General features: G+C 38.9%; 50 protein-coding genes, 1 tRNA gene and 3 pseudogenes (2 of these 54 only partly in view). 24 read left to right on the forward strand and 30 right to left on the reverse strand.

From position 1 onward, the window contains the following. On the forward strand, nucleotides 1-361 hold the 3' portion of the coding sequence (locus tag AC2117_RS12465; protein ID WP_002119885.1) for an XRE family transcriptional regulator. 311 nt of this gene lie to the left of the window's left edge; the window shows 361 of its 672 coding nt (coding positions 312-672); its start codon lies off the left edge, out of view; the stop codon is at nucleotides 359-361. Between the two features lie 150 nt (nucleotides 362-511). Here the strand turns inward: AC2117_RS12465 and AC2117_RS12470 are convergent, their stop codons facing one another. Further along, nucleotides 512-745, reverse strand: coding sequence for a transposase (locus tag AC2117_RS12470; RefSeq protein WP_133974479.1), 234 nt, complete (start codon nucleotides 743-745; stop codon nucleotides 512-514). 173 nt (nucleotides 746-918) lie between these two features. Next, nucleotides 919-995, reverse strand: a tRNA-Met gene (locus AC2117_RS12475). A 255-nt stretch (nucleotides 996-1,250) separates the two neighbouring features. Between AC2117_RS12475 and xseA the strand changes: the two genes are divergently transcribed. Further along, nucleotides 1,251-2,516, forward strand: coding sequence for an exodeoxyribonuclease VII large subunit (gene xseA, locus AC2117_RS12480; protein WP_133974481.1), 1,266 nt, complete (start codon nucleotides 1,251-1,253; stop codon nucleotides 2,514-2,516). Then, complete coding sequence (xseB, locus tag AC2117_RS12485; RefSeq protein ID WP_042897961.1) at nucleotides 2,506-2,700, forward strand: exodeoxyribonuclease VII small subunit; 195 nt, start codon at nucleotides 2,506-2,508, stop codon at nucleotides 2,698-2,700. The genes xseA and xseB overlap by 11 nt, the downstream gene beginning before the upstream one ends. A 266-nt stretch (nucleotides 2,701-2,966) precedes the next feature. Here the strand turns inward: xseB and AC2117_RS12490 are convergent, their stop codons facing one another. Together AC2117_RS12490 and AC2117_RS18940 are read right to left on the reverse strand one after the other, a co-directional pair. Then, nucleotides 2,967-3,185 (reverse strand): hypothetical protein, encoded by a 219-nt coding sequence (locus AC2117_RS12490; RefSeq protein ID WP_133974483.1) that lies wholly within the window; start codon nucleotides 3,183-3,185, stop codon nucleotides 2,967-2,969. A 48-nt stretch (nucleotides 3,186-3,233) separates the two neighbouring features. Continuing rightward, nucleotides 3,234-3,366: pseudogene (locus AC2117_RS18940) on the reverse strand (LysE family translocator); the annotation flags it as partial. A gap of 428 nt (nucleotides 3,367-3,794) precedes the next feature. Between AC2117_RS18940 and AC2117_RS12495 the strand changes: the two are divergent. Both AC2117_RS12495 and AC2117_RS12500 read left to right on the forward strand, forming a co-directional pair. Beyond that, on the forward strand, nucleotides 3,795-4,115 hold the full coding sequence (locus AC2117_RS12495) for a hypothetical protein (protein ID WP_133974485.1): 321 nt from the start codon (nucleotides 3,795-3,797) through the stop codon (nucleotides 4,113-4,115). Nucleotides 4,116-4,597: 482 nt separating this feature from the next. Continuing rightward, nucleotides 4,598-4,954: a four-helix bundle copper-binding protein gene (locus AC2117_RS12500; RefSeq protein ID WP_042897957.1), complete on the forward strand. Its 357-nt coding sequence runs from the start codon at nucleotides 4,598-4,600 to the stop codon at nucleotides 4,952-4,954. A gap of 631 nt (nucleotides 4,955-5,585) precedes the next feature. Here AC2117_RS12500 and AC2117_RS12505 read toward each other — a convergent pair. The 3 genes from AC2117_RS12505 to AC2117_RS12515 form a co-directional block, all read right to left on the reverse strand. After that, on the reverse strand, nucleotides 5,586-5,993 hold the full coding sequence (locus AC2117_RS12505) for a GFA family protein (protein WP_133974487.1): 408 nt from the start codon (nucleotides 5,991-5,993) through the stop codon (nucleotides 5,586-5,588). A 28-nt stretch (nucleotides 5,994-6,021) separates the two neighbouring features. Next, entirely contained in the window at nucleotides 6,022-6,423 is a 402-nt protein-coding gene (gene cueR / locus AC2117_RS12510) for a Cu(I)-responsive transcriptional regulator (protein ID WP_042897953.1), read from the reverse strand. A gap of 75 nt (nucleotides 6,424-6,498) precedes the next feature. Continuing rightward, nucleotides 6,499-8,970, reverse strand: a complete 2,472-nt coding sequence (locus AC2117_RS12515) for a heavy metal translocating P-type ATPase (RefSeq protein WP_133974489.1) — start codon at nucleotides 8,968-8,970, stop codon at nucleotides 6,499-6,501. A gap of 166 nt (nucleotides 8,971-9,136) precedes the next feature. Here AC2117_RS12515 and AC2117_RS12520 point away from each other — a divergent pair, with 166 nt between their 5' ends. After that, the gene (locus tag AC2117_RS12520) at nucleotides 9,137-9,337 is read left to right on the forward strand and encodes a heavy-metal-associated domain-containing protein (protein WP_080026604.1); all 201 of its coding nucleotides are present in this window, start codon (nucleotides 9,137-9,139) and stop codon (nucleotides 9,335-9,337) included. Between the two features lie 51 nt (nucleotides 9,338-9,388). Here AC2117_RS12520 and AC2117_RS12525 read toward each other — a convergent pair whose 3' ends face one another. Next, nucleotides 9,389-10,348, reverse strand: a complete 960-nt coding sequence (locus AC2117_RS12525) for a LysR family transcriptional regulator (RefSeq protein ID WP_004702719.1) — start codon at nucleotides 10,346-10,348, stop codon at nucleotides 9,389-9,391. A 44-nt stretch (nucleotides 10,349-10,392) separates the two neighbouring features. Beyond that, a complete protein-coding gene (locus AC2117_RS12530; protein WP_133976355.1) occupies nucleotides 10,393-10,503 on the reverse strand; it encodes a hypothetical protein in 111 nt (36 codons plus the stop codon). Nucleotides 10,504-10,626: 123 nt separating this feature from the next. Between AC2117_RS12530 and benA the strand changes: the two genes are divergently transcribed. The 7 genes and pseudogenes from benA to AC2117_RS12565 all read left to right on the forward strand — a co-directional run bounded on the left by benA (nucleotide 10,627) and on the right by AC2117_RS12565 (nucleotide 18,790). Beyond that, on the forward strand, nucleotides 10,627-12,009 hold the full coding sequence (gene benA, locus AC2117_RS12535) for a benzoate 1,2-dioxygenase large subunit (RefSeq protein ID WP_133974491.1): 1,383 nt from the start codon (nucleotides 10,627-10,629) through the stop codon (nucleotides 12,007-12,009). Continuing rightward, nucleotides 12,006-12,525 (forward strand): annotated as a pseudogene (gene benB, locus AC2117_RS12540) (benzoate 1,2-dioxygenase small subunit). Before benA ends, benB begins: the two are co-directional and overlap by 4 nt. 52 nt (nucleotides 12,526-12,577) lie before the next feature. Further along, nucleotides 12,578-13,594 (forward strand): benzoate 1,2-dioxygenase electron transfer component BenC, encoded by a 1,017-nt coding sequence (benC, locus tag AC2117_RS12545; protein ID WP_133974495.1) that lies wholly within the window; start codon nucleotides 12,578-12,580, stop codon nucleotides 13,592-13,594. A gap of 21 nt (nucleotides 13,595-13,615) precedes the next feature. Further along, on the forward strand, nucleotides 13,616-14,401 hold the full coding sequence (locus tag AC2117_RS12550) for a 1,6-dihydroxycyclohexa-2,4-diene-1-carboxylate dehydrogenase (RefSeq protein WP_133974497.1): 786 nt from the start codon (nucleotides 13,616-13,618) through the stop codon (nucleotides 14,399-14,401). A 58-nt stretch (nucleotides 14,402-14,459) separates the two neighbouring features. Then, nucleotides 14,460-15,653 (forward strand): benzoate/H(+) symporter BenE, encoded by a 1,194-nt coding sequence (gene benE / locus AC2117_RS12555; RefSeq protein WP_133974499.1) that lies wholly within the window; start codon nucleotides 14,460-14,462, stop codon nucleotides 15,651-15,653. 476 nt (nucleotides 15,654-16,129) lie between these two features. Then, nucleotides 16,130-17,488 carry an aromatic acid/H+ symport family MFS transporter gene (locus AC2117_RS12560; protein ID WP_133974501.1) on the forward strand — a complete coding sequence of 453 codons (1,359 nt, stop codon included), beginning with the start codon at nucleotides 16,130-16,132 and terminating at the stop codon, nucleotides 17,486-17,488. 45 nt (nucleotides 17,489-17,533) lie between these two features. Further along, on the forward strand, nucleotides 17,534-18,790 hold the full coding sequence (locus AC2117_RS12565; RefSeq protein WP_133974503.1) for an OprD family outer membrane porin: 1,257 nt from the start codon (nucleotides 17,534-17,536) through the stop codon (nucleotides 18,788-18,790). Between the two features lie 104 nt (nucleotides 18,791-18,894). Here the strand turns inward: AC2117_RS12565 and AC2117_RS12570 are convergent, their stop codons facing one another. Together AC2117_RS12570 and hrpA are read right to left on the reverse strand one after the other, a co-directional pair. After that, nucleotides 18,895-20,001: a beta-ketoacyl-ACP synthase III gene (locus tag AC2117_RS12570; protein ID WP_004642034.1), complete on the reverse strand. Its 1,107-nt coding sequence runs from the start codon at nucleotides 19,999-20,001 to the stop codon at nucleotides 18,895-18,897. Nucleotides 20,002-20,095: 94 nt separating this feature from the next. Further along, nucleotides 20,096-23,953 (reverse strand): ATP-dependent RNA helicase HrpA, encoded by a 3,858-nt coding sequence (hrpA, locus tag AC2117_RS12575; RefSeq protein WP_133974505.1) that lies wholly within the window; start codon nucleotides 23,951-23,953, stop codon nucleotides 20,096-20,098. A 351-nt stretch (nucleotides 23,954-24,304) separates the two neighbouring features. Between hrpA and ahpC the strand changes: the two genes are divergently transcribed. Next, nucleotides 24,305-24,868 (forward strand): alkyl hydroperoxide reductase subunit C, encoded by a 564-nt coding sequence (gene ahpC / locus AC2117_RS12580; protein WP_016138759.1) that lies wholly within the window; start codon nucleotides 24,305-24,307, stop codon nucleotides 24,866-24,868. 195 nt (nucleotides 24,869-25,063) lie between these two features. After that, the gene (locus tag AC2117_RS12585; RefSeq protein WP_133974507.1) at nucleotides 25,064-25,279 is read left to right on the forward strand and encodes a KTSC domain-containing protein; all 216 of its coding nucleotides are present in this window, start codon (nucleotides 25,064-25,066) and stop codon (nucleotides 25,277-25,279) included. 67 nt (nucleotides 25,280-25,346) lie between these two features. On the opposite strand, the gene AC2117_RS12590 is transcribed toward AC2117_RS12585, so the two are convergent. Further along, nucleotides 25,347-25,934 (reverse strand): O-methyltransferase, encoded by a 588-nt coding sequence (locus tag AC2117_RS12590; protein WP_133974510.1) that lies wholly within the window; start codon nucleotides 25,932-25,934, stop codon nucleotides 25,347-25,349. A gap of 44 nt (nucleotides 25,935-25,978) precedes the next feature. Further along, nucleotides 25,979-26,197, reverse strand: coding sequence for a DUF1653 domain-containing protein (locus AC2117_RS12595; RefSeq protein ID WP_133974512.1), 219 nt, complete (start codon nucleotides 26,195-26,197; stop codon nucleotides 25,979-25,981). Nucleotides 26,198-26,498: 301 nt separating this feature from the next. Between AC2117_RS12595 and ahpF the strand changes: the two genes are divergently transcribed. Next, complete coding sequence (gene ahpF / locus AC2117_RS12600) at nucleotides 26,499-28,064, forward strand: alkyl hydroperoxide reductase subunit F (RefSeq protein WP_133974514.1); 1,566 nt, start codon at nucleotides 26,499-26,501, stop codon at nucleotides 28,062-28,064. Nucleotides 28,065-28,237: 173 nt separating this feature from the next. Then, nucleotides 28,238-28,582 carry a hypothetical protein gene (locus AC2117_RS12605; RefSeq protein WP_042897933.1) on the forward strand — a complete coding sequence of 115 codons (345 nt, stop codon included), beginning with the start codon at nucleotides 28,238-28,240 and terminating at the stop codon, nucleotides 28,580-28,582. Nucleotides 28,583-28,641: 59 nt separating this feature from the next. Here the strand turns inward: AC2117_RS12605 and AC2117_RS12610 are convergent, their stop codons facing one another. Together AC2117_RS12610 and AC2117_RS12615 are read right to left on the reverse strand one after the other, a co-directional pair. Further along, a complete protein-coding gene (locus AC2117_RS12610; RefSeq protein WP_133974516.1) occupies nucleotides 28,642-29,253 on the reverse strand; it encodes a glutathione binding-like protein in 612 nt (203 codons plus the stop codon). Between the two features lie 207 nt (nucleotides 29,254-29,460). Then, nucleotides 29,461-31,899: an ExeM/NucH family extracellular endonuclease gene (locus tag AC2117_RS12615; RefSeq protein ID WP_133974518.1), complete on the reverse strand. Its 2,439-nt coding sequence runs from the start codon at nucleotides 31,897-31,899 to the stop codon at nucleotides 29,461-29,463. A 145-nt stretch (nucleotides 31,900-32,044) separates the two neighbouring features. Between AC2117_RS12615 and trmB the strand changes: the two genes are divergently transcribed. Both trmB and AC2117_RS12625 read left to right on the forward strand, forming a co-directional pair. Next, entirely contained in the window at nucleotides 32,045-32,761 is a 717-nt protein-coding gene (trmB, locus tag AC2117_RS12620) for a tRNA (guanosine(46)-N7)-methyltransferase TrmB (RefSeq protein WP_133976356.1), read from the forward strand. A 194-nt stretch (nucleotides 32,762-32,955) separates the two neighbouring features. Beyond that, nucleotides 32,956-33,582, forward strand: coding sequence for a glutathione S-transferase family protein (locus AC2117_RS12625; RefSeq protein ID WP_133974520.1), 627 nt, complete (start codon nucleotides 32,956-32,958; stop codon nucleotides 33,580-33,582). Nucleotides 33,583-33,596: 14 nt separating this feature from the next. On the opposite strand, the gene AC2117_RS12630 is transcribed toward AC2117_RS12625, so the two are convergent. From AC2117_RS12630 to AC2117_RS12650, 5 genes are all read right to left on the reverse strand, one after another. Beyond that, nucleotides 33,597-34,376 carry a Rossmann-like and DUF2520 domain-containing protein gene (locus AC2117_RS12630; RefSeq protein WP_133974522.1) on the reverse strand — a complete coding sequence of 260 codons (780 nt, stop codon included), beginning with the start codon at nucleotides 34,374-34,376 and terminating at the stop codon, nucleotides 33,597-33,599. Nucleotides 34,377-34,470: 94 nt separating this feature from the next. Continuing rightward, a complete protein-coding gene (locus tag AC2117_RS12635) occupies nucleotides 34,471-35,892 on the reverse strand; it encodes an OmpA family protein (protein ID WP_133974524.1) in 1,422 nt (473 codons plus the stop codon). A 213-nt stretch (nucleotides 35,893-36,105) separates the two neighbouring features. After that, nucleotides 36,106-37,341 (reverse strand): dihydroorotase, encoded by a 1,236-nt coding sequence (locus AC2117_RS12640; protein WP_197730916.1) that lies wholly within the window; start codon nucleotides 37,339-37,341, stop codon nucleotides 36,106-36,108. 12 nt (nucleotides 37,342-37,353) lie between these two features. After that, nucleotides 37,354-38,370 carry an aspartate carbamoyltransferase catalytic subunit gene (locus tag AC2117_RS12645; protein ID WP_133974528.1) on the reverse strand — a complete coding sequence of 339 codons (1,017 nt, stop codon included), beginning with the start codon at nucleotides 38,368-38,370 and terminating at the stop codon, nucleotides 37,354-37,356. Between the two features lie 124 nt (nucleotides 38,371-38,494). After that, nucleotides 38,495-38,839 (reverse strand): hypothetical protein, encoded by a 345-nt coding sequence (locus AC2117_RS12650; protein ID WP_133974530.1) that lies wholly within the window; start codon nucleotides 38,837-38,839, stop codon nucleotides 38,495-38,497. A gap of 239 nt (nucleotides 38,840-39,078) precedes the next feature. Here AC2117_RS12650 and rlmKL point away from each other — a divergent pair, with 239 nt between their 5' ends. Beyond that, nucleotides 39,079-41,289: a bifunctional 23S rRNA (guanine(2069)-N(7))-methyltransferase RlmK/23S rRNA (guanine(2445)-N(2))-methyltransferase RlmL gene (gene rlmKL / locus AC2117_RS12655; protein ID WP_042897915.1), complete on the forward strand. Its 2,211-nt coding sequence runs from the start codon at nucleotides 39,079-39,081 to the stop codon at nucleotides 41,287-41,289. Between the two features lie 18 nt (nucleotides 41,290-41,307). On the opposite strand, the gene AC2117_RS12660 is transcribed toward rlmKL, so the two are convergent. Then, nucleotides 41,308-41,724 carry a hypothetical protein gene (locus AC2117_RS12660; RefSeq protein ID WP_042897912.1) on the reverse strand — a complete coding sequence of 139 codons (417 nt, stop codon included), beginning with the start codon at nucleotides 41,722-41,724 and terminating at the stop codon, nucleotides 41,308-41,310. Nucleotides 41,725-41,991: 267 nt separating this feature from the next. Here AC2117_RS12660 and AC2117_RS12665 point away from each other — a divergent pair, with 267 nt between their 5' ends. Continuing rightward, the gene (locus tag AC2117_RS12665) at nucleotides 41,992-42,486 is read left to right on the forward strand and encodes a CinA family protein (RefSeq protein WP_133974532.1); all 495 of its coding nucleotides are present in this window, start codon (nucleotides 41,992-41,994) and stop codon (nucleotides 42,484-42,486) included. Between the two features lie 50 nt (nucleotides 42,487-42,536). Here AC2117_RS12665 and clpB read toward each other — a convergent pair whose 3' ends face one another. Together clpB and AC2117_RS12675 are read right to left on the reverse strand one after the other, a co-directional pair. Further along, nucleotides 42,537-45,116, reverse strand: coding sequence for an ATP-dependent chaperone ClpB (gene clpB, locus AC2117_RS12670; protein ID WP_133974534.1), 2,580 nt, complete (start codon nucleotides 45,114-45,116; stop codon nucleotides 42,537-42,539). 334 nt (nucleotides 45,117-45,450) lie between these two features. Further along, nucleotides 45,451-49,401: a Dyp-type peroxidase gene (locus AC2117_RS12675; RefSeq protein WP_133974536.1), complete on the reverse strand. Its 3,951-nt coding sequence runs from the start codon at nucleotides 49,399-49,401 to the stop codon at nucleotides 45,451-45,453. Nucleotides 49,402-49,736: 335 nt separating this feature from the next. On the opposite strand from AC2117_RS12675, the gene AC2117_RS12680 reads away from it, so the two are divergent. Beyond that, nucleotides 49,737-50,546: a M23 family metallopeptidase gene (locus AC2117_RS12680; protein ID WP_133974538.1), complete on the forward strand. Its 810-nt coding sequence runs from the start codon at nucleotides 49,737-49,739 to the stop codon at nucleotides 50,544-50,546. Here the strand turns inward: AC2117_RS12680 and AC2117_RS12685 are convergent. From AC2117_RS12685 to AC2117_RS19095, 3 genes and pseudogenes are all read right to left on the reverse strand, one after another. Then, nucleotides 50,543-50,968, reverse strand: a complete 426-nt coding sequence (locus AC2117_RS12685; protein ID WP_133974540.1) for a GNAT family N-acetyltransferase — start codon at nucleotides 50,966-50,968, stop codon at nucleotides 50,543-50,545. The genes AC2117_RS12680 and AC2117_RS12685 overlap by 4 nt on opposite strands. A 90-nt stretch (nucleotides 50,969-51,058) precedes the next feature. After that, nucleotides 51,059-51,481 carry an OsmC family protein gene (locus tag AC2117_RS12690; protein ID WP_004793672.1) on the reverse strand — a complete coding sequence of 141 codons (423 nt, stop codon included), beginning with the start codon at nucleotides 51,479-51,481 and terminating at the stop codon, nucleotides 51,059-51,061. Between the two features lie 135 nt (nucleotides 51,482-51,616). After that, nucleotides 51,617-51,679 (reverse strand): annotated as a pseudogene (locus AC2117_RS19095) (hypothetical protein); the annotation flags it as partial. A gap of 241 nt (nucleotides 51,680-51,920) precedes the next feature. Between AC2117_RS19095 and crp the strand changes: the two are divergent. After that, nucleotides 51,921-52,628, forward strand: a complete 708-nt coding sequence (crp, locus tag AC2117_RS12695) for a cAMP-activated global transcriptional regulator CRP (RefSeq protein ID WP_042897906.1) — start codon at nucleotides 51,921-51,923, stop codon at nucleotides 52,626-52,628. A 159-nt stretch (nucleotides 52,629-52,787) separates the two neighbouring features. Next, nucleotides 52,788-53,837, forward strand: a complete 1,050-nt coding sequence (locus AC2117_RS12700) for an NADP(H)-dependent aldo-keto reductase (RefSeq protein WP_133974542.1) — start codon at nucleotides 52,788-52,790, stop codon at nucleotides 53,835-53,837. Between the two features lie 54 nt (nucleotides 53,838-53,891). On the opposite strand, the gene AC2117_RS12705 is transcribed toward AC2117_RS12700, so the two are convergent. The 4 genes from AC2117_RS12705 to AC2117_RS12720 all read right to left on the reverse strand — a co-directional run. After that, nucleotides 53,892-54,671 (reverse strand): M48 family metallopeptidase, encoded by a 780-nt coding sequence (locus tag AC2117_RS12705; RefSeq protein ID WP_133974544.1) that lies wholly within the window; start codon nucleotides 54,669-54,671, stop codon nucleotides 53,892-53,894. Between the two features lie 116 nt (nucleotides 54,672-54,787). Next, entirely contained in the window at nucleotides 54,788-55,105 is a 318-nt protein-coding gene (locus AC2117_RS12710; RefSeq protein WP_133974546.1) for a hypothetical protein, read from the reverse strand. Between the two features lie 122 nt (nucleotides 55,106-55,227). Then, nucleotides 55,228-56,547 (reverse strand): adenylosuccinate synthase, encoded by a 1,320-nt coding sequence (locus tag AC2117_RS12715; RefSeq protein WP_133974548.1) that lies wholly within the window; start codon nucleotides 56,545-56,547, stop codon nucleotides 55,228-55,230. A 62-nt stretch (nucleotides 56,548-56,609) separates the two neighbouring features. After that, a protein-coding gene (locus AC2117_RS12720; RefSeq protein ID WP_133974550.1) for an ATP phosphoribosyltransferase regulatory subunit crosses the window boundary here: on the reverse strand, nucleotides 56,610-57,671 show its 3' portion. The gene runs 105 nt beyond the window's last position; only the last 1,062 of its 1,167 coding nucleotides appear in the window; its start codon lies off the right edge, out of view — the gene reads right to left on this strand; it ends in the stop codon at nucleotides 56,610-56,612.

The raw sequence follows: 57,671 nt of genomic DNA on the forward strand, positions 1-57,671 counted from the left end.
GTCCATCGAGTTTCACTTCGATGCAATTAATGGAAAAATTCCTTTTCCGGCCTCATTTTTTAAAGAAAAACGGGTTGCTCAAGAATGCATGCGTATTATTAAAGCTAAAGGCGATAGCATGACAGACTACATTAAAGATGGAGATTTAGTCGGCATTGATATCTCTCAGACTGAAGTGATTGATGGCGAGATTTATGCGGTTTACTTTGCAGGCGAAGGAATGATTAAGCAAATTTTCAAAGAAGCAGATGGCTCTTTAATTTTGCATAGTTTAAATGAGAAATTTAGAGACCGACGTGTAACCGAAGAAAATGGAAAGAATTTTAAGGTTATGGGCCGTCAATTCTGGCGAGCAGGTTAGTTTAGCTATAAATATAATTAAAATAATAATTCTATCGATTTTATATATTTCTCTTTTTTATAATTTTAATTATTTATAACCCATATAGATAAAAAAAACCTATCTCCTTTAAAAGAGATAGGTTTTTAGCTTTAGAACTAAACATTTTTATCAACAATACGTAGCTAAACGATAAAGCTGATTAAATCCAGCATAAAAGCTTTTACCATCTTGGTTTAACTCGATTTCTTCACCTGTTTGAAGTTGAATTTTCTTACCAACTTCGACCCAACGATATCCATCGAGAGAGTTTTGCTTACGCACATGAGGAACAATCCTCACATTAATCTCATTGCCATTTACGGCTGTGGCAATTAGCCACTCATTTACTATATTCACAATCATTCACTCATCACTGAGCTCATGTGATTTGACGGTATTTAATTAGAACGCTAGATTTAAGGTATGGACAGTCAGTCTAGAATTTAATATTTAGCTTGATATAGGGTTATTTATAAGCTAATGCTTTTCATAATTTTCGCATTATGAAAAGTGGTACATCACAGAGCATAATATTTTGGTTGCGGGGGTCGGATTTGAACCAACGACCTTCGGGTTATGAGCCCGACGAGCTACCAGACTGCTCCACCCCGCAATTGGAAGTAAGCTTTATACGCCCATATATTTTATAAAGCAAACCCTTTTTTTTAATCTGTTGTAATTCATCAGTTTTATCTTTTTTAATTAATTTTATCTTTTGAATTAACGAGTGATAAACAAGCTAAATTTAAAATTAAACTTTTGAATTGTTGTATTTATTTTAAACAGAACCCTAAATTCACAGACAACAATTGCCTTGGGTGGGTTGCTTTTTATACTATCTAGTTTATTCCTCTAATTTTTATTTCATATGACTGAACCTCAGTTTTCCCTTAGTGAATATCTCGGCACAGTTCAGGAAGTTATACGTCTGGCCTTTGATGAGCCAGTTTGGGTAAAAGCAGAGATTCGAAATTTAAATATTAAAGGAGGTCATTACTATTTAGAGCTGGCAGAAAAAGATGCAGATACTGATAAGGTCATTGCAAGTTGTAAGGCCACGATCTGGAAATTTTCGGCAAGTAAAATCGTTTTAAAGTTTGAGCGTGAAACTGGTATTGAGATTTCAAGTGACTTAAATGTTCTCATAAAAATTCGAGCACGTTTTGATCCCCAATATGGATTTTCAGTCAATATTGAAGAGATCGATTCAAGTTTTACCTTAGGCGAAATTGCTAAACGTTATCGGCAAATTATTGAACGACTCACTCAAGAAGGTTTAATTCACAAGAACAAATTTCTCCCTACTCCTTTTGATATTCAAAATGTTTTAGTCATTGCCCCTCAAAATGCTGCGGGACTTGGTGACTTTAAAAAAGATGCGGATGCGTTAGAAAGAAATGGTGTTTGCCATTTTGTCTATCACACAGCTACTTTTCAAGGAAATACAGCCGCAACCAGCTTAATCGAGTCTTTAGGTACAGGTTTAAGACAATGGGCCAGCACATTTAAATTTCCGCCTGACCTCATTGTAATTATTCGTGGTGGTGGATCGGTGAATGATTTGGCGTATTTGAATGATTATGAACTTGCAGCCCTACTCTGCAAACGCACTGTACCCATATGGGTTGGCATTGGTCATGAAAAAGACCGTACCATTCTTGATGAAATTGCCCATCGTTCATTCGATACGCCAAGTAAAGTGATTGCTGGTATTCGTAACCATATTGTTGAACGCGTACAAGAAGCGGTTGATAGTCTGCAAACGATTAAGCTTCTTTCACAACATCAAATCACGACTTATCAAAGTAAGAATGATCAGCTACTTCAGCACATTAAATCTTCGGCCCAAGGTCAACTTAATTCAGCACATCACCTGCTAGATCAGATAAAAGAACGTATTCAGTTTAGTTCACAGCAACAAGTTAAATTTTCATTAGCCCAAATCGAATCTTTAATGAAAGAAATCCTTTTACAAAATCCGAAACAGGTTCAAGCCAAAGGCTATGCAATTGTTAGATCAGAAGGAAAAGCAATTCGCTCTATACATCAAATTTCAAACCCCGCCATTGCCATTGAAATGCAAGATGGTGTGATTGAAGCCAACATTACACAGGTAATTCCAAATGAAAAATGAAGAGTTAACATTCAAGGACGGCCATGACGTTTTGAAAAAAAATGCCGAATTATTAGAGTCTCAAGAAAGTCCCGATATTGATAATTTAATGAAAATTGTTGAAGAATCAATTACTGCTTATAAAGCTTGTAAATCACGTATAGAAGCTGTTCAACAAGCTTTAGATGAAACATTTAAAGAATAAAATGCAATAGAAAAAGCCCATTCCTACTTCTCATTGAAGGAATGGGCTTAGTGAAAACCACTTAGTCCTGAAATGCAAAAGTGTGGATTAGGTCACACTTTCACAAAAAGCATGGTCCCACAACTCTTTGGGATCTTCAATATTTTAATTGTGTCTATTACGTTAGTTTGACTTTATTTTCAGCACTTCTTAACTAAAAGTCCTTCGATTAAAATCATCCTAAATACCCATTCTACTTTTGGTTATTTTCAAATATGCTTTAAGGGCTATTCCTCACTGAATGCTCCAATCAATTGATAAATTTTCCCGTTTTTAGGGTTTTCATATAGCAAATCCATATTGGGTAAAATAATGTCATCATCAATTTCAATATGTTCAACACTTTTATGAAGCTCAAGGGCGTGGTCATTCATAGGCCGAACTTTTGCCAAAGCAATCGTTTCTTGGTTAAACTGGTCCTTAATAATTACTTTTAATCTTTTCATAAAAATCTCCTAAAAATTAAATTTTTTAATATGAATAATGGGTTAAATTTAAAATAAGCTAATCGCTGAATAGCCGATTAGCATAGCAAAGAAAATTTAAAATAAATGCATCCGTACATTGTAAATTACGTTGGTTTAACCAAGTTACTTTGTTTGAAATGAATACAGTTCCAAAAGCAATTTAATTATGCTAGACGAAATATGTCAAAAAGGAGCATCTATTGTCGATAAAATGGTTGTAACAAGAAGTATTGAAATTAAATTTTTTATTTTAAAAGCAAACAATTAACTTAAATTGACCATAAATTCACTTACGATTTCAATCATTTTGAATATGCAAAATCGATCACAGAAATACAAAATAATGAACTATTTCTTCTAAATCATACCAAATTAATTTGAGAATTTTTTACTCAAAGAATTAGCTGTTACTTTTAATATTTTGAACTTATATGACTTAATAAATAATAGTTTTTCCCTCACTTGAAATTTCAAAATTGAACAATATATAAACAACTAGAAATCGTGATTTTACTGAATATGATGTCTCACTCCCCATCAATTCATTGATTGTCGCTTTCATCAAATAAATCAAATGATGGAGGATGCATGATGAATGCTTATGTTCGCCCACATCCCGATGGTTTTAAATCTTACTTAGGAAAGAATCCAAAAACTGGCCTTTACACTGTACGGGTTGGTTGGACGGTTTACGAAACGAATGCCAATGGTTCTGTCCTGTACGTTGTCAAGAATGAAGATAAGATTCCATTGGATGTAGAAAAGTTTAAAACTGATCGTCCCAAAATTTATACTGCCCTTCTTAACGAAGTACAGTTTCAACGCAAGAAACAGCTGGCGATTGATCTCCAGCAATCCAACATCCCTTCTTATGACCGCAAAGCCTATAAAAAACGCCGTGGTTTTTAGATTCTTAAACATATCTATTTAGAGCAAGCATATAGAAAAAGCACCCTCGGGTGCTTTTTCTTTTAACGACCAGTTGTAATTAATACAAACATACTGAGTATTAATGTGCTTAATGATCGTTTGCAATGGATGTGGACTTCATGCTCAGCTCCGTGAGCGTATTGATTAACGTTTTCCATTTCGTGTCCTTTAAAGTTCACATTCCTAATTTGCCTAATATTCACCCAATAAGAAATTAGCCAAAAGTATTATATGCAATTAAATTTAACACAATCCTTAAATTTTATTGACACTTATTATCATTAAGAAATAAGAGTTTTTAAGCTAAAAAATGAATGTAACATTCTACTACGAGGTTAATTGTGTATTACCGATTTGTAGCCCTTTCATCTCAAACAGCCATTGCTTAAAAATGATCTTCTAAAATAGAAAATATAATGATATTCCATTTTTTAATAATAGTCTTCGATAGGAGAATTCTTATGGAAATTCAACAAGAAACAACCTCCTCTTTATTTTGTCACACCTCTACCTCAATTCAAGCCTGCATTGAATGCATGATCGCTTGTAAAACCTGTGCAGCAGCATGTTTGCAAGAGGAACATGTTCATATGATGCGAGAATGTATTAAGCATTGCATGACATGTGTAGAGACGTGCCAACTGTGTACATCTTTAGAGTTAAGAAATTCCGAGCTGGCTGAATCGGCAATGCAATTGTGTGCCAATGCCTGTCAACTTTGTGCAGCAGAATGCAGCAAACATGAACATGAACACTGTCAGATCTGTGCTAAAGCATGCTTGGCTTGTGCTAAAGCTTGTTTAGCTTATCGCGCCTAAATAATTTTACACACATAAGCCTACGCAACCTTTAGATCGTAGGCTCATTAAAATTTTATAAATAACAAAACATTAGATATTTTTTAATTAAATTAAGTTAATAGTCAAATTTTTATAGGCATAAAAAAAACCCGCATCTTGGGGAAGAATGCAGGCTCTTAGATCTCCCACAACGACCATGAGTTCATTATTACACTTGAACTTTAAACCGTTAGCTAAATGTACCTATAAAAAATTTAAATTGCAATACAGAAGAGTCTGTATATTTAAAATATTTTATTATTTCTTTATCGTTTTATTTGCTGAACAAGAAATGAAAAATAACCCTATTGAAAAACATTGTTTATGCAGTGCCCCCCCATAAATAGCTTTTTACAGACATTAAAAAAGCCCGTTTCACGGGCTTTTCTGCAACGGTGAGCAATCTAAGATTTGTGTCTATCCATCTCTTACATGCTCTTTGCTAGCTATATGTAAGGTCTTATCGTATCTTTTGCCCTGTCCCAAGTTTCCCTGTGGATCGAGGAGATATTACGATTACCTTAAGTACAGTTATAGCACATTATTTATTCATGGCTAGTACTGTTCACGTTTTTTTACAAATGAATAAAATTTGGCCAAACCTTAATATTTAAGGACTTTCCACACCGTTTGGATATTGATGAGCATCATCGCAAATTGAATACCATTTAACTTTTGAAGTGACAAAAGCATGAGAGCTAACTTGGGTCGATATTTCTTCATTAACCAGCCCTACCCTTAAACGCACCACTTCAGGTTTATCTAAACGTTCACTCCAGACAGGCGAGCCACAAGTTTTACAGAACATCCTCTTTTTATTAGGAGATGAAAAATAAGCCTGTAACAGGTTTTCTCCCTGCAAAATATTTAAATCACTTTTTTGTACTTGTGTAATGACAGCAAAAGCAGCACCTTGGGCTTTTTGGCATTGATTACAATGACAAACCATAATGGGTGCTAATTCCGCATCAATTTGGAGTTGAATACCATTACAAAGACAAGAAGCTGTATAAGCCATGATTTTTCCTTTTTTATTTTAATGAGGTTTAGCTTACACCCACACCTTTTTCAATGTGATCTAAAATGGCACAAGAAGCCTGTTGGTTACCACAGCAATCATCGGCCGAAGCCTGCAGAATAGAAACCATTTCTTGTAGATGGGCAATTTTTTGATTGAGTTCCGCAATATGTTTTACGGTTAAGGCTTTCACCTCTGCACTCTGTCGATCTGTATTTTTCCAAAGTGAAATCAGTTCTTTCATTTGTTCGGATGAAAAACCTAACTCTCTGGCGTGTTTTAAGAAGTTCAAAGTTTTCAGGTCTGTTTCTGAATAAATACGATAACCCGAAGCAGAACGCTGTGCCGCTTCAAGTAAACCGATTTCTTCATAGTAACGAATCATTTTTGCAGAAATACCAGACTGTTTGGATGCCTGACCGATATTCATCTCACACCTCAAATATTAAATTTGGTTTAAGACCTGATGTTTTGATCTTAAACCAAAATATGATTTTCAGCACGCTTACTGCACGGGTGCATGAAAACGTTTTAAACGTAGTGCATTTCCTAAAACAAAGACTGAAGAAAGCGCCATTGCACCTGCTGCAAACACAGGTGAAAGCAATATACCAAATGCTGGATATAGCGCACCTGCCGCAATTGGAATAAGTGCAACGTTATATACAAATGCCCAGAACAAGTTTTGACGTATGTTTCGCATAGTGGCTTTACTTAATGCAATTGCATTAGGTACGCCTTTTAAACTACCTGACATCAACACAACATCGGCAGCTTCAATAGCAACATCTGTTCCTGTACCAATGGCTAAGCCGACATCTGCTTGCGCCAAGGCTGGTGCATCGTTAATGCCGTCACCTACAAAAGCCAAGCGACCATATTGTTTTTGCAATTGGCGAACGGTGTCTACTTTGCCTTCAGGTAAAACCTCTGCCACAACTTCATCAATATTGAGTTTTTTCGCAATCGCCTGTGCGGTATGTCGGTTATCCCCTGTAATCATGGCAACTTTTAGACCTAACTGATGTAAGGCCTCAATCGCAGCATAAGTTGTTTCTTTAATTGGGTCTGCAACGGCAATAATCGCAGCAAGTTGCTGGTCGATAGCAACATAAAGCGGCGTTTTACCTTCTTCACCCAACTGTGCAGCAATCGCCTGGAATGAGTTGGTGTTTAAACCGAGCTGATGCATATAACGATCTGCACCAATTTGTACTTTTTGGCCCGCTACTTCAGCTTCAATACCTGAACCTGTAATCGAGTTAAAAGCTATTACTGGCAATAAGGTTAGGCCCTCAGCCTGTGCTGCTTGAACAATAGCGAGTGCAATCGGGTGTTCAGATTTAGCTTCGACCGAGGCAACTAAAGTCAGCACTTGCTGACGCTCAAAACCTGATTGCACATTAAAGTCTGTTAGTGTTGGTTTGCCTTCAGTGAGCGTTCCAGTTTTATCAACAGCAACCACCTGCGCTTCTTGTAAAAGCTGCAATGCCTCGCCTTTACGGAACAAGACACCGAGCTCAGCACCACGTCCAGTACCGACCATAATCGAAGTTGGTGTTGCAAGTCCCATTGCACAAGGACAAGCAATAATCAGTACTGCAACGGCGTTGACCAAACCAAAAGTCAGCGCAGGCTCTGGCCCAAAAATAAACCAGACCATGAATGTTATTGCAGCAATTAACATCACCGCTGGCACAAACCACATGGTGACTTTATCGACCAAACCCTGAATGGGTAGTTTAGAACCTTGGGCTTGCTCAACCATGCGGATAATTTGTGAAAGTACAGACGAAGCACCAACTGCGGTTGCCTGAATGTTTAGTGTTCCGTTTTGATTGACCGTACCACCAACCACTTGCTGCCCTACTATTTTTTCAACGGGAACAGGCTCGCCCGTAATCATAGATTCATCAATATAACTATGCCCTTCAACCACCTCACCATCGACAGGCACACGTTCACCCGGACGAATTTCTACAATACTTCCGCTGACTACTTCGGCAACAGTAACTTCCACCACTTGACCATCACGCTGAATGCGGGCAGTTTTGGGTTGCATGCCAACTAGATGTTGAATGGCTTGTGAAGTACGGCCTTTAGCTTTTGCTTCAAAATATCGCCCAAGCAAAATTAAACTGACAATTACAGCAGCCGCTTCAAAGTAAACATTGACCGTACCTTGTGGTAATACATGCGGCATAAAGGTTGCCACGACAGAGAAGCTGTAGGCAGCCAAGGTTCCAACAGCGACCAGCGAGTTCATATCTGGTGCTAAACGCCATAAGGCTGGAATACCTTTTTGGTAAAAACGGCGACCAGGAAAAACGAGAACTAATGTGGTCAAAACAAACTGTAAAAGCCAGCTATTGTATTGACCGATCGTGTGCATAACCCACATATGAAAAGACGGAATTAGATGTGAACCCATTTCCAAAATAAACACAGGTAAAGCCAATACAATTGAAATGATCAAATCTTTTTTAAGCTGATCTAACTCTGAAGCTTTTTTATCGAGCTGCTCATTTTGATTTTTTTCAGAGGCTTTGGCGTCGTAACCTGCTTTTTTAACAGCACGAATCAGGTCCTCAACATTGACTGTTGCATCTGCCTGAACCCAAGCCTGTTCTGTTGCCAAGTTGACTGTTGCCTCTTGAACGCCGTCTACTTTCTTCAGCGCTTTTTCAACACGTCCGACACACGATGCGCAGGTCATGCCCTCAATAGACAATTCCACTGGCGCAGCTTTTGGAACATCATAACCCGCACGTTCAACTGCTTTGACGAGTGCTTCGCGCTGAATCGGTTGATTTGAATATACAACGGCTTTTTCTGTTGCCAAATTTACGTTAGCAATTTCTATATTTTCGACTTTCTTAAGTGCCTTTTCGACACGTCCGACACAAGAGGCACAAGTCATACCTTCGATTGGTAGTGTTTCACTATATGCTGGCAATTTTGTGTTTTTTGAGTCCATCAAACACCTCTGCAAATCTGCAAAATTTAATATTCTGTATTGAGCATACAGATTCCCATCATGGGAAGGTCAAGCATATTTTTTAAAAAAATTAGTCTTGACCTTACAATCATGACAAGGTTTAGACTTAGGGTTATCCAAACAAACATCTCGTTCTTAATGGAGTATGAATATGAAATTACTTATTGAAAATATGACTTGTGGTGGCTGTGCTCGTGGTGTGACAGCAACTATTCAAGATGTCGACCCAAATGCAAAAGTAGATGTAGATTTAGCGACAAAAATCGTGACTGTCGAAACCAGTGAAAGTGTCGACAAAATTACTGAAGCGCTTGATGAAGATGGTTTCCCAGCTCAAGTGCAGTAAGAAGTTACCTAACGCATAGCTTCAACCTTTGAGGCTATGCACTCGTTTTATTTAAAAATCAATACCGTCTGAATCGTCGATTGGATTCTGATCGAGTGTAAAAACAGTACGTTTATAAGGTATTCCTTCTAAATCATAAACTTGATAAATACAGTCAAATAAGAGTTGTAAGTCTTCACTTCTATCCATTGCACGTGCAGTAATAAAAATCGGACTGACTGCCCCATTATCGAGAATCGGAATGTAATTTAAATGAGGAAAGCGAATGGTATCGGCACTAGCAGGAATAATACATAGACCTTCCCCCGCTGCTACCAAACCCAAAGCCAGTTGAATTTCCCGTATCTCATGCATATTTTTTGGAACCAAACTATGCTCGGCAAAGATATTTAAAAGCTGGGTCGAAAAATTAGGTTTCGGCGAAGTGGGATACATAAACATCTTTTCATCAATCAGATCGGCCAAATACACCCCTTCTGTACGCTGAGCAATGGGATGGCTGGTATGTGCAGCAACCACTAATCGTTCTTTACGCAGCAGAATTCGTCTCACGGCTGGATCACTAATTCTTAAGCGTCCAAACCCGACATCAATACGTCCTTCTTTTAATGCCTGTAGTTGCTCAGTTGTACTCAACTCCATCAGTTGAATATTCAAATGCGGTTGCTGCTGCCTAAATAAATAGATGATTCGAGGCAACAACCCATAGAGTAAAGACCCGACAAAACCAATCGTCACACTTCTTTCAATCAGACCAATCCGCTTGGTCATACTTTTTATTTCTTCAGCATTCGACAAAAGTTTAAGAGCGTGTTGATAAAAGAAATGTCCGGCTGGCGTTGTCTGTAAAGGGCGGCTTCCACGCTCAAATAATTGAATTCCAAGCTCACTTTCCAGATTTTGGATCTGTCGACTCAAAGGAGGTTGAGCAATAAATAGTTTTTCAGCAGCCTTGGTGAAGCTTTGTTCTTCAACCACCGCCACAAAATACCGTAAATGTCTTAGTTCCATAAGGCTTCCATACCTTTAAGATATAAAAAAATGCAAATTCAGTCTTAGACACAGTTTAACCATTCTTTTAAGGTATATACAAGCAACAAACCGATGAAGTGATGAATTGCTTTGTGAAAAGCCTTCTTGCCAATATTCAAGTGATTCATCTTCATCAATCTCGGTTAAACACCCGTCGCGCTCATGCGCTTCATTGACAATATTAGGATATCAAGACCTTGTAGATCTTAGCTAAGGCCTTGGTGACTTCCACACTTTTGGAAAGTCGGAGAACGGACATGCCACGTATTCCTGTAATCAATACTAGCCATCTTGACCGTATTGATGAATTACTTGTAGATAATATCGATACAGGTGAATTTAAACTTCATCGCTCAGTGTTTACTGACGAAGCCCTATTTGACCTTGAAATGAAATACATCTTCGAAGGTAATTGGGTTTACTTAGCACACGAAAGCCAAATTCCAAATAATAATGACTACTACACCACTTACATTGGTCATCAGCCCGTCATTATTGCCCGTAATCGTAACGGCGAATTGAATGCCATGATCAATGCGTGTTCACACCGCGGAGCGCAACTTTGCCGTCACAAGCGTGGTAACAAAGCAACGTATACCTGCCCTTTCCACGGTTGGACTTTTAACAACTCTGGTAAATTACTCAAAGTTAAAGATCCGAGTGAAGCTGGTTATTCTGATTGCTTTAATCAAGAGGGCTCACATGACCTTAAAAAAGTGGCTCGTTTTGAGAACTACAAAGGCTTCTTGTTTGGCAGCTTAAATCCAGATGTTCCTTCACTTGAAGAATTCTTGGGTGAAACCAGCAAAATCATCGACATGATTGTTGACCAGTCTGAACATGGTTTGGAAGTTTTACGTGGTTCATCAACCTACACTTACGAAGGTAACTGGAAACTCACTGCTGAAAATGGTGCCGATGGTTACCATGTTTCTGCTGTTCACTGGAACTACGCAGCAACGACTCAACACCGTAAAGAAACTCAAGCTGCCGATAACATTCGCGCGATGAGCGCAGGTGCTTGGGGTAAACAAGGTGGTGGTTCTTATGGTTTTGAAAATGGTCACATGTTGCTTTGGACACAATGGGCAAACCCAGAAGACCGTCCAAACTTCCCGAAAGCAGACGAATACACCGAAAAATACGGCGAAGCGATGTCGAAATGGATGATTGAACGTTCACGTAACCTATGCCTCTATCCAAATGTCTATTTGATGGATCAGTTCGGTTCGCAAATTCGTGTACTTCGTCCTCTTTCTGTTAATAGAACCGAAGTCACCATTTACTGTATTGCACCTAAAGGCGAAGCACCTGAAGCTCGTACCCGTCGTATTCGCCAATATGAAGATTTCTTTAATGCATCAGGTATGGCAACACCAGACGATTTAGAAGAATTCCGCGCTTGTCAGGCGGGTTATGCAGGTATTGCACTTGAATGGAATGACATGTGCCGTGGTTCTAAACACTGGATTTATGGACCAGACGATGCAGCAAACGAAATTGGTTTAAAACCAATGTTAAGTGGTATCAAAACTGAAGATGAAGGACTTTATCTTGCCCAACATCAATATTGGTTACACACCATGAAACACGCGATTGCGACAGAGAAAGAAATTGCTGATCAGGGAGAAACAGCATGAGCACTCAAGACAAAGCAACTTTAGAAAATATTGCTCAGTTTCTCTACCGTGAAGCTCGTTTTTTAGATGATGAACAATGGGATGACTGGCTTGCATGCTATGCACCGGAAGCTTCTTTCTGGATGCCAGCTTGGGATGACGACGATAAATTAACTGAAGATCCGCAATCTGAAATTTCACTCATTTATTACCCAGACCGTCAAGGTTTAGAAGATCGCGTGTTCCGTATTAAAACTGAGCGCTCATCTGCAACCATGCCGGACACGCGCACAAGCCACAATATTGCCAACGTTGAAGTTCTCGAGCACGACGGAGACAAAATCACTGTTCGCTTTAACTGGAACACCTTGAGTTTCCGTTACAAGACAAATTACAGCTATTTCGGTATGTCACGTTATGTGATCGATTTTTCAGGTGATCAACCAAAAATCTTGAGCAAGTATGTCGTTCTGAAAAATGACTACATCAATCAGGTTATTGATATCTACCACCTTTAAGACATACCCCCTCAGTTAAACGGACTGTTGGCTGAGGGTAAAAGTTTCAAATATTTTGTAGGATACATGCCATGTCAAACCACAATGTTGCACTTCAATTTGAAGATGGTGTTACACGTTTCATTAACGTCGCTCAGGGCGAAACCCTATCTGACGCAGCCTATCGCCAAAAAATTAATATTCCTTTGGATTGCCGTGATGGTGCATGTGGAACTTGCCGCGCATTTTGCGAGTCAGGTCATTATGACATGCTAGAAGAAACCTATATTGAAGATGCATTAACACCAGAAGAAGCCGAGCAAGGTTATATTCTTGCTTGCCAATGTCGCCCGACTTCAGACGCCGTATTCCAGATTCAAGCATCGTCTGATGTTTGCAAAACAGCAATTCATAGCTTCCAAGGCACATTAGCCCGCGTTGAAAACCTATCAGACTCAACCATCACATTTGATATTCAACTTGATGAAGGCCAACCGGATATTCATTTCCTTGCAGGTCAGTATGTGAATGTTGCAATTCCAGAAACTGGCGAAACACGTTCATATTCATTTAGCTCAAAACCCGGCAACCGTTTAACTGGCTTTGTGGTACGTAACGTACCGAATGGCAAAATGAGTGAATTCTTGAGTAAAAATGCCCAAGCTGGCGACAAAATGACATTTACGGGTCCATTCGGTAGCTTCTATTTACGTAATGTAGCGCGTCCTGTGCTTATGCTGGCAGGCGGTACTGGCATTGCCCCATTTATGTCGATGTTACAAGTGCTTGAAGAAAAAGGTTCAGAACAGCCTGTTCGTTTAGTCTTTGGCGTAACCAATGACTTTGACTTAGTTGCCTTAGAAAAACTCAATGAATTACAGGCGAAATTCCCATGGTTTGAATATCGAACTGTAGTTGCAAGCCCTGAGAGTCAGCATGAACGTAAAGGCTATGTGACTGGTCATATTGAAAGTGAATGGTTAAACGGTGGCGATGTCGATGTTTATTTGTGTGGTCCAGTGCCAATGGTTGAAGCTGTACGTGGGTGGTTAGAAACTGAAAATATCAAACCTACTAACTTCCTGTTTGAAAAATTCTCTGCGAATTAATTTAAGGTGGAGAAGTTATCTATGTCAAACCGTCAAAGATTTACTGATAAAGTCGTGATTGTTACGGGTAGTGCCCAAGGTATTGGTCGCGGCGTGGCACTACAAGTCGCAGCTGAAGGCGGCCAAGTCGTCATGGCTGACCGCTCTGAATATGTTGAAGAAGTTCTCAAAGAAATTCAGAGTACAGGTGGTGATGCTGTTACGCTTAATGCCGACCTTGAAACATATGCGGGCGCACAAGCGGTTGTTGCAAAAGCCATTGAACACTATGGTCGGGTAGATATCCTGATTAATAATGTAGGCGGCGCGATCTGGATGAAACCTTTTGAAGAGTTTTCTGAAGAAGAGATCATTAAGGAAGTGAACCGCTCACTGTTTCCAACTTTATGGTGCTGCCGAGCTGTGTTGCCAGCCATGATTAAGCAACAATCGGGTGTTATTGTAAATGTATCTTCAATTGCAACTCGTGGTATTAATCGCATTCCCTACTCTGCATCTAAAGGGGGGGTAAATGCTTTAACAGCATCGCTTGCTTTTGAACATGCTAAAGACGGGATTCGAGTCAATGCCGTTGCGACTGGTGGAACCGAAGCACCACCTCGCAAAGTACCACGTAACGCCAACCCACTCAGTCAAAATGAAAAAGACTGGATGCAGCAAGTGGTAGATCAAACTGTAGATCGAACATTTATGGGGCGTTATGGCACAATTCATGAACAAGTAAATGCAATTTTATTTCTCGCATCAGATGATGCATCTTATATGACTGGATCAGTCATTCCAGTCGGAGGTGGAGATCAGGGTTAATCCTGATCTTTTTATATGATCTGATACATAATAGGATTTGCATGGAGGCAATCAAACAATGGCAACCCTGTTAAAAATATTAAAAAATGACTGGTCGATATCAGCAACAGTTGCTGGCTTTCTTGCGGTTTTAATTTCTTACTCTGGCCCACTGATTATTTTCTTTCAAGCTGCTCAGCGAGCCCATGTTTCTACCGATATGATGGTGTCATGGATTTGGGGAATTTCAATTGGTGCCGCCGTTTCAGGCATTTATCTTTCAATTAAATATAAAACGCCTGTCATTACCGCATGGTCTGCACCGGGTACTGCCCTGTTAGTTACTCTATTTCCGCATATCTCATTGAATGAAGCAGTAGCCGCCTATATTACTTCTGCGATTGTTATTTTTTTAATTGGCGTTACAGGTTACTTCGACAAATTACTCAAATGGATTCCGCAAGATGTCGCTGCCGGCATGATGGCAGGTATCCTTTTTCAATTTGGTATTGGCCTATTTACCGCATCTGATAGCATGCCTTTTATTGTCTTTAGCATGCTCATTGTGTTTTTAATTGCTAAACGTTTAATGCCCCGCTACACCATGATTTGGGTGTTAGGGGCCGGAGTTTTATTAAGCCTCATTTTAGGCAAAATGAATCCGGTTGATGTGAGTTTTAGTCTAGCTATCCCGCAGTGGATTAGCCCAGAATGGACGTGGGATTCAACACTTAACCTTGCCCTTCCTCTGATTCTAGTCAGCTTAACTGGTCAATTTTTACCGGGTATGGCGATTATGAAGCTCAGCGGTTACGATACGCCAGCCAAACCGATTATTAGTGTTACCAGCATTGCCTCTTTAGCGGTTGCCTGCGTGGGCGGTATTACCATTGTACTTGCCTCAATTACCGCTGCTTTATGTATGGGCAAAGACGCTCATGAACTTAAAGAAAAACGGTATATCGCAGGCATTGCCAACGGAATTTTTTATATTTTAGGTGGCTTATTTGCTGGCAGTATTGTCATGCTATTTAGCTTACTTCCTAAAGAGTTGGTTGCAGCACTTGCAGGTTTAGCTTTGCTTGGTGCAATTGCGACCAATATTTCTGTTGCCATGAGAAATGACAGCCAACGTGATGCTGCACTCATTACCTTTCTAGCTACAGCTTCGGGCATGCATTTTCTCGGATTAAGCTCGGTTTTTTGGGGCATTTTTATTGGTGTCATTGCTCATTTCATTCTTACGCCACGATCAGCTCCAGCCACAAATTAAATTTTACCTAAGTAATTCAACCCAAATAAAGTCTTAATAGCCAAATCAGGATGCAAATAATTTGCTATCCCTGTTTTGGCTATTTTTATTTATTGTCAATTAAATTCCATTTTCCAAAGTCAATTTCTAAAATAATTAAATAATAGATTTCAATCTTTCATCTTAATATTTTTCCGACCAATTCATAATATTAACTGATCTATATTTTTAGTGGTGATTCTCAGCAATAAAATCAAGAATAAAACACCAATAAAACCCTTAAAATTCTCACTATATAATATTCAAACTATTTTAAAGAATAAAGACCCCCAGTTCATATAGTAAAAATAAAACCATATTTTTCAAACAATTAAATTATTAAAAACCCAATACCTTAAAGACATAAAGATATATCAATTAGGTTTTTGACTCTAACTCGATAACAAAATAGTTTATTAAACAATAACGCGATACTTCACAAATTGGAGGTGAAGAAAATGGATGCGAGTAAGGTTAATATTAATGAGCTCATTGATAAGGCCCGTTTTACAGCTTTTCATTGGAAAGTTTTAATCTGGTGTTTACTTATTATTATTTTTGATGGATATGATTTAGTCATTTATGGCGTTGCACTTCCTTTATTAATGCAACAATGGTCATTAACTGCTGTTGAAGCAGGTTTGCTGGCAAGTGCTGCTTTATTTGGCATGATGTTTGGTGCCATGATTTTTGGCACACTTTCGGACAAACTCGGGCGTAAAAAAACCATTCTGATTTGCGTGACTTTATTTAGCGGATTTACCTTTTTAGGTGCTTTTGCTAAAGGGCCAGCTGAGTTTGCAATTCTTCGCTTTATTGCTGGCCTTGGTATTGGCGGGGTCATGCCAAACGTGGTCGCGCTTATGACTGAATATGCACCTAAAAAAATCCGCAGTACATTGGTGGCAATCATGTTTAGCGGATATGCGATTGGTGGCATGACATCTGCACTACTCGGTGCATGGCTCGTTAAGGATATGGGCTGGCAAATCATGTTTTTAATTGCGGGTGTTCCACTTTTACTACTCCCACTGATCTGGAAATTTTTGCCTGAATCTCTCACATTTTTAGTGAAATCTAACCAAAGTGAACAGGCAAAAAGTGTTGTCAGCAAAATTGCGCCTCAAACTCAGGTAAATGCCAATACTCAACTGGTGTTAAACGAAAGCACTATAACAGATGCACCTGTCCGCGCACTTTTTCAACAAGGCCGTACCTTCAGCACATTTATGTTCTGGATTGCTTTCTTTATGTGTTTACTCATGGTGTACGCCTTAGGAAGCTGGTTACCTAAACTCATGTTGCAAGCAGGCTATTCGTTGGGTGCGAGTATGTTGTTCCTGTTTGCACTCAACATTGGTGGCATGGTTGGTGCAATTGGTGGCGGTGCTTTAGCAGATAGATTCCATTTAAAACCTGTCATTACCATCATGTTTATTGTGGGTTCAGCAGCTCTAATCTTACTTGGCATTAATAGTCCACAATTTATTTTATATAGCCTGATTGCCATTGCTGGCGCTGCCACAATTGGTTCACAAATCTTACTCTACACGTTTGTTGCACAGTTCTACCCGACAGCACTTCGCTCAACAGGCATGGGCTGGGCATCAGGAATTGGTCGCATTGGTGCAATTATCGGTCCAGTTTTAACTGGAGCCCTACTCACATTTGAACTTCCTCACCAAATCAATTTCTTGGCGATTGCGATTCCTGGTGTGATTGCTGCACTTGCAATATTTATGGTCAATCTTAAAGCCTCTGTTGCTGCGCAAGCTCCATCAACATTTAACACTCAAAACACACTTACCCAGCAGTAAACATACATGCGCCGAGGACTGGCGCATTTATCTCGGAAATGGATTATGGAATTAATACACCGTTTTAAACCGCAGACTTTAGCTGTAGCAACTTTAGTATTGATGTGTGGCAATTCATGGGCAGCAGATACCGCGCAACAAAGTGAAGATGAATGGAAATTCACTTTAAAGAATGCCTACGTTAATCGTAATTTTGACAATGATGCACTCAAAGATACAGGTAGCTGGTCTCAGGCAGCGTCGTTATTTTATAAATCGAAAATGCATGAAACCCCACTAGTAATAGCAGACAAGCCAATCACCATTGGTGCAGATGCTTCTGTTCAATATGCAGTACGTTTAAGTTCAGACAAACATATCGCCGATACAGTTTTGCCTTTTAACAAAGACACTCAATCACAAGCGTCCGACTTTTTAAAATATGGCGCGACCTTAAAGCTGGGCTATGACAAAACTTTATTAAGCGTCGGTGAACTTTGGTTAGATTTACCAGTGACAGCGGTAGATGCGAGCCGTCAATTACTTACTTCGTATTGGGGAACCAATTTAAAGTCTCAACTTTCAGATCAGCTTTATGCGGAAATTGGTCGGGTTGAAAAAGTATCTCCACGAAATGAAGAAGACTTTAAAAAGTTTTCCTTCACGGCCAATGGGGTTACCAAAGAATCTGATGGCTTAAACTACTTAGACCTTCGTTATCAATTTACGCCGTCATTAAAGGGTGAGTACTACTTTGGTAATTTAGAGGATTTGTATAACAAGTATTATGTGGGACTTGAGCATACATGGAAGCAGCCAACTTTTGCCCTGACTTCCAAGTTTAAATACTTCAATGCCAAAGATGATGGCAATACTTTTGATATTGATGCGCAAAACATTGGAGTGCTAGAAACCCTCAAAGTAAAAAACCATACCTTTGGTTTAGGCTACCAACAAATCATGGGTGAATCGGCTTATCCATTACCGGATGGTTTCTTGCCAGAAACCTATTTTATTAACTGGAACGCTACTGGTTTCTTTAAAGAAGATGAAAAGTCTTACCATGTCATGTACGGCTATGACTTTAAAGATTACGTTCCGGGCTTAAACACAATGGTGAAATATGTTTATGGACATGACTTTAAAGCAGCTAATGGCGAGAAAAATCATGAGACTGAGTCGAATGTCATTCTGAACTATGCGTTTCAACAGCCATTCTTAAAAGGCGTTGCTCTTCAATACATTCGTATTGATTATAATGTTAAACATGGCAATGACTTTGGTGAAGACCGCCTATTCGTCAATTACACCAAAAAGTTCTAAAGTTTTTTAATTTAAGCTAAGCGGGCTACTTTTGGTCCGCTTTTTCTATATTATTTCACCCATAAAAAAACGCCCTTACGAGCGTTTTTAATTAAAATTCTAACTTAAGCCACATGCTTTTGAACAACAATCGAACCTACTGAATAACCAGCACCGAAAGATGAAATCACACCATATTCGCCATCATTCACTTCATGACCTGTGCGGTGTAAAGCAATAATTACGCCTGCTGAAGAAGTGTTTGCAAACTCATCTAAAATAATTGGCGCACGGCTTAAATCTGCTTCTTTACCAGCCACATATTTCAAGATTAATTCATTCATGTTGGCATTGGCTTGGTGTAACCAGAAACGCTTAATATCATTTGCAGTTAACTGCATTTTTTCCAACTGCGCATTAATTATTTTTGCCACCAATGGACAAACATCTTTAAATACTTTGCGGCCATCTTGACGGAATAACTTGTCGTCAACGATTGCATCTTCGCTACGGTTTAAAAACCCGAAGTTATTACGGATGTTGTTTGAAAATTGAGTAAATAGATGAATATCTAAAATTTCAAAACCAGTTTTAGTCGTAGTCTCTTCAATAATAGAGGCTGTCGCAACATCACCAAAAATGAAGTGACAATCACGGTTACGGTAGTCTAGGTGACCAGAGGTAATCTCAACATTCACCAATAAAACACGACGAGCACCTGAACGAATTGCATCTGCTGCTTGTTTCAAACCAAAAGTGGCAGCTGAACACGCAACATTCATGTCATATGCATAACCTTGAATACCTAGCGCTGACTGGATTTCAATCGCCACTGCTGGATAAGCACGCTGCATGTTTGAACATGCCAAGATGACGACATCGATATCTTCAGCAGTCACGCCTGCATTTTCCATGGCTTGTTTAGCCGCAATAACACCCCATTCAGCCTGAAGTGACAACTCGTCATTTGAGCGCTCAGACAAACGAGGACGTAAACGAGTTGGATCGAGAATTCCTGATTTTTCGATGACGTAACGGCTTTTAATACCAGAAGCTTTTTCAATAAATTCAGCACTTGAACCACGTAACTCTTCAAGTTCACCAGATGCAATTTTCTCTGCATTGTCTTGGTTATATTGTTCCACATAAGCATTTAAACTGACGGCCAGTTCTTCATTAGAAATGGTTTCTGTTGGATGAAATAGCCCAGTACCTGTAATACGAATGCCCATGTAAAACTCCTAAAAAAATGAAAAGGGTCTATTAATCTTTCATTTATAAATTGCGTTGTTCGCTAAAAACAACATAAACAGACCCATATCTATTTTAACTGATTCCCAAACGATCCCATAACTTTTGCAGTCGAGTTGGCGAAATAGGCATCTTGGTTTTCATCGGTTGAGAAAATAAAGAAATGCGAAATTCTTCCAACATCAAATACAATTCTTTGATTTTAGGATCATTTTTAAATTTAAATACCTTGTCCATCCATGGATCGACATCATCAATAGCGGCATGATCTCGCTGTAGATTATTGGGCAATCGATCTAAACGCAATAGCAGCGCTTTTAAATAACGCGGGTATTCCTGCCAAAGATCGACAGGCTGGCAATAAACAAAATTACCCAGTGACATTAAATCTAGCTGATCTTCAATATCATCAACGCTACGGCCAAATATGTCTCGATCGAGCACTAATAACTGACGGCGGATTTGCTGCCATTGAATATAAATATCACTCAATTGCTCAAGTGCTTGCTGACCATAACTCAAAAATTGTTTTTTGACATGCTCTAACAGTTTATTAAATTCATCAGCATTAATTGGCAAAGTCGTAATCGCCATTTGCAGGGTTGCATAAACTAGCATCTGCTCAAGTTTAGCTTTATCACCCAGCGGTGAGTATGCCAAAGCAAGCGGTTTTGAAATCTGCTTTTTCAATTGACGGACCAAATCACCAAGCTGCATGTGAACCAGACGAATAATGCCTTCACGATGCTGTTTAATAGCTTCAGCCTGATCATTAAAAGTCTGGATGACAATACCAGATTCGTCTTTCGCTTCAAGGTCAGCAAAAGCTTTGGTCGGTACTAAAGCCTGATATTGTTTTACAACAACACCCGTGACTTTATGAGAAGCCTCAAAATTAAAGTTTTCAGGAAAGTCTTTAAACTCACCTTTTTGCTGTTTTACTGGACGATGAGTTTCAACGCGACAACGCGCTTTGAGCTCTGGCAAATCACGGCCTTTCGCAATCAGCTTTCCTTTTTCATCAATGACCTTAATGAAAGGCACCAAATATGGATCAATGCGCTCAAACGAAAAATCTTTTTCAGTAATTTGCTCCCCACGTAAGGCAAAAGCTAAATAACTAAAGATATGCTGTCGTAAATGTACAGCATCAATGCCTTGCATGAGTTTACGAGTTGTATCTGGAATAGGCACTACATTACGGCGTTTATCTTTTGGTAGAGCTTTGAGTAAAGCCTCAATTAAATCTTGGCGCCAACCCGGAATTCCCCATGACCAGATATTTTCGTCAACCTGAGGCAGTGCCTGAACAGGAATCTGAACTGTTGCACCATCTTCGTCATGGCTTGGGTCAAAATGATATGTTGTCGCTAAACGTAGCTGACCGTTATGTAAATAATCTGGAAATTGTTGAGTAGTTGGTCGGTCATTCAACCAAAGTGAATCATCCTCAACAAATAAATAACGTGGATTATTTGCTTCTACCGTCGCCCGCCAGTCTTCAAAACTACGACGGCTTGCAATTTCTTCAGGAATTTTAGAGGCATAAAACTGATAAATTGTTTCTTCATCAACCACCAAATCACGGCGACGCAATTTATCTTCAACTCGCTCCACTTCTTCAAGTTTAAGCAGATTATGTTTTAGAAATGGTGGGACTATACCCAAATTACCTGTAGTTAATGCATCACGTAAGAAAATCTCATGTGCAGCAGGTTGATCAACTTTTTCAAAATTAATCAAACGCTTTGGTTCAATAATTAAACCAAACAAAGAGATTTGTGCATAGGCGTTTACAATGCCAGCTTTTTTAGACCAATGCGGCTCAAAATAGTGATATTTCAACAGGTCACGTGCAGCAAGCAAAATCCATTCAGGGTCAATTTTTGCCAAAGTACGTAAATATACCTGAGACGTTTCGACCATCTCAAAAGCCATGACCCAAGAGGTATTGGTTTTGTGCAAAGTACTTGCCGGAAAAACTTTTGCCTTTTGCTGACGCACAGCCATAAAGGTGTTGCGTTCATCAGTTTTATTGGCAATGAAAGATAATAAACCAGTCAATAATGCGCGATGCAAGTTTTCATAGTTTGCAGTTTTTTCATTAAAGCTGAGTTTTAAACCTTCCGCCAATTCAACCAATTGTTGATGTGTCTGTTTCCATTCACGTAAACGCAACCAACTTAAAAAATTCTGCTTTGCAAACTGACGTCGTTTATTTTCCGACATTCCAGCTTCACCTTTAGGATTTAGAGTATCCCAAAGTTTCAAATAAAACAGAAAATCTGAATCTGCTTCTTTGAACAATGCATGTTTTTGATCGGCCTGCATTTGTTTGTCTGCTGGACGTTCACGTGGGTCTTGAACAGCCAAAGCACTGACTACCACTAAAATTTCTTTTAGCACGCCAAAATGAGCACCACCAATAATCATACGTGCTAAACGTGGGTCGATCGGCATACGTGCCATCATTTGCCCGATTTTAGTCAACTCACTTTTCTTTTCGTTCAGTGCCCCTAACTCAATCAAGAGCTTTCGGCCATCATTTACAAGGCGGAAATCTGGTGGCTCAATAAAATCAAAGTTTTCTAGTTCACCCAACCCCAAACTTTGCATTTGCAAAATGACGGAAGCCAAGTTTGTCCGTTTAATTTCTGGTTCAGTAAATTCAGGACGGCTTAAAAAGTCTTCTTCGCTATATAAACGGATACACACACCAGCAGCAATACGACCACAACGTCCTTTACGCTGGTTTGCAGCCGCTTGGGAAATAGCTTCGATCGGTAAACGTTGAACCCGTGAACGGTAGTTATAACGGGAAATACGTGCAAAACCACTATCAATCACATAGCGAATATTTGGGACCGTAAGCGCTGTTTCAGCAACGTTGGTCGCAATAATAATACGACGTCCCTTTCCACTTGGACTGAAAATCTTTTGTTGTTCAGAAACCGCTAAGCGCGCATATAGAGGAAGAATTTCTGTATGTTTCGGTCCGTACTTTTGCAAGGTTTCTTGTAATTCACGAATTTCTTGTTCGGTGCTTGAGAAAATCAGAATATCGGCATATTCAGGATGACCTTTTGCCTCTGCATCCGCAAAGCACTCTTCAACTGCTTGTACGACTGCACGTGGTAGATTTTCTTCAAAATCATCAAATTCGTCGTCGTCACTTCCGCCAATATTCATCTCGGAAATTGGACGATAAATTACTTCAACCGGAAAACTACGACCCTCAACTTCGAAAACTGGCGCATCGTTAAAATAGCTGCTAAAACGATTAACATCTAAAGTTGCCGAAGTCACAATGACTTTTAAGTCTGGGCGTTTTGGTAGTAATTGTTTTAAATAGCCCATAATAAAATCAATATTGAGCGAGCGTTCATGTGCTTCATCAATAATGATCGTGTCATATTTAGACAAATAACGGTCATTGCCTAATTCTGCCAGCAAAATACCGTCAGTCATTAACCGTACAATTGAGTCTTGCGAACCTTGTTCATTAAAACGGATTTTAAAACCAATCGATTCGCCAAGCTTTTCGCCGACTTCTTCAGCAATACGCTGTGACACACTACGCGCAGCCAAACGTCGTGGCTGGGTATGACCAATCATGCCTGTTAGGCCACGGCCCGCTAACATAGCAATTTGGGGAAGCTGCGTGGTTTTACCTGAACCAGTTTCACCTGCCACAATAATGATCTGATGCTTTTGAATTGCTTCAATTAAACGGTCAGCGTATTGAGAAACAGGTAAATCCTGATTTAGTTTAATTTTAGGTAAACGTTCAAACCGTTGTCTTACTTTGGCATTAGACTGTTCAAATAATTTCTCAATCTCTGCTGTATTCGCTTTTTTATCTTTACGTAAACGATTTAAACGGTAACGATCTCTCGCCATCACCCATTGATCTATATTTAAACCATTCTGCACAGACAAACTTTCCTGAAAATACACCAATCCGCTATTTTACGCTTTAATGACCTTAAGGTAAAACAGTTGATTTTTTATATATTTTTAATTTTTTACATTTTACCCTTGAATTTTAACTAAGTAGACTTCATGTTGTTAGGCAAGTTTCTTTTACTATAACTGTCATTTGATTTACATGTTTTTGCAGTCAAATCGAATACAGTGTTTGGGGACTTAAAAATCGTAAATTTATCACTTATTCAATTTTCCGATTTTAGTCATGTAAAAATACTATTTCCCCAATAAAGAATTTTTATTTATTCTACATCTCGTAAACAAGTTTAAATATAAACCTCAATCATGGAGACAATGATGAGCTTGATTAATACTGAAGTTAAACCATTCCAAGCAACTGCTTACCACAACGGCCAATTTGTTGAAGTTAACGAAACTAACCTTAAAGGTAAGTGGTCTGTTGTATTCTTCTATCCAGCTGACTTTACTTTCGTTTGCCCAACTGAACTTGGTGACTTAGCTGATAACTATGCTGAATTCCAAAAACTTGGTGTTGAAATTTATGCTGTATCTACTGATACACACTTCACACACAAAGCTTGGCACGACACTTCTGAAGAAATCAAAAAAATCCAATATCCATTAGTTGGCGACCCAACTTGGACTCTTTCTAAAAACTTTGACGTTCTTATCGAATCTGAAGGTTTAGCTGACCGCGGTACTTTCGTTATCGATCCAGAAGGTAAAATCCAAATCGTTGAACTCAACGCTGGCGGTATCGGCCGTGACGCATCTGAACTTCTTCGTAAAGTAAAAGCTGCTCAATACGTTCACTCTCACCCAGGTGAAGTTTGCCCAGCTAAATGGAAAGAAGGCGAAGCAACTCTTGCTCCATCTATCGACCTAGTTGGTAAAATCTAATCTCTAATTAGATTTTAAAAACCTAAAGAACCATCCTTCATCGGATGGTTCTTTTGTTTTGAATAAGCACATCACATTTTCTTCTGATACTTTTACAATTCTGCCCTTCCCGATTACATGAACTTTGAGTAATGTCGAATACAGAACTGATGTTTTTTTGAGCTTAAGTAATATGAAATAAAAGGGGAAAAATTTATGACGAATACAGTGGCAGTCACTTCATGGAAATACAATGCAACATCACGTCATTTAAAAATATTTTATAGCGATGGTTCAGGCGACCTTTATCATCCTGTGCCTGTATTTATTTATGACAATTTACTACGCTCAACTGATAAAACTGCTTTTGTGCATAAATATTTAGAATTTGATTTACATTTTACGCGTCTATCTTTAGTGAACGCTTCTTAGCAGGAACAAAAAAAGGCCTGATTTGAACAGACCTTTTTTTAAAACATTGATGATGACTTTACTCAACTCATTTTGCGACCACAACACATAAACCAGCGCCAACAGGTAAAATAGTACTCATAAAAGTACTATCTTTTTTAATTAAAGAAAGTAAAGGCTTTACTTCAGCAGCATGTGAAATGACATTATCAATAATCAATACACCACCTTTTGGCTTGATAAGACGTTTTAAGTCGGGCCAATAATTCTCATAAGCATTGCGCTCAGCATCTAATAAAATGAAATCATAAGTTTCTTGAGCTTCTTTTAAATAATCGGCTGCATCTCCTACCCAAAAACTAACCATTTCACTCAACTCTAATTCAGTAACGTGGCGTTTTGCTTCCGCACTACGAGTTGCATCGATTTCGAGAGTTATAACTTGTCCATGAGTAGCCTGAGCTGCTTCTGCGAGCCATAAAGTAGAATAGCCTGTTGAGGTTCCAATTTCTAAAATTGTCTTAGCTTGCTGCATTCGAATAAGTTGAGAAAGCAGTTGGGCTGATTCGGCCTCAATATTACGATAACGCTGTAAGCGATCTGCCTGTTGGGCGTCATGTCGTTTAAAGGTGTCATATAAATCTGCAACTCTTTCTAAGAAAACAGTATTTGTCATACATTCACCCTTTAAATTGTTATTTTATATGACAGCCGTTTGGATTAAGTGCTTTGGACTAATTTAAACCGCGGTACGATACTTCCATCTACCACTTGAACGGTTTCAGTAAACATATCTAGTGGACGTACCCAAGTTGAATAATCACCATAAAGACACTGATAAACGACCAACTCCTCTTCAGTCTCACTATGTTTTGCCACAGAAAAAACTTGATAGAGATTACCTTTATAATGCTGATAAATGCCGCGTTGCAATGCCATGAAGCTACCTTTTAAAGTTATAATATAAAATCTTTACAGCCTTATAACATATATAAAATTTCACATATTTTCATTAAAAAGCATCTCAAAAATTAGAGTTAGAATTTAAATTGCTCAAATACTATGATTTATGTAGAAATAACGATTTTTTTCTTATAAAAGCATTCTATAACAGCTATAAATCTCAAAACAACATTCAAAAAACCGATCAAATCTATAAAAACATACTGTTTTACCTATTTTATGTTTTAACGTACTATGCATCTATTGAAAGAATTTGGATGCATTGGAGTAAAAACAGATGTTAGATCAAAACATTAAAACTCAATTAAAAGCTTATTTAGAACGTTTAGAAAGTCCAATCGAATTAGTTGCTGCTTTGGATGAATCAGATAAAGCTGCTCAAATTAAAGAGCTGGTTACCGAAATTGCTGAACTTTCTGACAAGGTCACTGCCCGTTTTGATGGCAACAATACACGTCGTCCAAGCTTTGGTGTGGCTAAAGCAGGCGAACAACCTCGTGTGTTCTTTGCCGGCTTACCAATGGGTCATGAGTTTACGTCTTTGATCTTGGCACTGTTACAGGTGTCTGGCTATGCGCCTAAAGTTTCTGATGAAGTGCTGAACCAGATTAAAGGTTTAAACCTGAAAGCCAACTTCGATGTATTTGTATCGCTAAGTTGTCATAACTGTCCGGACGTTGTGCAGGCGCTTAACCTGATTGCGATTTATAACCCGAACACCACCGCAACCATGATTGATGGTTCATTCTTCCAAGACGAAGTTGAACAACGCAAAATCATGGCGGTTCCAATGGTGTTCCAAGACAACGAACACATTGGTCAAGGCCGTATGACCCTTGAAGAAATCGTGGCGAAACTCGACACCAACTCTGCTGAAAAAAATGCAGCAGCGCTTAATGCCAAAGATGCCTTTGATGTATTGGTGATTGGTGGTGGACCTGCAGGGGCAACAGCTGCCATCTATGCAGCACGTAAAGGCATCAACACAGGTATTGTGGCTGAACGCTTCGGTGGTCAGGTCATGGATACCATGGACATTGAAAACTTCACGTCTGTGCAAAAGACTCAAGGTCCTAAGTTTGCTGCCGAAATGGAAGCCCATGTTCGTGAATACGATGTCGATATCATGAACCTGCAACGTGTGAGTAAAATTACAGGTGCAGACCAGACTACAAATGGCTTGGTTGAAGTTGAACTTGAAAATGGTGCAAAGCTTGAATCGAAAACAGTGATCCTTTCAACAGGTGCACGTTGGAGAGAAATGAACGTACCGGGTGAGCAAGAATACCGTACCCGTGGTGTAGCGTATTGCCCACACTGTGATGGTCCATTGTTCAAAGGTAAACGTGTTGCGGTGATTGGTGGTGGTAACTCTGGGGTTGAAGCTGCAATTGACCTTGCGGGAATTGTTGAGCATGTCACTTTGGTTGAATTTGACACTAAACTTCGTGCTGACCAAGTGTTGCAAAACAAATTGTATAGCTTGCCAAATACGACTGTGATTATGAATGCATTAAGTACAGAAGTGTTGGGTGATGGTTCACAAGTGACGGGTCTTAAATATAAAGATCGTGCGACTGATCAAGAGCATGTGGTAGAACTTGCAGGCATCTTTGTTCAGATTGGTTTGTTACCAAACACTGATTTCTTGAAAGACAGTGAGCTTGAATTAACCAATCGTGGTGAGATTATTGTCAATGACCGCAACGAAACCAATGTGAAAGGTGTGTTTGCTGCGGGTGACTGTACGACAGTTCCGTACAAGCAAATCATTATTGCCACAGGTGAAGGTGCTAAAGCATCACTCTCTGCTTTTGATTACATCATTCGTTCTGGCCAGTAAAATCATCAAACCATAATTATTTAAATCAAGCCTAGCATTACAAAATGCTAGGCTTTTTTAATATTAGAGTTACAACTCTTTAACAATTTTCGATCTTTATTAATTAGTTAGTTTATGTTTATATTTTAAACATCCATTTTTTGGATGCCTTAAATTAAAAAAGGAAAAACACAATGAATAAATTACTTGTTGCTTTAGGTCTTGCTGCGACCGTTGCTCTTGTTGGTTGTAATAAAGATAAAGCTCCAGAAACAGGTGCGACAACGGGTGAACACTTAGAAAATGCAGCTCAACAAGCAAGTGCAGATATCAAATCTGCTGGTGACAAGGCTGCAGACGATATTGCAACTGCAACTGATAATGCTACTGATAAAATCGACGCTGCTACAGATCACGCTGCTGATGCAACTGCTAATGCCGCTGCTCAAACTGAAGCGACTGCACGTAAAGCAACTGCTGATACAGCTCAAGCTGTTGAAAATACCGCTGCTGAAGTAAAAAAAGATGCTCAGCACTAATCTCCAGAATTAAAAAAGCCCCTGTTCATACAGGGGCTTTTTTTAGGCTTTAAAATCTTTTATGAAATTAAACCTTCATCACGCATCGCAATTTGTACAGATTGACGTTCTGCTACTTTATTACGCAATGCAATAATATGCTTATAAGGCGTTAAATCGTGCTCAATTGAGTTTGACCAATTTGTTAAAACAAATAGATAAGCATCTGCTGGACCGAAATTATCATTTACCAAATAATCGTAATCAGATTCAGATAAATAATTATCGATATATTTTAAAAGGCGATCAATTTCTGCATAAGCTTTGGTTTTTTCATCAGTTGTTAAAGGCGCCCCAAAGAAGACTGCATAAGCATCATGTAATTCAGAGTTTAAATACCCCAACCACTCCAATACTTTCGCACGACCCATACCAGATGGCGGAATTAAATCCTGCTTAGGGTCATGCTGAGCAAGAAACGGTAAAATCGCAACGTTTTCAGTTAACATTAAACCCGGGTTAATTTCTAAAGCAGGTACATATCCTTTTGGGTTAATCTCGTAATAATCTGCGCCTTTTTCTGTTTTATGTGTTTTTAAATTTACCCGTTCTAAGTCAAAATCAACATTAATTTCATTTAAAATAATATGTGCAGCTAAAGAACATGCGCCTGGCGAATAATATAATTTCATATCTGATCCTTGTTATCTCATATTAACGTTTTAAATTGCTTCTAGAAAACCTGCAAGGTTTGCACAATTCTTTAATTGTAAAAAAGCGTAAACTTATAAAATACTTACACCATCTAATATTCTTGAAAAAGTCATTCCTTGCAAGTTGTCTTGCGTGACGATTGTTTAAAATATGATAAAACACATTTGCGTCACGCAATTTTTCCGTTAATTACGCTTAAAAAGCTGGCTAAGCCAGTTCATTAATTCAGATAAGAAATCAAAAATACCATTTTTCTTATCATCATCGGGATGGCTTGAGTCTTTTCCATTTAAATCTAGATCGACAATTACAGGGTCGTGGTCCGAAGAACGATAAGCATCTTCACCATAGAACAATGCCTTTTGCTCATCCGTTTTATATTCTTCGTTGTAATCTAGAACGGTTGGCTCATCTGCATTGATATGCCATGCAAAGGTTCTGACTACTTTTGGATATAAAGCTGCGTCTGCAATTGCATGATCTAAGTTACCTGCTCCACCATTGCCGTTGGCATCACTCGCAACACCAAAAACATAGCTATATGCCTGAGTGCCCTGACCTACCTTAGCGTCATTAAGTAAAATTTTATAATTCGCTTTTTCAAATGACAAAATAGGTTCTTCTTTTGCGTAACTATTCATATCCCCGACAAGCAAAGCATTTTGCTTAGGTACTTGAGTTGGATTTTTCGCTAACCATTGAACAATTTGATCAACTGCTTTCACACGAGTTGGATTCCAGCAACCTTGACCATCTTTTTGGTCTGCATCACTAGAGTTAGCATCCACCCCACTACAGCTTTTAGATTTAAGATGGTTTGGAATAACGGTAAAGGTTTTATTACCACGAACTGCTTGGAAACTTTGCGCCAATGTCGTTCGGTTCTTGTCCCCTAAATCAAGCACAACAGGCTTATTTAATGGTTTAACACGTTTGCTGTTATAGATAATGGCAACCGCAATTGCATCAGTACCTAAACGATCCAGATTTTCAGGAACAACGTATTTCCAATCACTACCTAAAGCTTTGGTCAAATTAGCAATAGCACTGTCTGGACCATAACCGTTGTTGGTAATTTCCATCAAACCGTATACATCGGCATCAATCGCTTTGAGTGCACTCACAATTTTACGATGCTGTTTATCAAACTCAGCTTGGGTCGTTGCACCACGTTCTGTTGGGAAACCTGTTGCGCCGTTGTCATAATTCAAAACGTTAAATGAAGCAACACGAATATGATTGGCATTTTTGGTAAGGACACTTTGACGCGGATTTGGTTGAGCAATAACTTCAGGTTGATTGCGCCCAAGCACAGGTTGCACACGCCAACCATTAAAACGGTACTCTAAAATACCTTCAGCATTTTTAAGTTGATAACCCGAGCGTAGCGTATTGGCAGCACTAAAATTACTTGGTAACCATGGCGTACGGTTTTGGTTGTTATAACCATCATCAAAAATAATTTTCGATAATAAGTTTTTCTGAGCTAGGGCTTTGGCTTCAGGAGACAGCGCAGGAAATAAATTGGTTGGAATATATAAACGGCCTAAACTTAGCGATAACTCACCATAGCGACCATAATTATAGTTCTCACTCACCGTTAAAGTCTGAGGTAATTTGACCAACATACCTTGATAACGCTGCGGAGAATTAATTGAGCCACCTGTTAAACTAGCAAACGGAAGTTCAAGGCTAATCGGCTGAACCTGATTTGCCATATTGCTATTACAGGTTTGAATATCTTGTTGTAATTGATCTATCTGTAGCTGATTTTGGTAGCTTGTTAAACGGCCACGTAAAATAACTTCATCGCCAACTTGTCCACCTTTTACAGCGCTGCTATTTGGAATATAAATAAAAATTGCATTACTGACATTTGCTCTAGCCTTCGTATCAGGCGTCTGAACATAAAAACCAGAGAATCCATTGGCATAACGATAGTCAGCCGTAATCACACCACGCACAGTATAAGTCTGGTCTTGAGTTGCTGCCGCTAAGTCAGCAATCGCTGTATCTGAGCTTGAACAACTGACTGATTCAACTGGAGGCTGTGTTGTAGAGCCCGATAAATTTGAAAAGTCATTTCGGTTTGTCCAAGCCGACCATGAATGATCCAAATCAAATGCTGCTGTTGCATCAACACTTAAAGCTGGGTTTTCTGTTTCAATACGCTTAAAACTATTTCCGAGGCTTGAAACTGCCGTCCCCCATCCCGCTGCTGGGCGTTCACCAATCCGGCCAAAACGGTCTACAGGTGTACCTTTATAAACGAGTACAACGGCATCGTCACCATTAAAAGATAGCGCTGCAACCTGATTAACTTTGCTTCCAAGTTCTGTTTGCAACTCAGAGCGACCCACCAAAAACTTTTGCTTACTGGTTAACGTACCTTGTAAACGAAAAGTTGCTGTTTTTGCAGTTCCGCCATTATTAAATTGTTGAATCTCATAATCGGCTAAATTGACTGTAGTGCCATCTGGATTATAAATTTCCAAACCTTTTTTATTGCTGCTGCCATCAACATATTGGCTAAACATGAGCTGTGCCTGAGCAACAGAACTATATGAAAATGCGCCTAATGCACTTAAAAAGACCGAAAGTGTTCTTAATTGAAAAGTTTTCATGAGTAAAAATGTTCGTTTGAAATTTATATAGATTCATAGATTAAATATTGAACATGACATCTACATGAAGAAAAACACCGAAACATTTGACTTGACCACCCGAAGACTTAAAATACCGCATTTGAATTTCAATATTGCCAAGGTTATGTCGATCGATCAGTTAGAAACGCAAATTGCAGACTTAGACAATTTGCCTGAACACCGTGAAATTGTGACGTTTATGCGTCGTTCAGCACCACTTAATACGTCTCAACGCACGGCATTAGAACAACATCGCGATTTAATTTTGGAATATCCTGTTGGCGACTTACGTCAACACTTCGAACACCCAGAGCGTCCTTTAACTGTTGAAATCGGTTTTGGTATGGGTCGTTCGTTAGTACTTATGGCAAAAGCGAACCCTGAACGTAACTATGTGGGTATTGAAGTCCATGTACCTGGTATTGCTCAATGCCTATATGAAGCAGGTATAGCCGAAGTTAAAAACTTACGTGTACTTGATGCAGACGCGATTCAGGTTTTACGTGAAATGCCAGATAACAGCATTAACTGCGTACAACTTTACTTCCCTGACCCTTGGCAAAAGAAACGTCATTTTAAACGCCGTTTTGTTGCCCATGAGCGTATGCCATTGGTTGAACAAAAACTTGAGCTTGGCGGTACGTTCCATGCTGCAACAGATTGGGAACCGTACGCAGAATGGATGCTTGATGTATTAGATAACCGTCCAGACCTTGAAAATTTGGCAGGTAAAGGCAACAGTTACCCTCGCCCAGACTGGCGACCAGTGACTAAGTTTGAACGCCGTGGTATTGAGTCAGGTCATAAGATTAATGACTTTATTTTTAAAAAGATTAGGTAAATAATAAAAAGGCTTAGAATCACTCTAAGCCTTTTTTCTTTTGATTATAAAAAATTATATAAGTAAAAAATCTATCTTATTCACTGCGCCAATCTATTCATTTCTTCTTTCCAATTAATCATTGCCAATCGAGCCAAATCTAGATATTTATAGAAATACTTACTTGTCACACTAAAAATCGATAAGGACAACACATGCTAAAAATCTTAGGTCGCGATAACTCCATTAATGTTCGCAAAGTCTTATGGCTCTGCGAAGAATTAGATCTTGAATATGAAAGAGAAGATTGGGGAAGAGGCGTTCGTTCAGCACAATCTCCTGAATTTTTAGAATTAAACCCAAATGGGCAAATCCCTGTTGTTTTAGACGGTGATTTAGTACTTTGGCAGTCCAACAGTATTATCCGTTATCTAGCAAATGCTTATGACAAAGAGTATCTGCTTTACCCTACACAAGCGAAAGAAAGATTTTTTGTAGATCAATGGCTTGATTGGCAAGCGATAGAGCTGAATAACAGCTGGACTTATACGATTATGTCCCTGCTGAGACATTCACCAAATCACCAAGATCCAAACTTATTACAACAAGGTATTGATAACTGGAATCGTCATATGCAGATTCTCGATCAACAACTTGCAAAAACTCAAGCCTATGTTGCAGGTACAGAGTTCACTCTAGCTGATATTCCAATTGGTCTTTCTGTACAACGCTGGAAGGCAACGCCTTTTGACCATCCAACGCTTGACCATGTTGACCAATATTTTGAACGCTTAAATCAACGTGCGGGATTTTTAAAATGGGGAAATAACGGTGAACCTTAATTTTTAAATGAGCTTTAAGCTGAGTGATGGCGTTGTAAGATGCCATCACTTAAAAGTTGATAGACCTGTTTTAAATCATCTCGTTCTGCTTGAGCTAATAAGTTTTGATGCATGGTCAAGATATTTTGATCGCCTCGTACTGCGGGCCCAGTTTGCATGTGCTTTGGATCATTTTCAGTAGCTTTTTTTGCTGTTTCCAGAATTAAAGGATAAAGCAAGCTAAAGTCGACCTGCTCTTCATCTGTAACCTGCTTTGCCATGTCAAAACAATAATTACTAAAATTACAGGCAAACACTGCCGCCAAATGCAAAGTTAAGCGCTGCTTTGAGGTGTATTGATATACTCGATTACTTAGGCTATTTGCTAAATCTGAAAGTAAGATTAAGTCATCTTTATAAATTGCTTCAACAAACAACGGCGTTGCAGACCAGTCAACCTCTCTTTCAAAGCTAAATGTTTGTAATGGATAAAACACCCCTGCTTTTTCATGCACATGACTGATGACTTCAATATTAGTGCTACCCGAAGTGTGGACAATAAGTATTTCAGGAAATAATTCATGAACCTGTTTTGCAAGCTCAGCAATTGCACTATCTGAAACTGCCAGAATAATTAAATCAGATATTTGAAAATCTTGAAGAGACTGGCATGCTTTCGCTTGAATTTTCTCTGCAAATTTTTGGGTTTTATCAAAATCACGTGCATAGACTTGTACGATGTTATGCCCTTGAGCCAAGAGTACCTTTGCCAAATGAAAGGCAACTCGTCCACTTCCTATCAAACTGATTTTCATTTTAACCCAACACTATTTATCTCTATAAAAAAAGCTTCTCAAAATGAGAAGCTTTTTTCAAATTAAAATAACTAATTTTTCATAAATCAGTCGATTATTGGGCTACTGAAAACTCAATACGACGGTTTTTAAAGCGACCTTCATCAGTTGTATTTTCAGCAACCGGTTGATCAGAACCATGACCCTGTGCAACTAATTTAGACGCATCTACACCTTTAGATGTTAAATAATCTACAACTGCTTGAGCACGACGTTGAGACAAAGCTTTATTTGCAGCAGCATTACCAGTTGAGTCGGTATGACCACCTACATTTAATTTGACGCTAGTCACTTTATTTAAAAGTGTTGCAGCTTGATCAAGAATGGCTTTGTTATCTGCAGGTATATCACTTGAACCACTCGCAAAATTAATAATTTGCAAGTTAAGCGCTTTGACCAAAGCATTTACATCGACATTGTTCGGGTCAATTGAGCCTAGAGCAGTTTGCGAAGCAGTTAAGCTATTGCTTACAGATTGCTCAGCTGTTGCTGGTGCTGTACCAACAACCTCAGTATGTGGCACCAATGCTTTTACTTTTGCAGTTAAAGCTTCTAATGCTGCCGCATCGCCCGCTTTCAAAGTAATTTTGTCGCCAACCCATTCTAAAGATGCATTTGGCACACCTTTTAATGCACCTAACACACCTGCAAGCGCATCTTTATCTGTAAATGAAGCCGCATAAGTTTGGCTTGTATCTACATTACAATCTTGAGTTGTCGAAAAAACCTTCTTAACGTTGGTTTGTAGCGTTGCCAAGAAGCCTTGATCACCAATCCCAGCCTGACACTGACTCACTGCCCCTTTATCATCTGTACTTAAAGTTAAGCTAGCGGGTGCAGCAGCAGCTTCAACACCACTTGCAGCTGACGGTTCTGGTGCTGGTACAGCTTCTTTATGCTGACAAGAACGCCATAGCCAAGCAATGATAAGACCCAAAATAATGAGGGCAATAATGGGCAAAAACCCACGAGACTTACCTGTATTTTCAGTTGCTGCAGCTAATGGTGGAGCTGTTGAAGTTGAATGAGGAACCGAAGATAAGCCTGCACCAACACCTAAAGGCGCTAATAGACCCACTGCCCATGCTGGTAAATATGAACGAATAGTATCTGCATGTTGGCGCAAGTAATTCACAATACTTTGTTGATCATTTCCGGCAACATCTGAAATTGCATTAAGGCTAGGTTTAATTGCACTGTTGAGTGTACTTTCTATTTCATTATTTGGTGCTGTACCGCTTAAATGGGTAAGCACGGTATTCTTGATTTGGTCATTATGAGAAAAAAGGTCTGATAAAGAAGGAGCCAAACTGTTTTTCAATTGTCCGATAAGATCAGGTTTAGCAGCTAATAATGAAAGTAAAATTGGATAAAACTTAGATAAAGCATTCGATTTTTCGCCTAGGTATCCATCCTGTTCATCTAATAATATTGAAGATACTTTTTCTTTAAGCAATTCTATAGGGTTTATCGACATTGGTTATTCTCCCGAATCTTATACGTCGTAACCAGCAACTTTTGATTATTCAAATAGTTCTCTTTGCTGATAGTTTTTTATTCTAATCTTCCTTCAACCTTTTGTTGTTTTTTATATAATTTATATACAATTTTCCATCTAGTATTTACAAAACAGGCAGATCGTATTGATCTGCCTGTTTATATTTTAAAATTACTTTAACTAATCGTCTGATTATTTAGCAAAAGTCTGAAGCACTTTACCCGTTAAGGTTTGTCCTAACAAAGGGGTGTTTTTCCCTTGCGATAAAATAGTATCTTTGCTTACTGTCCAGTTTAAAGCAGGATCTACCAATACCCATCCGGCTTCATCTTCCCAACGTGAGGTCATATTGGCAACCTGCGCTGGTACGCTCGTTACTTTAGCAACCCATTCGAGTGGTTCGAATAAACCCTCATTAATGAGTTGAATCCCTAAAGATACATAGGTATCAAAAGCTGTAATACCCGGCTGAGTTTCTGCAAATGGCGCCATTTTTGCCGAACTGCTTAAAGGCTCATGGTGCGTACAAATTGCATCAATTACACCTTCTTTTAATCCTTGACGTAAAAGTTCTTTATCTTGCTCAGAACGTAATGGTGGGCGAACGTGTGCAAGTGAATTAAAACCGTCTATTAAATGTTCAGTTAAATGTAGCTGGTGCATTGCAACATCGGCAGTCACAGGTAAGCCCTTTGCTTTAGCAGCACGAATTAGGTCAACCGATGCACCACAAGACAACAAACCAAAGTGAGCTTTTACGCCAGTTGCTTCAATCATAAGCAAATATTTGGCAATCGCTACAGTTTCAGCAAGCGCCGGAATCATTGGCAGACCTTGGCGAGAAGCAATAAAACCTTCGTGTGTACATCCATCTTTAGCAATCTGTGGTTCTTCGGCATAGAACACAACCGTTAAGCCAAGACCCGCTGCATATTCCAAAGTACGAATAACCACATCATCATTTTCAAAAGCGGCGTTGGCATTTGAAACAGCAGTACAACCACCCTTTTTCAAGCCAGCCATATTTGCAGGTTGTTTACCATTTAAGCCTTGCGTCTGAGCACCAATGATATGCATATGAATGCCACCATCAAGCCATGCCTTTTCAATCAAGCCATGAATGAGGGCACCGTTGTCTTGTACAATCGGCTTTGAGTCTGGTGGGGTAATGACATGCAGAATACCATTAGCACGTGCTGCCTTACCTTCAGATTTAAGTGTACCGTGTTGCTGTTGGCCAGGTTCACGTAAACGTGCGCACAAATCAACCATGGTTGGCATTAACCATTTGCCTTGGCCATCAAGTGTTTGTTCAACTTGCTCTACTGGAGCAATCAGCTTGCCATTTTGAATATATACAGTTTGTACGTTGTCTGTTTTCTGGATTGGGTCTAACACACGTACATTTTCAATTTTTACAATACTCATGTGATCCATTCCTTACAACGTAATCGCTTCAATTAAACCTTGCTCTTGGAGTTGGCCTTGCATTGACAGTGCCAACACAGCCATACGTACAGCAATACCGTTGGTTACTTGTTTTAAAATAACCGACTGGTCTCCATCCGCAACACTTGAGTCAATTTCCACACCACGATTCATTGGCCCCGGATGCATCACGATACAGTCCGGTTTAGCCAAACCAAGACGTTCTTTGTTTAGGCCATACATTCGGTAGAATTCAGACTGTGAAGATAATGCTGGAGAGTCAATACGCTCATTTTGAATACGTAGAGCAATAATCACATCACAATCTGTGATCCCTGCATCCATGTTGTTAAACAAACGGACATGTTCGCCATATTCGGAAAAGCCCACTGGTAATAACGTATTCGGTGCAATCACACGAATATCTTTACAGCCTAGTGTTTGTAATGCAGCCACATCAGAACGTGCTACACGAGAATGTTTAATGTCACCAATAATGGCAACGCTCAACTCTTCAAACGGTTTCTTTGTTTCACGGCGAATTGTAAGCATATCGAGCATCGCTTGCGTTGGGTGGGCATGACGACCATCTCCAGCATTAATAATCGCGACCTTTGGACACACATCTTTAGCAATGAAATGTGCAGCACCCGAAGATGAATGGCGGACAACAAAAATATCTGCAGCCATTGCTTCAAGGTTCCAGAGCGTATCTCGTAGTGTTTCACCTTTTGATGTACTTGAACGTGCAATATCAATATTCAATACATTGGCAGACAAGCGTTTTGCTGCTGCTTCAAAAGTAGTACGAGTACGGGTGGAGTTTTCAAAGAAAAGATTCATCACCGTCAACCCTTCTAAGAGCGGACGGTTAATTAAATTATTATTATCATCTAAAAAGCTTTGTGCGGTATCTAAAATCTTAGTGAGGTTTTCTTTTGAAAGCCCCTCAATTGTTAAAAAATGTTTTAAATTTCCGTCTTGATTGAGCTGAACCTGACTCGGCTGATGCAACGCTGCAATATGCATAATGGATTCCTATGGGTCGAATCGCGAAAACGTGCATAGTGTAGCTGAATTCCGCTCTTTTCGCAGAAGAACTTTACAGAATAAGGCCCTAAATTGACCAGAAAATTTAAGACCGTGATCTAGACTATCTCAATGCACCTATATAATGGTGTGGAACTTGTGCCCGATAAATTTCTTCGGCGGTGATTTCTGAATCTTCATCGGCTTTAACAATAGCAATTTTTTCTTTTTCAGAAGGTTCAGGTAGCGTGTCTACCAACATTTTTAATCTCTCAACGCATCGTCTTAAATCGTCATCCTCTGTTTCTAATGCCAGCGCAATTACATACTTTGCGTAATCTTTATTTTGAATCACGTACATTGCATCTATTACTCGCCCTGTCACTCTACGCATACGTACATATATTTGTGTGGTTACTGAAAAAGCATCCGCATTAGCAATAAAACCATTCCCCATCATGTCTTTCATTTATAACATCCCCATCCATTAAAATTATAAAAATGGTTAAAAACCGACTATGTCTGTTAAATAAATAACCATCCATAATATTGGTCTAGCAAAATACATACCATTTTCAAGCTATTCCTCTTTAAAAATCAGTTTATTGGTTGCTAAATGATAGGTTGCAATAATTTAAAAACCTTTAGGCATCAAAATACGTTAAACTTTGCATCGTTAATATTTATATGTTTTGGTCAATCGAGTTTATGAATACCTCTTTACGTTTAAACCACTATTGGATTACTTGTGCTGATGGTTTAGAACCCCTCTTACAAGAAGAAATAGAACAACTTGGCACCAAAGTGACAGAACGTAAAGCAGGACGTTTAATCATTGAAGGGACGCTTGAAGAAGCTTACCGCATTTGTATGTGGTCGCGTCTCGCTTCTCGTGTTTTACTTCCTATTCATACGTATGAACTTGAATTTACGCATGATGCCCGTGATGTAGCAGAAGAGCTTTATGAAGGCGCAATGAGCTTTGATTGGTCGCTTATTTTTGCACCACAAAGTACTTTCGCAATCCGCTTACATGCAGAACGTGAAATTATGGTAAATACGCAATTTGCTACATTGCGTGTAAAAGATGGCGTTGTTGATTCCTTTATGGAAGCTGTAGGTCGCCGTCCTAGCATTGACACCAAACAACCAGAAATTACGATATATGCTTTGGCAGGTAAAACTGAACATACTTACTGCCTAGATTTATCAGGTGACTCGCTACATAAACGTGGCTACCGTCGTTTTATGACGGATGCACCAATTAAAGAAAACCTTGCTGCTGCAATTTTACAAAAAGCTCAGCTCAAACAGCGTAATCCAGAGATTATACTTGACCCAATGTGTGGTTCAGGCACATTTATCATTGAAGCATTAATGATTTTAACTGACCGTGCACCAGGACTTGTTCGCCGTTTCGGATTTAATGGCTGGCATGGTCATGACCGCGACCTTTGGCTTTCAATTAAAGCAGAAGCAGCAGAGCGTCACGAAAAGGCACTTGAGTTACCTTTACCTAAATTTTATGCCTACGATGCAGACTGGGAAGCGATTAAAGCAACCCGTGAAAATATTATTGCGGCAGGTTTTGAAAATGTATTAGGCCAGATTCAAATCGAAGAACGTACTTTAGCTGACTGGCCAGATTTTGCTGCTGAAGGCAAAACTGCATTTATTGTGACTAACCCGCCGTATGGTGAACGTTTAGGTGAAAAAGCTTCAAACCGTTCTCTATACTTAGGTTTATCAGCACTTTTACAAAAACATTTTCCAAATCAATATGCAGCAATTATTGCAGCTCAAATTGAACAATCTGATGTTTTAGCGTTTGAAGCACCTGAAACTTTACGTTTAATGAATGGTAAGTTGCCAATTTATATCCGTTTCGGTGTAATCAAACCAGAAAAAGTGAATCAACCATTTTTAGTGAATTGGCAAGCTCAACCAATTGAAATGGAAGAAGCACAAGACTTCGCTAATCGTTTGCAAAAAAATATGATTGCCTTGAAAAAATGGGCAACTAAAGAAAATATTTATTGCTTACGTTTGTATGATGCAGACTTACCTGACTTTAATGTCGCTGTTGACTTATATGGTGACCGTTTACACGTTCAGGAATATGCACCACCAAAAACAATTGATCCAGAAAAAGCTAAAAAACGTTTTAATTTAGCGCTTGCTGCGATTCGTGCTGTTACTGGTTTAAACCGCGATGCCATTTTTATTAAGACACGTGCACGTCAAACTGGTACAACTCAATATACGAAACAAAGTACGGCTTCAAAACGTTTTATCGTTCAAGAAGGTAAAGCTAAAATTTTAGTTAACCTAACTGATTATCTCGATACAGGTTTGTTCCTTGACCACCGTCAAATGCGTTTACGTATTGCTCAAGAAGCACGTGGTAAACACTTCTTGAACCTATATAGTTATACGTCTACTGCAAGCTTACATGCTGCACTGGGCGGTGCTGCCAGCACAACAAGTGTAGATTTGTCGAACACCTACTTAAACTGGTCAAAAGAAAACTTCGTTTTAAATGGCTTAACTGTAGATCACCCAGATGAACAACACATGTTCTTTGCCAGTGACTGTTTTGAGTGGTTAAAAGAGGGTCATGAACAATACGACCTTATTTTTATTGACCCACCAACATTCTCAAACTCGAAAAAATTCTATGGTACATTCGATGTACAACGTGACCATGTTTCACTTATTAAACGCGCAATGAACCGTTTGCACAGTGAAGGTACGCTCTATTTCTCGAATAACTATCGCGGTTTTGAAATGGATGAAGAAATTGAAGCTATTTTTCAGATTGAAGAAATCACTTCTGAAACCATCGGCCTTGATTTTAAACGTAACCAAAAAATCCACCGTGCATGGAAAATTCAGCACCCTGCTCTAGATCAATATTAATGAAACTAGAGGTTATTATTACTTCACGGTAATAATAACCTCGCCATGAACATTTTTTGACTCAAAATCATATTTAGTAAATCGATCTGCTCTTTCAGGTAATGCAATCATTTCTAACTTCTTCTTTTCTTTATTATCAATAACATGATTCTGTTTTTGTTCTTGATAAGGCGAAAGTACGCTAGTTCTAAGCGCATTCCATCGAACTTGCTGTAAATAGTTATCTCCTAATGCCTGCCGCACTTGTTGTTGTTCTATCGCAGGTTTTTTGGCATCGTCCTGAGCTTTCGCAATAATGACGGGTAAAGACGTGGTTATCGCTCCTGTTTGAGTTGCAAGCGCACTTTCTGACATTGGTTGTGCTGCCCATGTATTTGATAATAATACAGATACACCGCTCAAAATTCCCAGCATATACCCTTGTTTATTGTTCATTTCATTCATCCTAAAATTGTTATTGTTTGTTATATCGAACAAAATTAACAATTTTTTGAGCATGTCGCAATGTTATAAATAAACTTCCCGACCATTAACATGGATCATTTTAAAATCTGATTTTTTTCACAGAGATTTTTGAATATTCAATTCGTTTTATAGATTGTTATCTCAGACTTGAACGATACCTCTAAATCACTTACTGTGATTTTATAATTTATTTGTATTTGATTTTATTTATAAGTAGACACAATACGAGGTGACATAATGCTTCAGCAGTGCTGCCAATTATTAGAAAATCTTCAACTTAAAGTCGCATTTATTGAAAGTGCCAGTTCTGGTTATTTGACTAGCCAATTTTCCATTCATAAAAATAGCGGTGCAGATATTTTACTCGGCGGTTTAGTCAGTTATGACCCCAGTATTAAAGTTAGTATTTTAAATATCAATCCAAAGTTAATAGAGACTTACACAGCAGAGTCACCACAAGTCACAGAAGAAATGTGTAAGCTGGGTCAAACGTTATTTCAACAAGCCGATCTTATTGTAAGTTGTACTGGTCTATTAAAATCTGGAGGGAGTGAAACTCCAGAAAAGCCTGTAGGTACTTTTTTTATCTGCATTTCTTATCAAGAGCGTATTTATCATTACCATTATTTTTTATCTGGCCACCCCGAACAAAAATTAAGAACATTAACTCAGAAAGTTTCAGATGCCGTAGTTGCTTTACTCACATCAACAACACATACAGCCTCACCATAAAAAAAGAGAATATGTTTCCATATTCTCTTTTCGGTTTTAGCAGAAAAAGCTTAGCTGAGTTTCATTTTATCGAAGACTAAATGCCCATTTTCGCCTTTAACCAAAATGGTATCGCCTGCGACAAAATCACCCGACAAGATTTTTTGAGCTAATGTGTTTTCAATCTGTTGTTGAATCGCACGTTTCAATGGGCGCGCTCCATATACAGGGTCGAAACCAGCATCAATCAATAAATCAAAAGCAGTATCATCTACAGTTAAACTCATATCACGATCAACAAGTCGTGAACGTAATCGATCCAACTGAATATCGGCAATGCCTCGAATTTGTGCTTTTTTGAGTGAATGGAAAATCATAAGCTCATCAATCCGGTTAATAAATTCCGGACGGAAATGCTGACTTACCGCATTCATTACAATGGCACGCACGTCATCGTCTGTTGCACCCTCACCTAGCTCACGTACATCTTGTGAACCTAAGTTCGATGTCATCACAATAACCGTGTTTTTAAAGTCTACTACTCGACCCTGTGAGTCTGTTAAACGTCCGTCGTCCAACACTTGTAGCAAGATATTGAATACATCTGGATGCGCTTTTTCAACCTCATCAAACAACACCACACTATATGGTTTACGGCGAACAGCTTCGGTTAAAACACCGCCTTCTTCATAACCCACATATCCCGGAGGCGCACCAACCAAACGGCTGACCGAATGTTTCTCCATGAATTCACTCATATCGATACGAATCATGGCGTCATCACTGTCAAACAAGAAGTTCGCCAGTGCTTTAGTCAACTCAGTTTTACCAACACCTGTTGGACCCAAGAATAAGAATGAACCACTTGGACGATTCGGATCAGACAAGCCTGCACGCGAACGACGAACCGCATTCGATACAGCAACAACGGCTTCATCTTGCCCTACAACGCGGTCGTGTAAAAAACCTTCCATATTGAGTAGCTTTTCACGCTCGCCTTGCAGCATTTTCGCAACTGGAATTCCTGTTGCAGCACTAACAACCTCAGCAATTTCATTTTCAGTCACTTTAGTACGAATAAGTTTTGGCTCTTCGTTCTCTTCTGCAACTTCATCTTGCTCAAGTTGTTTTTGAAGCTCTGGAATCACACCATACTGTAAACGTGCTGCTTCAGCCAAATCACCCTCACGCTGAGCCTTTTCAAATGCGATACGCGCTTTATCAAGTTCAACCTGAGCTTGTTTAGTGCCTTCTACAAGAGTCTTCTCAGATTTCCAGATTTCTTCAAGATCGTTGTACTCTTTCTCGACTTCAGCAATCTGTTTTTCAAGATGAGTAACTTCGGCTTTGCTGCCTACATCTTCATCTTTTTTTACAGCTTCCAATTGCATTTTCAACTGAATTAAACGGCGATCGAGCTTATCAAGCGCTTCTGGTTTGGAGTCAATTTCCATCTTAATACGAGAAGCTGCTTCATCAATCAAGTCAATTGCTTTGTCTGGTAATTGACGATCTGTAATGTAGCGATGAGACATTTTCGCGGCAGCAATAATCGCTGAGTCTAAAATCTGCACGCCATGGTGAGTGGCATATTTCTCTTTTAGACCACGTAAAATCGCAATGGTATCTTCAACACTTGGCTCATCAACCAACACTTTTTGGAAGCGACGCTCTAATGCAGCATCTTTTTCAATATATTGGCGATACTCATCTAAGGTTGTTGCACCCACACAGCGCAACTCACCACGCGCCAATGCAGGTTTTAACATGTTCCCTGCATCCATTGCGCCATCACCTTTACCTGCGCCTACAAGCGTATGTAGCTCGTCAATAAACAGGATGATTTCGCCTTCATGTTTTGCCAAATCTTTTAAAACAGCTTTTAAGCGCTCTTCAAACTCACCACGATATTTAGCACCAGCAAGTAATGAACCTAAATCTAATGATAAAACTCGTTTGCTTTTTAAACCTTCTGGTACTTCACCATTTACAATACGCTGTGCCAAACCTTCAACAATAGCGGTTTTACCAACACCCGGCTCACCAATGAGTACAGGGTTGTTTTTTGTACGACGGGATAAGACCTGAATAGTACGACGAATTTCATCATCACGCCCAATCACTGGATCAAGTTTTCCCGCTAAGGCACGTTCAGTTAAATCAATCGTATATTTATTAAGTGAGTCACGCTGATCTTCGTGATTATTACTCATGACTTTGTCACTACCTCGAATATGTTCAATAACTTTACGTAAGCTGTCAGGAGTTACACCTACGGCACTTAAAATATTTTTAGTTTCGCCTGTCTCTGCTAAGCCTAATAGAACCCAGTCAGTTGATAAAAATTCATCACCTGCTTTTTGCGCATATCTATCTGCCAGATTAAGCGCTTTAACGGCTTCAGGGTTTAAATTGACATCTCCAGTCGGATTCGCAATGATCGGAGCATCTTTTATAGCTTGCTCAAGCTTTTGTTTAAGTTCAGGTAACCGTGCACCTGCTTGTTGCAACAAACTAATATTTGATGGCTCTTGTAATAGGGTAGACAAAATATGAATACCTGCGATCGCGGTATGGTCTCTACCCATCGCTAAAGATTGAGCATCTGAAAGGGCTTGCTGCAAGCGGTTTGTAAATTTTTCAAAACGCATTCTTGTTATTCCTCACAACAAATTTGTACTTGTCTAATAGATGGGAACACTTCTTCGGATTTCAAATAAATTTTTATATATTTTTCATAATGTTATTAAAATAACAATGAGTAAAACTCCATTATAATATGGGTTTATGAATGACCTATTTCAAGTACATTTTGTATAATTTTTAAGAGAAAGCAAAAATGTCATGTTTTTATCTGAATTTTTATAACAAATGGCAATTTGAAAGCTGTGATTTTTTTAAAAGTTATAACTGTTAAATATTAAAATAATTGAAGGCAGCCTTTATGTTAAAAGACTGCCTTAACAAAATGATTAATCAATTAGTCTATTGATGAAATGGGCATCTTGCTTGTTCTGTTTTTTCTTTGGGTAAGTCTGGCGTTGACACTGGACGACGCTGATGTTGCTCCTGAATAGTAGGGAACACAGATGTAAAGAAGTTTGACCAACCACCAGTACGTACTCTTAACAAATTATATTGCTCAGGTGATGTCACAGCTTGAGCAAATGTTTCTGGGTCAGCTACTGTTATTGTTAAAATATTAGATGAACTACCTTGACTGAATTGCTTCAGGATAGCTACAAGTTCTTTAACTCCAAAGTCTTCACCAATATTAAAATCTGTAGGTGCTCCATCAGCCATTAAATCTGTGCCGATACCATCAAAACCTTGTAAAGCACGGCTAAACTCAACTTTTTGATGATCAATTTCCAAATCTGCTGGACTTGGTGATGGACTTAGATCAGAAGCTACTGTCGTACCTAAACGGCGACCATCAGCACTCGCACCATTCCATGCCCCCATTTCTACATGATTTTCAAAAGTTCCTACACCCGGTTGAATCTGAATACCAAATGGATGCTCTGTTGAACCATAGCGTTCAGCCAAACTTTTAAGACTTTGTGCGAATTGTGGCCATGGATGAGTAAATGTCTTGACTGATATCTCAGCAATCATTTTAACAATCTCATCACCTAGTTTATCAACTTCAGAATTCCCTCGCCCATAACGTGGTTGTGCCAAAGCAATTTCACGTAAGCGCTTATAACGATCCGCTTGAGCAGCAATACGGGCATGACCAGCTAAATTGCTAATAAATGGCTCAGTCATTTTATATCCCCAGTCACAGCACAGACACTCTAATAGTTCAGGCAATGTAGTAACTGCAGTTAACGGGTCAAAAACCATCGCCTTAATGGCATACAACGAGTTAATCGTATTACTGAGCGAGATATAACACGGTCCATAAATATTATATTTAGCACCGCCACTATAAAAATCTTGCCCTTTAGCCAAGCAGTCATCCATCAAGATATTTAGAATTGGAGATGGACAAATATCTGTATTGGCACCGTAACCTAGAATTTGCCCATTGAATGCCTTGCGATTGAGCAATTCAAAATGCTGTTTGTATAACTCTAATAATTCTTCAAAGCTATCAATCTGATCGGCAGGTTTAGTATTTAATGAAACAGTTTGCCCAAACAGATAACTTTGTCCGGCACTTGAAATTGTTTTACCCTGATTTAGTGCACACTCCAACGGCTGTAAAGTTGAGAAACCACCTAAAGAGAACCAGTTTTCGCCTGGGAACTGAGGTTCATAACAACCATCGCAAGCATAATTTTGAGCTGAACGAATATCGACTTTAGAATTCCAAGTTGGCAAATTAGTGAGTGTATCTCCCCCTACACCATTTCCACTCTGGTGAAGACTAGGAATGAGTTTTTCATCATTTAATAAAATTGGATGAGCACCACCAGATAAAATTGCATGGGCAGCTTCTTGTAAAATATCTTCAGGAATATCTTTTCGGGTTCTTAAAGACAAACACGGGGCATTTAATGGTAAGCGACCTGATGCACGAATGAATAATTTGGTGACCTCATTGTAAGCTGGTTTGGTTTTTAAAAAATCTGCTTCACCATCAGCTACTGTGCCACCCACTGTAATCTGTTGAATCCATTGCCCCAATGATGCTCCTTGAGGATAAGGGCCTGAACTGCCACCCATCGCAAGATTACCGAAAGGTTGATGATCTTCCATAAAAATACGGTTCTGCTGTACTTTTTCATCTAACTTAATATAGAACGCATCGATAATTTCTTGCGCTTCTTCAAGCGTAGCCGAATGGTTGTCCAAGAAAGGTTGCAACAGTTGATCCATTCGTCCAAATGCGGTTGGTTCCCCATTTAAATGCAAACAGCTATGCAATGTAAAAATAAATTGAACTGCCTCAATAAATGTCTCTGGTTTATCCTTCGACAACTTTTCCATTCGATGACCAATCGCAGTTAAATTATCTTTTTCAAATTTTTGTCCTTCTTGCATCTGCCCTGCAATTTTAAATGCGAGTTTTGAGTAATTTAAAAAATATTCAGAAATACCTTTCAATGCCAATACTGAAGCTTGATAGAAATCTTTCTTCTCTGGAGTCTGAGCATTATTTGCATGTTTAGCAATTTCTTGTTGTAGACCAGCTAAACCTAAATCTAGTGCTTTTTTATAATTCGGAATAACATGCCCTACACCTGAGGCTTCACTTAAGTTACGCAGAAAGCCCTGAAGACGCTCCTCCTCAGATAAATATTTCATTACATAGCGGCCTTCACCCAAAGTCAGGTTTGGCATAGCTCCAACAATAATTTCATCAGGCATAATGCGATACGTATCTGATCCATAAATGACCTTACCTTCACATTCACGTCTACTCGAATAGGGAATCATTTCACCATTTTTTAATAATATTTTCCGTCCACGGAAACCATATTTTTCTGATGAGAATAACTGTAAGCTTAATCGGATGGCCCAGCCTTTACGTAGCATAATTGATAAACCCATAATATTTTCAGGCTTATCATGGATATTAAACTGGTTAATGTAATAATCTACACCTTGCTCAATTTCTTCTTGTTTTCGATTGAAATACCAGTTGTCTTGCCATAAAGAAAATGTATTCTCTAGTAGACTTAAAATACGATTAGAAGGTGGATTAAAAAAATCACTATGGGGATTTAGCCCAGTCGCCATATTAAAAAGATAATTACTGTGGTTGTAATACATTAACCCATTATCAGAACTGTTCGTATAATGTCGATCAAAACGCATCCAGTCCATACCTGGGAATGACTCCCAATCCATGTTGTCGTTGTCGTTGTCGTTGTCGTTGTCGTTGTCGTTGTCGTTCAGATAATTAAAATTATTTAAATATTCTGGAGCATCGTCTAATTTTAAATCTTTTAAACTCGGAACATAGAAGATACCGCCCAAGTCTGAGTGAAGATTATTGAATAGACGATCATTCATGAAGCCTTTCATGGAATCTTGTCTTGGTCCAATTTGGTTTGCCATCACTTCTTCTAAAATGGCAGCAGTTTTTGCAAAACCAGCAAAGTAAATCCCTTCTTCATCTGCTTTAGTTACCGATTTGGGTACTCTAAAACTTGAATTTGCCTCAGCACGGCCAAACGGTAAGCCCAGACGCAAAACAGGTGTAGTATTTCCATTTTCATCTTGCACACGAGAAGCTTTAATGTGCGAACGGCTATCACGGTCTGGAATAATCGTGTCGTCAGTTTTACGTCCAATCAAATCTTCAATTTGATCTTCCGACATCATGTTGATTTGATCCCAGTTAATCAGAAACCTTTGAGATAAAATGTATGAACCACCAAAGTGCTCAATATCCTCTGCACCAATTAAAGTATGCTTTGCCAGTGAAATTGGATCAGACGGATTATTTAAGTTCTCAGAAAAACGACAACCTAGAACCTTACCATTGCGACCAGTTTTAGATTGTGAAGCAGTAACCTGACTCACTACTTCCTTAATATCTGAAGCTAAAAATTTCTTAATATATTCCTGTAATATCTTACATGCATTAGCATCATCACTTTTCACATGCAGCCAAATATCACCATTCGAGTTTTTAAAACTTTCATTAGAATCAGTAAAAACTTTTGAGATATTTGGATTTTTTTCTTCTGGATAATGTAATTGCATTCCTTTTGGTCGTGATAAACCATCTTTTTTACAAATTGCATCCCAGTTATCAAAAGATACTCCAATCGCCAAAGTTGTATTTTTACTAGAAAGTGCAGGATTCTTATTGACCTCTTGACGCACAGCTATCATTAACTGACGAATTCTTTCCCGTGTAATCTCTTTATTAAGCCAAACCGTACTAAAAATTGCATGGGGTGAAGGATAAACCAACCCACGTTGCATATATTTCCATACTTCAGTAAAACGATTTTCATAAGAGTTATTTAACATTATATTAAAGTCCTTTAAAATATTTATATAATAATTAGAATTTTGATTACAAATTTAACCAAAAAATCATTATTGACAATAAAAATTAAAATAACAAGATATTTAAAATAAAAGAAAAATACTAAGGATTAACAAATAATTTTAATAAAAAATGAGTTTAGAAAATTTAAAATATAAGATAAAAAAATATAAAAACGAAGATGAATATATTAAAAAAATACTGAATTATTAAAATAAAATAACAAATAAAACTCATTGTTAAAAAAATTAAAATATCTCTTAATTAAAACTTACTGATATAATCTCTAATATTCTTTTATAAAATTATTGTTGTTATGCTAATAAAAAAACTCATCTCCACTTTACTTTTTACATCAATACCTTTTTACTGCTTTGCCGAGCTTCCCCAAGACTCCAGAAGAGCTGGCGGAATCGCAGTGATTCCTTTAACAAGTGATATTACTCGGGTCACCTTTCAACAAAAGCCAGTTTTAATCAGTCAGGAAGGCCAGCAGCGTTATGCTGTATTCGGTATTCCGTTATCTACCCCACTTGGTACTGTACAACTTGATACGAACAAAACCCCTATTCAAATAGAAGTTAAGTCCTATCCTTACGCTGAGCAACGGATTAAAGTTACTAACCAAGACTATGTGAATCCCAACCAAAGTCAGTTAGATCGTTATGCTCAAGAAGCGAAAGAACAAAATAATGTGTATAGCTCATTTACACAGAGTTCATGGCGAGCCCTACCAGCATTTATACGCCCAACTTCAGGGAAATTCAGCAACTCTTTTGGGCGAAAACGCTTCTTTAATGGTGAAGAGCGCGCACCCCACTCAGGTTTAGACATCCCTGCACCAGTAGGACAAAAAGTAGTTGCACCAGCAGATGGTGTTGTAATCCAAACTGGATCTTATTTTTTTAATGGTCAAACGGTATTAATTGATCACGGGCAAGGCTTAATCAGTATGTTCTGCCATTTAAGCGCAATTAAAGTAGAGAAAGGTCAACATATTCGCCAAGGAGAAGTTTTAGGCTTGGTGGGTAAAACTGGACGTGTTACAGGTCCGCACTTACATTGGGGCATGAGCCTGAATAATGCACGAGTAGATCCTCAGTTATTCTTAGGTAAAACGCACTAATTTAGTTTTTTTCGAAAATATTTAGGCGCATCAACATAACCTTCTCGTAAGTAAAACTGGTGCGCCAATGTTCTCTGTTCTCCAGAATGCAGTATCATCCGATCACATCCCCGCTGCCTTGCCAATTGCTCAGCCTGCTGTAAAAGCAAATGTCCAATACCTTTACTTCGTATATTTTCATCAACACACAAATAGCATACTTTGGCAAAGTCCCCTTGTAATGCAATTTGTGGAATAAAATAAAGCGATAAAAAACCGAAAATCTGGTCATCCTCTTCAGCAATCAAGATTACTGCTTTTGGGTCGTTATGTAAGATTTCAAATTTTTCTTGAATAAGAATTAATGGCTGTGAGTAGCCCATCTGTTTAAGTAAATCGCATATTGCTTGAGTATCTTCCCATTTAGCAAAACGAATATTCACTTTCATGCCCTCTTATTTTTTAGTTATTTTTGATAATAAAAAAGCCAACTCTAATGTTAGCTTCTTCTTTCTATCTATCAAAAAAATGCCTTATTCCGCTTCAATAATTTCGAAGTCATGGGTAATTTCTACACCACCATCGGAAAGCATTTTACTCGCTGAACAATATTTTTCAGCAGACAATTCAACCGCTTTTGCAACCTGTTTTTCTTTCACAGCTTTGCCGGTTACCACAAAGTGTAAGTGGATTTTAGTAAAAACAGCCGGAATTGTGTCAGCGCGCTCAGCTTTTAAACTACATACGACATTCGTCACATCTTGTCGAGATTTCTTTAAAATAGTCACAATATCAAACGAAGCACACCCACCAAGTCCCATTAATAGCAACTCCATAGGACGTGGGCCACGGTTTTCACCACCATACTCAGGTGAGCCATCCATGATGACACTATGCCCACTATCAGATTTCGCTTCAAAAGCAACATTCTCTAGCCAATGTACACTTGTTTGCATTGCAACTACCTAAAAAAAATTATAAATTTAAGCAGGGTCTGTTGACATTTCATCTATGGATTGCGTTAGAGCTAAAAATTAATCCAAATAAGACGCAAAACCCAGACAATGGCAATCCTTTGTCCAGTTTTGTTATATAGTTTGTGAAATTTCAGCCATAATCTGAGTTGCCATTTAAGCAGCGCAGGCATAGCGCAAGACTATGTTATTTTGTACGTTCCGTTGTTAAGATCTATTTATTTAGAATGGCTAAATTTCATAGCTCTTGCTTGGTAACGTCTAAAAGAATTGTCTTATGTCGCAACCATCTGTGAAATGTCAACAGACCCTTGTTTTGTACACTAACATAAAATGAGTTGATAAGGAATTTCATCTCTTCTGTGTAATAGCTCATCTCGGGCTTGTGTGAATTGTTTACCCTATTCGGAACATATTAAGCATGACTTCAAATTTTTCACAACTCAGCACAGATGCTTTATCCCCGGGGCAACTACCTGAATCCGTTAAAGCATTGTTAAAACGTGCTCACATCAACAGATATCCAAAACGAACCACAATTGTTGATGCAGGAACAGAGTCGAAATCTTTATATTTAATTTTAAAAGGTTCAGTTTCAATTATTTTACGTGAAGATGATGAACGTGAAATTGTTGTTGCATATTTGAATCCGGGCGACTTCTTTGGGGAAATGGGGCTTTTCGAACCGAACCCTCAACGTACAGCTGAAGTTCGTACTCGTGATGTCTGTGAAATTGCAGAAATTTCTTATGACAACTTCCACGAACTTAGCAAACAATATCCAGACTTAAGTTATGCTGTTTTTGCACAGCTTGTTCGCCGTCTAAAAAATACGACCCGTAAAATGACAGATCTTGCATTTATTGATGTGTCTGGGCGTATTGCGCGTTGTTTAATCGATCTCTCTTCACAGCCAGAAGCAATGATTTTGCCAAATGGTCGTCAAATTCGTATTACTCGTCAAGAAATTGGCCGTATTGTAGGTTGTTCACGTGAGATGGTTGGCCGTGTACTCAAAACCTTAGAAGATCAAGGCATGATCCAGACAGATGGTAAAGCTATTCTTATTTTTGATGTTTCATTAGAAGAGGCACCTGTTACTGATGAAGAATTCGAAGATGAAGAATAAAATTTATTAAATTTTTAATAAAAAGCAAACTTCGGTTTGCTTTTTTTATATGCAACAATGAGTTAATACACAAAACTTACAAACTATTCTAATTTTATGATTTAAGTTGAATACATATTCTCCGTTAGGCTAACTCAAAATTTCCAAGGATTCCGCTGTATGCAATTTAACCCCCTTAGTCGCACAGGCCTTAAGCTTCCAGAAATTTGTTTAGGCACCATGACATTTGGTGAGCAAAACTCCCAGCAAGAAGCATTTGAACAACTCAATTATGCTTTGGCACACGGTTTATATTTTTGGGATACGGCAGAGATGTATTCGGTTCCGCCAAAACCTGAAACTTATGGTGCAACAGAAACCATTATTGGCAATTGGTTTGCCCAAAATGGTCAACGTGATAAAGTCTTCCTCGCCTCTAAGATTGCCGGACCAGGCTTTGGAGGAACACACATCAGAGAAGGCCATACGCGCTTCAACAGCGATCATATTGCTAAAGCCCTAGATAACTCACTAAAACGTCTCCAAACCGATTATATCGACCTTTATCAACTCCATTGGCCTGAACGTCACACCAACTTTTTTGGTACGCTAGCTTATGGCAACCAACAAGCTCAAAATGATTACGACACCACTCCTTTAGAAGAAACATTACTTGCTCTACAAGAAGAGATTAACCGCGGGCGCATTCGCTATATTGGTTTATCGAATGAAACGCCATGGGGCACTATGAAGTTTTTACATTTGGCTGAAAAATTAGGTGTAAGCAAGTTCGTAAGCGTTCAAAACCCATATAGTCTACTCAACCGTACTTATGAAATAGGTATGTCTGAAATTGCTAAATATGAAGATATTGGTTTACTCGCTTACTCTCCTCTTGCTTTTGGCTATCTCTCTGGCAAGTTTAGAAATGGCGCTCGCCCCGCTAATGCTCGTGTCACATTATTTCCACGTTTTAGCCGCTACAGTAACCCTCAAAGCGAATGGGCAACTGAGCAATATGCACAGCTAGCTGAGAAACATGGACTAAGCTTAACCCAAATGGCATTAGCCTTTATCAAACAACAATTCTTTGTGACCAGCACAATTATTGGTGCCACGAACCTAGACCAACTTAAAGAAAATATTCAGGCATTTGAAATTGAATTATCTGCTGAAGTTTTGCAAGGTATTGAGGCCATTCACACTCAACAGCCCAACCCTGCACCCTAAATAAAAAACGGATGCTTAAGCATCCGTTTTCTTTATCTATAAAAAATTTATATCTTATTTACGGCTATTATAAACCGCCATTGCCGCAGGTAAGTTCTTACGCATTTCGCCAATACGCTGCGAATTAGATGGGTGAGTAGACAAGAAAGATGAACCACCACCACCTTCAAGCTTGTTCATTTTTTCCCAAAGTGTAATCGCAGCATTTGGGTTATAACCTGCACGCGCCATTAGCATTAAACCACCTTGGTCAGCACGACTTTCCAAGCTACGAGAATATGGTAAGCCTACACCCACTTGCGAACCCAACTGAGCAGCAGCAGTTCCAAGCTGGCCTACATTGTTACCGGCATAGCTTAAACCAATACCTAATGCCAAATCAGTCAAAGCCTGAGCGCCAATTTTACTTTTTGCGTGCTCTTCTAAAGCGTGAGTCATTTCATGCCCCATAACCGCTGCAATTTCCGCATCAGTGAGGTTCAATTTGTTGACAATACCTGTATAGAACACAACTTTACCACCTGGTGCTACATAGGCATTAATCGTATCAGACTTCAACACTGCCAATTGCCAGCTAAATGGCTGACCCGTCTGGTTCATCTGGTTTGCATACGGTTTCAAACGGTTGAATACAGCATTAATGCGGTTATATGTACTAGAGCTAGCATCTAGCGCACCCTTACCACGTGCTTCCTGCACCATTTTATTAAAACCTTGAGCCGATTGAGCATTTAAGGTCGCTGTATCGGCACCTGCCATATCAGCTACGGTTGCACAGCCAGAAATGGTCATCACACTTGCAGCACACAAGCTTAAAAAGAGTTTTTTATTCATAACACAGATCACCTAAATCGTTAAAAAAGCTGTTTATTCTTTTACACTTATTATAAGAAATACTGCCCACGCTTTGAATGTCTCATTTCTTCATGATCATAGTATTTATGTAACGATCAAGCAGATAAAGTCATCAAATAAATCCAGAAAATCAAACATATTATATTTAACCCAAGATAGACATGACTTAAGGTCTTAACTTTCTCTTCAAGATTAGGACTTTTCCTTTTCCAGAGTAAATAGCTATTTTGTATGAAAACAACAGGAATTAACACGCATGCAAACAATACTGACAAACTCATAAAAGCAGTCATAAAGAAATCTTCATGATATGTTTGTCCATAAATGACCAACATCGCTAAGGTTGGTGAACCACCTATAGCAAATAAAAAAGAATAAAAAATTGTTTTTGAAATAGTTGGTTGCAGCTTCATCCTGAGCCCATCATTCCTTATCTATATATAACGTTTTAATCTGAATCGAATAAAACAAAAACTGCACTTTAGTCGCGTATAAAAAAAGCCCCCCTTTCAGGAGGCTTTTTAATCTTTGCTAATTAAGCAGAGAATGGATGACGTAAAACAATTGTTTCTGCACGGTCTGGACCAGTTGAAACAATATCAATCGGGCATTCGATTAACTGTTCAATACGCTTTACATATGCCAAAGCATTTGCTGGTAATTGGTCAATACTGGTTAAACCAACAGTCGACTCGCTCCAACCAGACATAGTTTCATAAATTGGTTTCAAGCATTCAAAAGAAACCGCATCAGAAGAACCTACACAACCTGAATCTGTATTTTCATAGCCCACACAGATTTTTACTTCTTCTAAACCATCTAAAACGTCAAGTTTAGTTAAGCAAATACCAGAAAGTGAGTTTACATCTACAGAACGGCGAAGGATTTCAGCATCGAACCAACCACAACGACGTTGACGACCAGTAGAAGCACCAAACTCATGACCTACAGTACCCAAGTGTTTACCCACTGGATCACCAGCATCAGCTGCCGCATCGTAAACCAATTCAGTTGGGAATGGACCAGCACCTACACGTGTTGTATAAGCCTTAGTAATACCTAATACATAATCAAGATGTAAAGGTCCCATACCTGAACCAGAGCTTACGCCACCAGCAGTTGTATTTGAACTTGTAACATATGGATAAGTACCGTGGTCAATATCTAGAAGTGAGCCTTGAGCTCCTTCAAACATTACAGCCTTACCTTCTTTGCGATAATCATGCAACACTTTAGTCACATCAACTATTAATGGAGCAAGGACTTCACGCCATTGGTTGCAAAGAGCCAATACATCTTCAAATTTAACAGCTTCTACACCGTAGAACTGAGTTAACTGGAAGTTATGTAACTCAAGCATTTCAGACAGTTTTTCTTCTAATGCTGCGCCACCACGAACAAGATCAGCAACACGCACTGCACGACGAGCGACTTTATCTTCGTACGCAGGACCGATACCACGACCTGTAGTACCGATTTTAGCATTACCACGTTTCTTTTCACGCGCCTGATCAAGTGCAATGTGGTTAGGCAAAATGAGTGGACAGTTTGGAGAAATACGAAGGCGTTCTTTAACAGGAACTCCTTCCGCTTCCAAAATTCCCATTTCTTCAATTAACGCGGCTGGTGAAAGTACCACGCCATTACCAATTAAGCACAATACGTTTTCACGTAAAATACCTGATGGAATGAGGTGCAATACAGTTTTTTTACCACCTACGACAAGAGTATGACCTGCGTTATGTCCGCCTTGATAACGTACTACCGCAGCCGCCTGATCTGTGAGCAGGTCGACGATTTTACCTTTACCTTCGTCGCCCCATTGGGTACCAAGTACCACAACATTTTTGCCCATAATAGCCTCATTACATCATGCTGTTAAAATTGAGAGCCGCCAGTAGAACTTACTGGTGGCGATTAAATCTTTTCAATATTCCATTGTCCATTTTGCGACACAAGTTGATGTGTAGCATAAGGAATAGAACTTAAATCATCATTACCGAGCAACTGAACCACACGTAAACCTTGAGCACGTGCATTAGAAATTGCTTTGAGTAAATCCTGTTCTGTACCTTTTGGAGCAACCACAGTTTCGATCTCTGCGAACTGATTTGCGCCTAAGGCATATAAATCACAACTAAAGCCAGTAGCAGGACGTGCGCGACCAAAATGCTCACCAATACCATCGTAACGGCCACCCTGCGCTAACGGCGCAGCACGGTTCGGCGCATAGACTGCATACATTAAACCAGTGTGGTAGTGATAACTACGTAGCTCTACAACATCGATACCGATATTGAGATTTGGCCAACGGCCTTTAATTTGCTTAAGTGTCGTCTTAAGTGCATCTAATGCTGACTTAAATTCAGCATCTTGCAAAATATTGGCACTTAAGTTCGTCTGCAATGCTTCTAGATCACTAGAATAACGGCCAAGCGCATAGAAATCAGAACCCATATTTAGGCTTTGAGTAAATTCTGCTAACTCTGGTAACGCTTTTCTTTGATAAAGATCAGACAGCTCATGTTCTTCATTTTTTGGCAGTCCAGCATACTTGACTAGACTACGGAACAACCCTACATGGCCCAAATCTAAATGCGCGCCTTGCAAAGTATAGATGTTCTCAATCAACCCCAGCATAACACCGACCATTTCGACATCAGCTTCGATACTGTCGTGGCCATATAACTCTGCACCTAATTGTAAAGGTGCACGAGTAGCATTGAAATTTTGTGGTTTAGTATGTAATACAGTCCCTGAATAACAGTAACGTGCAACGCCTTCAACTGGTCTTACATGTGCATCAATACGTGCAACTTGTGGTGTCATATCAGCACGAACACCGAGTAAACGGCCTGAGAGCTGATCAATAACCTTAAAAGTTACTAAATCTAAGTCTTGATTTGATTCTGATAATGAAGACAACGATTCGATGTATTCGATAAATGGTGTATATACCAATTGATAACCTCGCACCGC

This window comes from Acinetobacter calcoaceticus, assembly GCF_900520355.1.
GTDB lineage: Bacteria > Pseudomonadota > Gammaproteobacteria > Pseudomonadales > Moraxellaceae > Acinetobacter > Acinetobacter calcoaceticus_C.

Coding starts and splice junctions, on each gene's coding strand:
- AC2117_RS12675 (WP_133974536.1), bottom strand. CDS start 49,401: ATGTTAAATAACTCTTATGAAAATCGTTTTACTGAAGTATGGAAATAT.
- AC2117_RS12585 (WP_133974507.1), top strand. CDS start 25,064: ATGACGAATACAGTGGCAGTCACTTCATGGAAATACAATGCAACATCA.
- AC2117_RS12690 (WP_004793672.1), bottom strand. CDS start 51,481: ATGCAAACAAGTGTACATTGGCTAGAGAATGTTGCTTTTGAAGCGAAA.
- trmB (WP_133976356.1), top strand. CDS start 32,045: ATGTCGATCGATCAGTTAGAAACGCAAATTGCAGACTTAGACAATTTG.
- crp (WP_042897906.1), top strand. CDS start 51,921: ATGACTTCAAATTTTTCACAACTCAGCACAGATGCTTTATCCCCGGGG.
- AC2117_RS12560 (WP_133974501.1), top strand. CDS start 16,130: ATGGATGCGAGTAAGGTTAATATTAATGAGCTCATTGATAAGGCCCGT.
- AC2117_RS12505 (WP_133974487.1), bottom strand. CDS start 5,993: ATGGCTTATACAGCTTCTTGTCTTTGTAATGGTATTCAACTCCAAATT.
- AC2117_RS12630 (WP_133974522.1), bottom strand. CDS start 34,376: ATGAAAATCAGTTTGATAGGAAGTGGACGAGTTGCCTTTCATTTGGCA.
- xseB (WP_042897961.1), top strand. CDS start 2,506: ATGAAAAATGAAGAGTTAACATTCAAGGACGGCCATGACGTTTTGAAA.
- AC2117_RS12710 (WP_133974546.1), bottom strand. CDS start 55,105: ATGAAGCTGCAACCAACTATTTCAAAAACAATTTTTTATTCTTTTTTA.
- AC2117_RS12470 (WP_133974479.1), bottom strand. CDS start 745: ATGATTGTGAATATAGTAAATGAGTGGCTAATTGCCACAGCCGTAAAT.
- AC2117_RS12645 (WP_133974528.1), bottom strand. CDS start 38,370: ATGCATATTGCAGCGTTGCATCAGCCGAGTCAGGTTCAGCTCAATCAA.
- AC2117_RS12565 (WP_133974503.1), top strand. CDS start 17,534: ATGGAATTAATACACCGTTTTAAACCGCAGACTTTAGCTGTAGCAACT.
- AC2117_RS12665 (WP_133974532.1), top strand. CDS start 41,992: ATGCTTCAGCAGTGCTGCCAATTATTAGAAAATCTTCAACTTAAAGTC.
- AC2117_RS12615 (WP_133974518.1), bottom strand. CDS start 31,899: ATGAAAACTTTTCAATTAAGAACACTTTCGGTCTTTTTAAGTGCATTA.
- AC2117_RS12490 (WP_133974483.1), bottom strand. CDS start 3,185: ATGAAAAGATTAAAAGTAATTATTAAGGACCAGTTTAACCAAGAAACG.
- AC2117_RS12650 (WP_133974530.1), bottom strand. CDS start 38,839: ATGAAAGACATGATGGGGAATGGTTTTATTGCTAATGCGGATGCTTTT.
- AC2117_RS12520 (WP_080026604.1), top strand. CDS start 9,137: ATGAATATGAAATTACTTATTGAAAATATGACTTGTGGTGGCTGTGCT.
- AC2117_RS12590 (WP_133974510.1), bottom strand. CDS start 25,934: ATGACAAATACTGTTTTCTTAGAAAGAGTTGCAGATTTATATGACACC.
- AC2117_RS12595 (WP_133974512.1), bottom strand. CDS start 26,197: ATGGCATTGCAACGCGGCATTTATCAGCATTATAAAGGTAATCTCTAT.
- clpB (WP_133974534.1), bottom strand. CDS start 45,116: ATGCGTTTTGAAAAATTTACAAACCGCTTGCAGCAAGCCCTTTCAGAT.
- AC2117_RS12550 (WP_133974497.1), top strand. CDS start 13,616: ATGTCAAACCGTCAAAGATTTACTGATAAAGTCGTGATTGTTACGGGT.
- cueR (WP_042897953.1), bottom strand. CDS start 6,423: ATGAATATCGGTCAGGCATCCAAACAGTCTGGTATTTCTGCAAAAATG.
- AC2117_RS12515 (WP_133974489.1), bottom strand. CDS start 8,970: ATGGACTCAAAAAACACAAAATTGCCAGCATATAGTGAAACACTACCA.
- AC2117_RS12635 (WP_133974524.1), bottom strand. CDS start 35,892: ATGTCGATAAACCCTATAGAATTGCTTAAAGAAAAAGTATCTTCAATA.
- ahpC (WP_016138759.1), top strand. CDS start 24,305: ATGAGCTTGATTAATACTGAAGTTAAACCATTCCAAGCAACTGCTTAC.
- AC2117_RS12715 (WP_133974548.1), bottom strand. CDS start 56,547: ATGGGCAAAAATGTTGTGGTACTTGGTACCCAATGGGGCGACGAAGGT.
- AC2117_RS12660 (WP_042897912.1), bottom strand. CDS start 41,724: ATGAACAATAAACAAGGGTATATGCTGGGAATTTTGAGCGGTGTATCT.
- benA (WP_133974491.1), top strand. CDS start 10,627: ATGCCACGTATTCCTGTAATCAATACTAGCCATCTTGACCGTATTGAT.
- benC (WP_133974495.1), top strand. CDS start 12,578: ATGTCAAACCACAATGTTGCACTTCAATTTGAAGATGGTGTTACACGT.
- AC2117_RS12530 (WP_133976355.1), bottom strand. CDS start 10,503: ATGAAGATGAATCACTTGAATATTGGCAAGAAGGCTTTTCACAAAGCA.
- AC2117_RS12495 (WP_133974485.1), top strand. CDS start 3,795: ATGATGAATGCTTATGTTCGCCCACATCCCGATGGTTTTAAATCTTAC.
- AC2117_RS12705 (WP_133974544.1), bottom strand. CDS start 54,671: ATGAATAAAAAACTCTTTTTAAGCTTGTGTGCTGCAAGTGTGATGACC.
- AC2117_RS12625 (WP_133974520.1), top strand. CDS start 32,956: ATGCTAAAAATCTTAGGTCGCGATAACTCCATTAATGTTCGCAAAGTC.
- ahpF (WP_133974514.1), top strand. CDS start 26,499: ATGTTAGATCAAAACATTAAAACTCAATTAAAAGCTTATTTAGAACGT.
- rlmKL (WP_042897915.1), top strand. CDS start 39,079: ATGAATACCTCTTTACGTTTAAACCACTATTGGATTACTTGTGCTGAT.
- AC2117_RS12640 (WP_197730916.1), bottom strand. CDS start 37,341: ATGAGTATTGTAAAAATTGAAAATGTACGTGTGTTAGACCCAATCCAG.
- AC2117_RS12525 (WP_004702719.1), bottom strand. CDS start 10,348: ATGGAACTAAGACATTTACGGTATTTTGTGGCGGTGGTTGAAGAACAA.
- AC2117_RS12570 (WP_004642034.1), bottom strand. CDS start 20,001: ATGGGCATTCGTATTACAGGTACTGGGCTATTTCATCCAACAGAAACC.
- AC2117_RS12605 (WP_042897933.1), top strand. CDS start 28,238: ATGAATAAATTACTTGTTGCTTTAGGTCTTGCTGCGACCGTTGCTCTT.
- xseA (WP_133974481.1), top strand. CDS start 1,251: ATGACTGAACCTCAGTTTTCCCTTAGTGAATATCTCGGCACAGTTCAG.
- AC2117_RS12610 (WP_133974516.1), bottom strand. CDS start 29,253: ATGAAATTATATTATTCGCCAGGCGCATGTTCTTTAGCTGCACATATT.
- AC2117_RS12700 (WP_133974542.1), top strand. CDS start 52,788: ATGCAATTTAACCCCCTTAGTCGCACAGGCCTTAAGCTTCCAGAAATT.
- benE (WP_133974499.1), top strand. CDS start 14,460: ATGGCAACCCTGTTAAAAATATTAAAAAATGACTGGTCGATATCAGCA.
- AC2117_RS12500 (WP_042897957.1), top strand. CDS start 4,598: ATGGAAATTCAACAAGAAACAACCTCCTCTTTATTTTGTCACACCTCT.
- AC2117_RS12680 (WP_133974538.1), top strand. CDS start 49,737: ATGCTAATAAAAAAACTCATCTCCACTTTACTTTTTACATCAATACCT.